The following is a 54,905-nucleotide window of genomic DNA, read 5'->3' as shown; positions in this document are numbered from 1 at the left end:
CTCGGATTCCATGTTTGACGGCCGCACCCGGCCCTGTCTGCTTTATCAAATCAAGCGATGCTCGGGGCCATGCGTTGGCCTGATCTCGGAAGACGAATACGGCGAAAGCGTCAAGGATGCCGAGCGGTTCCTGTCGGGGCGGTCGACCAAAGTGCAAGAGGAACTGGCCGAACAGATGATGGCCGCGTCCGAGGCGATGGAGTTCGAACGCGCCGCCGGGCTACGGGATCGCATCCGGGCGCTGACGCAGGTGCAGACGTCCCAAGGTATCAATCCGCGCGGCGTGGCTGAGGCGGATGTGATCGGCCTGTATATGGACAGCGGGCAGGCTTGTGTTCAGGTGTTCTTTATCCGCGCCAATCAGAACTGGGGGAACAAAGATTTCTATCCTCGTGTCGGTGCGGATGTGTCTGCAGCAGAGGTGATGGAGGCGTTTCTTGGCCAGTTCTACGACAACAAGGAACCGCCCCGGCAGCTGATCCTGTCGGACGCCGTCGAAAATGCCGATCTAATGCACGAGGCGCTGAGCGAGAAGGCAGGTCGCAAGGTCGAAATCCTCGTGCCTCAGCGCGGTGAGAAACAGGAACTGATTGCGGGCGCCTTGCGCAACGCGCGGGAATCCCTGGCCCGTCGGATGTCGGAAAGTGCCACGCAGGCCAAGCTTCTGCGTGGTGTGGCCGAAGCGTTTGATCTGGACAGCCCGCCGAACCGGATTGAGGTTTACGATAACTCTCATATCCAGGGCACCAACGCCGTTGGTGGGATGATCGTGGCAGGCCCAGAAGGGTACATGAAAAACGCCTATCGAAAGTTCAACATTCGGGGTGATGACCTGACCCCCGGTGACGACTTTGGCATGATGAAAGAGGTTCTGACCCGCCGCTTTACCCGCTTGCAAAAAGAGGATCCGGATCGTGACAAGGGGTTGTGGCCCGACCTGTTACTGATCGACGGCGGCGCGGGGCAGGTGAGTGCTGTGCGCGAAATCATGGTTGAACATGGGGTCGAAGATATTCCTATGGTCGGTGTTGCAAAGGGCGTTGATCGCGATCACGGCAAGGAAGAGTTCCATCGTACTGGCCAGCGCCCCTTTGCCTTAAAACGCAATGACCCGGTGCTGTATTTTATTCAGCGTCTGCGCGACGAGGCGCACCGGTTTGCAATCGGTACTCACCGTGCCAAACGGGCCAAAGCGGTCGGCGCGACGCCGTTGGACGAAATCCCCGGAGTTGGTGCTGCGCGCAAACGGGCATTGCTGGCGCATTTCGGCAGTGCCAAGGCTGTTAGCCGGGCCAATCTGGCGGATTTGAAAGCGGTCGAGGGGATCTCAGCCGGGTTGGCGCAGAAAGTTTATGATTTCTTCCACGACAAGGGCTAGACCTTGCGCCCGCGCCACAGGATGTAGAGGCCGGAGGCCACGATCAGACCACTACCGATCCACATTGTCTGGTCCAGTTCCTCGCCGAAAAAGATCACGCCCAGGGCAACACCGAACAGCAGGCGGGAATAGCGGAAGGGCGTGACGGCGGACACCTCTCCGGTTCGCATGGCCTTCATCAGGGATGTGTATGCGATTGCGCCAAGGCCCACAGCTCCGGCTATATGCAGGCTTGTGAGCAACGGCACAGGCGCGATGGGGGCCTGTTCCCAAAAGCTGTAGGCAAACCCGGCGACAATCACGCTGACAAAGCCATAGAACCCTAAAACTTCGGTTCCAAGGCTGGCGGGTGCGACCCGACTGGCTAGATCGCGACCAGCAAATCCCAACATCCCCAGCACGGCCAACAGAGACAAGATGGTGAAACTGTCTCCGGTTGGTTGGATGATGATCACAACGCCGATCAGGCCAACGAGAATGGCACTCCACCGCCGCCAGCCAACAGTCTCTCCGAATAGAAGCGCGGCACAGGCGACGACCACAAGCGGGGTGGCCTGCAGGATAACAGTTGCTGATGACAAGGGCGTCAATGTGATGGCCAGTACGTAGAGCAGCCGCCCAAGAATTTCGAAAACCGCGCGGATCTTCATTGCAGGCGACAGCACATCCGGTTGCAGCAGCTGCGTGCCACGTGCCATTGCGACACAGGCAAAGATGAGCGCGCCACCCAATCCGAACAGGACAAGTATTTGCCAGACGGGCAAGGCAACCGCCGCCGCTTTCAGCAGCGCGTCTTCCAGTGCGAAACATGCCATCGCGCCGATCATCCATGCGCTACCGATCAGGTTGGCGCGCGCGTCGGTCTCAATATTCGGGGTCATCGGTTCGTCTTTGCCATTGGGCTTGGTCGGCTGCACTCTGACGACAATCCGACCCGGGGCCAAGGCCAATAACCGGTGCCGCGCCGGACTGCGGCGCTTTGACCAAGCCTCTGTGATCGGTACAGTTTTTTTCCGCCCCGTCTTTCCTGTCCCCGGCCAGCGATGTAGGGTCTGCTTCATGAAGTGGAACCTGCCGAATATCCTGACCGTCCTGCGCCTGCTGGCCGCGCCCGGTCTGGCCATAATGTTTCTGTATTTCACCAGACCCTATGCAGACTGGTTTGCGCTGATCCTGTTTCTGACGGCAGCCATTACCGACTGGTTTGATGGATACTTGGCGCGCGCGTGGAAACAGGAAACCAAGATCGGCGCCATGCTGGACCCGATTGCGGACAAGGCGATGGTGGTGATCGCGCTGATGATCCTTGTGGGTTACTCCGCTGAGCACTGGACGCCCTGGTTGGTGCTGCCAGCGACGGTCATCCTGTTCCGCGAAGTTTTTGTCTCGGGCTTGCGGGAATATCTGGGCGATACGGCCGGAACGCTGAAGGTCACAAAGCTGGCGAAATGGAAAACGACCGCGCAGATGGTGGCGATCGCGGTTCTGTTTTCGCAGGGGATTTTCGAGCACTATTTTGTGATGGCTACATTCGGCATGGATGCCGCAACGATGGATCAGGTTCTAACGGGTCAATTGGAAGACCTGAATCATATGCGCTGGCACCTTGAGGCGATGTTCTGGTCCGGTCGCATTGGGCTGTGGCTGTTGTGGATCGCGGCAGCGCTGACATTGATCACCGGCTATGACTACCTACGTAAAGCCATGCCCCATCTGAAGGAGAGCTAAGGGATGGACGTGCTGTATTTTGCATGGGTACGCGAACGGATCGGCCTGCCGAAAGAGCGGATCGAAACCGAGGCCGCAACCGTATCCGATCTGGTCGCCGAGCTGAGCGCGCGTGAAGACCGCTATGCGGCCGCATTTGCGGACCTGTCCGCATTGCGCGTGGCACTGGATCAGGAACTGTCCGATTTTGACGCATCGCTTTCTGGCGTGCGCGAAGTGGCTTTTTTCCCGCCGATGACCGGCGGCTAAATCTATGCGCATCGCGGTTCAGGAAGAAGAATTTGATCTTGGGGCCGAAGCCAATACCTTCGCCGCCGGAGACGATGCCAACGGCGCCATTGTGACCTTTACCGGCGTGGTGCGCGATCTGGCATCCGGCGATCTGGATGTGATGGAGATCGAGCATTACCCCGGTATGACTGAACGGGCGCTAGCCAAAATCGCCGAAGAGGCACAGCAGCGCTGGTCGTTGGGTGATGTGCTGGTGATCCACCGCCACGGGCGCCTTGCCCCGGGGGATCGGATCATGATGGTGGCCACTGCCGCGCGGCACCGCAAGGATGCGTTTGAGGCGGCAGAATACCTGATGGATTACCTGAAATCCCGCGCTCCTTTTTGGAAAAAGGAAATCACCACATCCGGCGCGGAATGGGTCGCAGCCAAGGATGAGGATGAAGATGCGCTGACGCGGTGGTAGGTTCTGTGCCCGGCACCGGATTATCTGGTGCCGGGTCTATCATAGCGAGTTAGGTGCTTTGTTCGGTGTTACACTGCCGTGCCGCTTCGATGGCTTTTTTAGTACCATCCAGACTAACGGTGAATGCGAACTCTTTCTTCGGAAACACGGTCATTTCGTATTTGTTCATGACGTCATCCACAAACTGGGCGTTGTTCGCAAGGATGTATCCGCCTGTATATCCGTCGGCGAGATGCTTAGTCTTCTTGTGCGCCTCAGCTTCGTAGACGTTGCCGTCGAGTGACAGGAAGATCTTTTCCTTCTTACCCTTCAGGCCAATGTCGTTCTTCGTGAACACACCAAGATAGCCCATCTCGTGGTCCTTGGTCAGACCCATCTGAACGACGTTCTGGTTTTCGTCCATACGCTCGATCAGGCAGGACCCGCGGGAGTCATCCACAAAGATAGTCCAACCGGATTCTTCGCCCCAGTTGGTGAAGGTATCGTTCTCTGACGGTATGACGTCACTTGAAGCCCAAGCGGCTACAGCAGAGAAGATGCTTAGAGTCGCAGCGGTTGTTAATGATGATTTGAAATTCATAGTACACTCCAATTTTCTGGATAGTGAACAGTGATGTGCATGTGTAAAAAATGCACCAATTCCTAATATTGAATTTGTTGTAAGAATTGAAGGCGATTGCCTCGGATCGGCTGATTTGTGCCGAAGGTGCAGTCGGCCCCAACCGGGGTCAGCTATTCAGCCCGGGGCTGGGATCAATCCGCGTTGTTGATACGCCCGCGTAATTCTTCCGCCTCTTGCCGGGCGGCGCGCAGGCCGTCCATGGCGGCGGCCAATTCGGCCTCGGTCTGGGTCAGCTGGTTGGTCAGTTCGGCCTCGCGCTGCTGCAGATAGGTGATGGCCTGGTCGCGGGTTTCTTCTGCCTCATGCAGCTCCTGGCTCATACGGTCCAGATCGGCGACGTCGCTTTGGCGGACGCGCGACAGGCGATGGGCCAGCCAGTTGGCGAACCATCCCATGCTAAAGGCGGCAAACAATATGACGGCGGTCGCGATAATGAATTCGATTCTGTTCAATTTACTGGTCCCCTGCGCCCGAGTCGGTTTCCGTTTCCGCGGCTTCGGCCTCTGGCTCTGCGTCTTGTGACGTCTCTGTTTCGTCTTCCATCGCTTCCAGCGCGGTTTGAGATTCGGCGGTGGATTCGGGCCGGATCAGGCGGAATTCGATGCGTCTGTTTTCTTCCCGCCCGATTTCGGTGTCATTGTCGGCGATTGGCTGGGTTTCACCATAGCCCAAGGCGGTAAAGCTGGCTGTGGGCACGCGCCGCGCGCGCAGTTCATTTAAGATGGATTGTGCACGCGACTGGCTGAGCTGCTGGTTCATCTCTTCGCGACCTTGGCTGTCAGTGTGGCCCTGAATCTCCAGCCGGATGGGTCCGCATTCCCGCAGGATGTCGGCGATCTGATTGACCGTATCGCGCGATTCGGCGGCGACCGTGGCAGAACCTGGTTCAAAGGCGATTTTGGAACCCGCCTGAACCTCGGCGATGCGCTCTTCGCAAACATCCGGGTCGGGCAGCTTGTCTGCGGGCTCGGGTGGCTTTTGATAGGTGATCGACAGGCTGAAATCTTGTGCCTCGCCCAGTTTTTCCGACAAAAGCCCCGAAACATAGGCCCGGGTTTTGGGATCGTGGCTGATGCCGTTCAGAACCACTTCGTCCGGTGTCACGGTCAGCGCGCCATTGTGCAGTTGCGACAACGCCTCAAGCCCGCTGAGAACGCGAATGGGCCAATCAGCGGGCAGGTCAGAGGCCACGCGGGTTGCGGTATGGACGTGTTCATAACCAAAGGCTGCACGGGCATAGCTGTCGACCATGTCGCGCTGGGTTTCATCCCCTAGCCGGCCGCGCATTTGCACCAGGCCTTCGGGACTTCGTGTTGCTGAGAATTCGGGCGGGCCGGATTGGTTTTCCGTTTCGGGTTCCGGCAGAACCGCGTGCAGGGCAAAGACCTCGGGCAGTGCGTTTTCCAGTTCACCGATCACCTGATCAAACAGCGCGGCACCAGTGCCTTTGGCCGCGACCAGAGTGATATCTGCATCTGACAAAGTCACCGAACCCTGGCCGATTTCCGACAGCGCCCGAATGCTTAACACGGCGGCGTCGGGCCAGCGAGGCGAGGGTTCACCCAGACCGATGGTGCAGGAATAAGGCCCGGTCAGACCAGCATCCTGTGCGGCTGCGACGATCCGGTCCCGCGCCTTTTCATCCTGGGCTGAACAGGCGTCAAATTGCCCGCCATTTTCGTCGATAAGATAGCGCAGGGTGAAGGGTGTAATGACCGGGCGCGGTGCGGAAATGGACAGGCCAATGCGCAGGCTGGGCGGTGCCGCGCGCGTCAGCTCTTGCTCCAGACGTTCTTTTTCCTGCTGGCTGTCGGCAATTGCTGTCACCTTTACAAGCCCGGGGCTGGCCGAGATTTTGGCCCGCGGCAGTCGGGTCAGCGCCTCAACAGCAAAAGCGATCGCATCGTCCCAGCCTTTGGGCTTTGGATAGTCGGCGGTTTCCAGCAAATCAGATATCGGCCCGTCATTCAGCGTGCGCAATCTTTTCGTCAGTGCGTCGCGGTCTTCGCTGGCCGGGATCAGGCCAATAACCGAGATACCGCTGTCATTGCGAAGAATTTCGGCTGAAAAGCGCGGGGAGGCCAACTGCGTCGAGGGCGCGACTTCCATTTCATCAATCACGCGCGAGGTGTCGACCTCGGTCCCCGCCGCCGTCAGAGCGTTGAATCGTGTGGCCTCATCCGTGGCGGTGCCGGTCAGAACCACCCGCAGCCCGTCTGACTGGACCTCGGCCCAGTTATGGCCTTTCAGGTCCAGCGCACGCCGAACGGCGAATTCCGAGGCTTCTTCGACCTTTGTAACGGCAAAGCTTGCCGCCAGCAGAGACAGCCCGACGGACGCAAGGAAGACAAAGGCAACGACGAAGAAATAAGGCAGACGCATGTGCGAACTATCGACTCCTCGGGTGAGTGTTCAGAACTCTTACAGAGGCCTAGGCCCGGGTGCAATCAGAGCAGCAAGGCGACGCAAAGGAAGATCAGCGGAATAAGGCCGGTGTCGCGGTTGGCGCGGAACAATTGCAGCAGTTTGGCGTTGTCCTCGATATCAAGTCCCCGCAATTGCCATGCCATGTGCCACCCAATCGCCCAAGGCCCGCCAAGGGCCACTACCAGGGCAATGATTGACGCCTGGGTCGTCGCGGCGTCAATGATTGCCAGTCCCATAAGCGCTACTGTTGCCATCAGGAAATACTTCAACCACCGTGCAGTATCAGTGCCAAACAGCCGGGCCGTGGACTTGATCCCGATCAGCTCGTCATCTTCTGTGTCCTGATGGGCATAGATCGTGTCGTAAAACAGCGTCCACGCGATTCCGGCCAGATATAGCGTGATTGCGGGTATACCCACGGTTCCCGTGTGGGCAGCCCAGGCCAGCAGGATGCCCCAGTTGAAGGCCAGCCCCAGAAACACCTGCGGCCACCAGGTGAATCGCTTGGCAAAGGGGTAGATCGTCACCGGCAACAGCGACAGTACGCCCATCGCAATTGCGGCCTGGTTGAATGTCAACAGAATCATCAGCGCCAGCAGGCATTGTAGCCCCATCCAGATCACTGCCTGCCGCACGCTGACCTGACCCGATGGAATCGGGCGGGATCGGGTGCGCTCCACCTGACCGTCAAATTCGCGGTCGGTGATGTCATTCCATGTGCAGCCCGCACCGCGCATCAGAAAGGCTCCGAAGGCGCAGCCGATGGCGATCCACAGATCCTCCCACCGCGGGGTGCCGTCACTGAGGATGGCCAGTGCCAATCCCCACCAGCAGGGAATCAACAGCAACCACGTGCCGATGGGCCGGTCAGCGCGGCTCAGGCGCAGGTAGGGACGGGTGAACGCCGGCGCATATGTATCGACCCAGTTGCCGCTGACAGCGTCGGCAACCTGACCGTCTGGTGTTGGGGCATTGCCTTGCATATGTAAGGTCTCATGAGTGCAAAGATCAGACTGTATGTAGAGCACCCTCTGGGTCAGGGGCAATCGGTTCCTTTGACGCGCGAGCAGGCCCATTACCTGTTTGGCGTCATGCGCCTGTCCGTTGGTGGACAGGTCGCGCTGTTCAATGGGCAGGACGGAGAGTGGCTGGCCGAGGTAATAGAGGCAGGCAAGCGGGGCGGTGTCTTGTCATGCGTTGAGCAATCCAAACCGCTGCAACTGCCACCAGACCTGTGGTTCCTGTTCGCGCCGATCAAAAAGGCGCGCACTGACTTTATCGTTGAAAAGGCAGCGGAAATGGGCGCAGCGCGGATCATGCCGATGCAGACGGAATTCACCAATTCGGAACGCATTCGTCAGGACCGCTTGCAGGCGCACGCCGTTGAGGCGACCGAGCAATGCGGCGGAACATTTGTGCCCGAGGTGGCTGATCTGCAGCGATTGGATCGCGTTTTGGAAAGCTGGCCCGAGGGGCGGCAACTGATGTTCTGCGATGAGGCCGAGGTAGGCTCGGCCCTGCGGTTGGCTGGCAATGAAACGGACCAACCCTGGGCTATTCTCATCGGCCCCGAAGGCGGCTTTTCCGAGCGTGAACGCGCGAGGCTGGCCGCGTTGCCTTATTCACATGTGGTCAGCCTTGGCCCGCGCATCCTGCGCGCCGATACTGCTGCCGTAGCGGCGCTGACCATGTGGCAGCAGGCGCTGGGAGACTGGGTGTGAACTGGCAAGAAGCGCAAGGCGCAGACGTTCCAAAGATCGACAGGTTCCTGTTCGAACACATCCAGACGTCCATGTTCCCTCTGGCGAACCTGCGGGATTTCGGCTTGCGCGGCTCAGACCCGCGCGCCGTGAACTTGTGGATATTGGGTGATGGCCCACGGGCGGTTTTTGGAATTACCAACGAAGGTATGGTCCTGCCGCAATGCCCTGAATGTTCGGATAATGAACTGAGCCATGCGATTCGCCTGATCCGAGGGCGCAAGCTGTTCGGTCTGGCGGCTGAGGCCACTCAAGCCGGTCGGATCATGCAGCTTGCGGGATGGGAAGACCGGCCTGCAACCCTAAACAGCGACGAGCCGGGGTTCTCGCTGGATCTGAATCGACTTGTCATGCCGGACGCCACCGGCGCGAAACTGGTGCCGCTGGATGAACTGGACCGATCCATAACAGTGGGATGGCGGCAAGACTATCTGATCGAAGCAATGGGCTTTGACCCCGAACGCGCGCAACCTCAGGCACAAAAAGATATCGCTGCCTATATCGAACGCGATTCTCATCGGGCCTTGTTGATGGATAACCAGCCGGTAGGAATGACCGGGTTCAACTCGCGTTTGCCAGAGGTTGTCCAGATTGGGGGCGTGTACACGCCGCCCGATCTTCGGGGGCATGGATACGCGCGACTGGCAGTGGCGCTGCATCTACGCGAGGCGCACAGCAACGGCGCAACCCGCGCTGTTCTGTTTGCCGCTAGCGATGCTGCCGCGCGTGCCTATATAGCAATTGGGTTCCGGCCAGCAGGCCACTATTCCCTGATTCTGTTCAAAAACCCCGAGGACACGGCATGAGTTTCATCCGACCCGAAGCCAAACTGGCCCTGTGGCGCTGGCGCGAAGTGCTGGTGGCAGGGGTCGTCTTGTTGGTCGGCCTCAGCTGGATCGGCGGACCCGGTGGATTGCTCGGTTGGCTGGGCTGGGTTCTGATCGCGGTCTCGGTGGCGCTGGCCGTTATTGGCATTCAGCGCGCCCGGTTCCGTTCCGGTGCAGGTGGCCCCGGTCTGGTGACAATCGATGAAGGTCAGATCACTTACCTAGGGCCGCTGACAGGCGGCATCGTTGCGACACGTGAAATCGAGCGCCTTGCGCTGGACCCGACATCGTCCCCGGCGCATTGGATTTTGGATCAACAGGGGCAGCCGACGCTTCACATTCCTGTGAATGCGGAAGGTGCCGAAGCGCTGTTCGATGTGTTCTCGGCCCTTCCGGGCTTGAAAACCGAACAAATGCTGTCGGAACTGAACGGTGGTGCGACGCATCCTGTGGTTATTTGGGAACGTACTCCTCTGCGTCCGGCCCATTTGAGGCTGCATTGACACTGGCGCGGTTTAAGACCACGACTGACCAAACGACAGACACATCAGGATCGGAGCACGGTTCATGTCCATTCCACAGTCCGGCGGCGGACCGATCGAACGCCATGAGCAACTGGCCGAATATCTGGAATCGGGCTGCAAGCCCAAACAGGATTGGCGCATCGGAACCGAACATGAGAAGTTCGGCTATTGCAAAGATACGCTGAAACCGCTGCCCTTTGAGGGTGAGCGTTCCATTCTTGCGGTGCTGCAGGGGCTGCGCGATCTGCACGGCTGGGCCCCGGTGGAAGAGGCCGGCAAGCTGATCGGGCTGGAAAAGGACGGCGCCAATGTCTCGCTGGAACCCGGTGGGCAGTTGGAATTGTCAGGCGCGCCGCTTGAGACCATTCATGAAACCTGTGACGAGGTGAACGCGCATCTGCGTGATGTGAAGGATATCGCGGACAAGATCGGTGTCGGCTTCATCGGCCTTGGGGCCGCCCCGATCTGGACCCACGAGGAAATGCCGCTGATGCCCAAGGGGCGTTACCGGCTGATGAATGACTACATGGAAAAGGTCGGCACCATGGGCCGGTCGATGATGCGCCGGACGTGTACGGTTCAGGTCAATATCGACTTTGGATCCGAGGCCGACATGGTGCAGAAACTGCGCGTCGCGCTGGCGTTGCAGCCTGTGGCAACCGCACTGTTTGCCAATTCGCCGTTCTTTGAGGGAAAGCCAAACGGCCAGAAGAGCTGGCGTAGCTATATCTGGCGTCATCTGGATGATGCGCGCACCGGTATGCTGCCCTTTGTGTTCGAAGACGGGTTCGGGTTCGAGGCTTGGGTCGAGTACGCCTTGGATGTGCCTATGTATTTCGTCTATCGCGACGGCAAGTATATCGACGCGCTGGGCCAGTCCTTCCGTGACTTTCTGCAAGGCAAACTGCCTGCATTGCCGGGCGAAACGCCGACTTTGTCAGACTGGGCGGATCACCTGACCACAGCCTTCCCCGAGGCGCGGATCAAGAAGTTCATGGAGATGCGCGGGGCCGATGGTGGCCCATGGCGGCGCCTGTGTGCCTTGCCCGCATTCTGGGTGGGTTTGACCTATGATCAGGGTGCGTTGGATGCGGCCTGGGATCTGGTCAAAGGCTGGGACGCCGAAACGCGCGAAGAGCTGCGGGTTGCCGCGGCCCGGGACGGTTTGCAGGCGCAGGTCGGCGATATCAACATGCACGATCTGGCTGGTGAGGTGGTTTCGATCGCCCAAGCCGGCCTGAAATCCCGCGCCTTTCCCGGTGCAGGTGGGTTGGTACCGGATGAGACGCATTTCCTGAATGCGCTCAAGGACAGTATCGAAACAGGCAAGGTTCCGGCGGATGAATTGCTGGATCACTATAACGGCGACTGGAACGGCGATCTGACCCGGATTTATCCCGATTTCAGTTACTGACTGTCTCTTGGGTCTGTTGCCTTTAGGAGAGTATTTGCCAATTAACGCGAAGTGACCTTGCCATGCGGCAGGGTCCTGCGAGTATGATTGGCGGGATATTCCCGAGCGTGATGGCGTCATGGCCCGTATCAGCGAACTGCATTATTCCAATGCCTATGCCGCCCAAAGCGGTGTGTCCGAGTTCCTAGAGGTTGCGCTGAGATCCGATGAGGATCCGGCCAATTTCACTGTGTCCTTCTATCAGGCGAATGGTCAGGTTGGGATCGAAATTCCGCTGGATCACCCGTCGGTTCAGGTTTCGACTGACCCTGACAACAACGAACAAGTCTTTGTGATTTCAGCGGACTTCTTTCCGATCTTGCTGACCGATCCCAATGGCGGTGGCTCTACCAACTATGAAGCCTATGCGCTGACCAATACGTCGACGGGCGAGGTCATTGATTTCTACGATATCGGTGGCGGAACCACAGATATCGTCGCTCAAAACGGGTTGGCCGCCGGGGAAACTTCGGAAAATCTGCCGGTTCTTGTCGGGCCGAACCAAACCACAACGACCCTGCAATTCAATCAGCCCAACCCGGACACACTGGTGCATGCGCCGCTCTCACCCGGCGATTCAGGCGCGCCGTGTTTCGCGGCTGGCACGTTGGTCGACACGCCAGACGGCCCGCGCAGGGTTGAAACTCTGGGGCCGGGTGACCTGGTGCTAACGCAGGACGATGGTGCTTGCATCATTCGCTGGACCGGTGGCTGCACTGTTTCAGGACGGGGTCGTTTTGCACCCGTTCGCATCCGTTCCGGCGCGTTGGGGGCGGAAAGGGACATTTACGTCTCGCCGCAACACCGCCTGCTGGTCTCAGGTTGGCAGGCGCAGCTGCTGTTCGGAGAAGATGAGGTTCTTGTGGCGGCCAAATCAATGGTCAATGACACGACCATCACATCCGCGCCTTGCGACCTTGTCCACTATGTCCACCTGTTCTTTGACCGGCATCAACTGGTGTCGACCTCTGGCCTGATCTCGGAAAGCTTCTTTCCCGGCGCGCAGGGCTTGTCGAGCCTTGATCGCGAAGCCGCAGACGAGCTGTTCGCCTTGTTCCCCGAGCTTTTGGATCAGCCGCAAAATTATGGCCCGACTGTTCGCCCGGTCCGGTGCGGCCCACAAGTGGCAATGCTGCGGGCGATCTGATCCGCCCCTCTTGCTTTCGCAGACTGCTGTGATAGCAGAGCTTCAACAGCATTCAGGGAACCGTCATGGACGATCTTAAGGCAAAATATCTGGGTCAGATCGCCGATGCAGGCGACGAAAACGCGCTCGAAGCGATCCGTGTCGCGGCTGTCGGCAAAAAAGGCGAAGTCGCGCTGAAGATGCGCGAGTTGGGCAAGATGACGCCCGAGGAACGTCAGATCGCTGGCCCCGCGCTGAATGCCCTGAAGGATGAGATCAACTCGGCCCTGTCCGCCAAGAAAGCCGCTTTGGCCGATGCCGCGCTGGACGAACGCCTGCGCACAGAATGGCTGGATGTGACTCTGCCGACCCGCGCGCGCCGTCAGGGCTCGATCCACCCAGTAAGCCAAGCGACTGAGGAGCTGACCGCGATCTTTGCCGAACTGGGCTTCTCGGTGGCCGAAGGGCCGCGGATCGAGGACGACTGGTATAACTTTGACGCCCTGAACATCCCCGGCCACCACCCCGCGCGGGCCGAGATGGATACGTTCTATATGCACCGTGCCCAGGGCGACAATCGCCCGCCGCATGTGCTGCGCACCCATACTTCGCCGGTCCAGATCCGCTCGATGGAGAAACAGGGCGCGCCGATCCGCATCATTTGTCCGGGCGGCGTGTACCGCGCCGATTATGACCAGACCCACACCCCGATGTTCCATCAGGTCGAGGGGCTGGCCATCGACAAAGACATCTCGATGGCGAACCTGAAATGGGTTCTGGAAGAGTTCGTGAAGGCGTTCTTCGAGGTCGACGATGTCGAGTTGCGCTTCCGCGCCTCGCACTTCCCCTTCACCGAGCCGTCGGCTGAGGTCGATATTCGCTGTTCCTGGGACAACGGCCAGCTGAAGATCGGCGAGGGCGACGACTGGATGGAGATTCTGGGTTCCGGCATGGTCCATCCCAAGGTGATCGCTGCCGGTGGGATTGATCCGGACATCTATCAGGGCTTTGCCTTTGGCATCGGCATCGACCGTCTGGCGATGTTGAAATACGGCATCCCGGATTTGCGGGCGTTCTTTGATTCCGATCTGCGCTGGCTGCGCCACTACGGGTTTGCGGCGCTGGATATGCCTAACCTGCATGGTGGTTTGTCGCGTTGAACTTTCACTTCCTGAAAATCAATCGTGGCAGGTATTTGTGCCCAGAGCACGGTTCCTTTTGCGATAGTTCAGATGGATACGCTACAGCCTGCCCACTTTGTGTTCAGGCGAACAATAATAACTGGACTACAAATAACATTGATCGCGCCCTTCAGATACTAGGCAACATACAGTCGAGGTCGCAGAGAAATCTTGCAGTCGCTTCCGGTTTTCTGGGGGCAGTCGGATTGGTTAGTGTGCTCGAGAAAGTCGGCGGGGAAAATATCTTACAACAATTGGATGGCTTCACTCCGTTTTTGATTGCTAGCTTGGGGTCTCTGGTCTTTTCTATAGCGTTATACGTGTCATCCATGGCGCATATGGATGTAACGCTAAATGGACAGTTCCTATCGCTCGAATTGGAGCAATGGGAAAAGATGGTCGCTGACTTCATAAAGCAAATGGAGGAGCGCCATGCTTGGGCAGTCAGAGCTTTCATCTTTTCTGTTGTGATTTTTGTTGCAGGGTTGTTTGGATCGTATTTTTGGTCGTTGCTGTGTGGCGGGTAATAGTTGCCTAAGGTCAGCGCGGAACAAAGGCTGACAGGCCGCTGCGCCGTCGCCAGACCGCCCGCACGGGCTGGCGATTTGTTTCGGTAAACATTCCATTTGGACGATACACGGGCTTGGTCAGCATAAAAGACTCATTAAAACCGAAAGATCGCCATCATGCGGTCTGGCGATAACGCGGCTTGTCACAATCTCCCACGGTGTTGTGACGTGACAGCGGGCGCAGGCTCGCTAGGGTTCGGCGGATGATTTACCGACTGCTCTGCCTCTTCCTGCTGACCGCCACACAAGCCTCCGCTATCGAAACCTGCCATGGCGATACCGCCTGTCAGGTCGGTGACCGCTCGTATCATGTGCTGGAACCAGACGGCTGGGACGGCGAAACGCCCCTGCCGGTGTTGCTGCATTTTCACGGCTGGGCGCGGCAGGGGACGGTGGTGGTGAACCATGAACGCATCGCCGGGGCCACGAAGCTGCGCGGTGTGTTGTTGGTGGCCCCGAATGGGTTGGGCAAAAGCTGGGATTTCTGGACCTCAGACACGCGCGATGTCCCCTTCGCCGACCGGGTGCTTGAGGACGTCGCCAAACGCTATCCGATTGATCCGGAACGCATCTATGTCTCGGGCTATTCCTTTGGCGGTGCGATGGCGTGGCGCTATGTGTGCCAGTCGGGCAATGACACGGCTGCTTTGCTAGCGGTCGCGGGGTCGATCCGTCAGACCGAGGACTGCCCGCAAGCCCCGGCCGAGGTGCGCCATGTGCACGGGACCAGCGACACCGTAATGGATTTCCCCTTTGGGCCGGGCGGAGATACGACCTATCCGGTGGCACTGTGGCGGCAGAAATTCGGGTGTGAAACAGCGACGCCGCGCGGGGATTGGAGTGTTGTGCCGATCCTGATGCTCAGCCGGGTGGAATGGACCGATTGCGCACAGGGACAGGTTTCGCTGGATACGCATCCCGGCGGGCATTTCATACCGCATGGCTGGATTGGGCGGCAGTTGGATGAACTGTTGGGGCGTGAACCGACATACCCCTGATCATTTGACTTGGACGGGTATTTCCAGCCTGGTTGCCCGGAATGATCCGAAAATGGAACTGCCCGATGCGAACCTTGCTGCTAAGCGCCCTGATCCTTGCAACCACACCTGTTCTGGCGCGCGATACGTATCCGCCGGTTGAGGTTCTGTTGCAGACCGATAAGTCCGTGATTGGCGAACCACTGGAATACCCCGAAGGCAAGGCGCAGATAACCATGGCCATCGTGACCATGCGGCCCGGCCAAAAAACCGGCTTGCACCGGCATGAGGCCCCATTGGCGGCTTACATGCTAGAGGGTGAAATCACCGTGAATTACGGAGATGCCGGGACCAAAACCTACAAAACCGGCGATGCGTTGGTCGAGGCATTCCGCTCCCCTCATGCCGGGGTGAACTCAGGCGAAGATATCGCACGGATCCTAGCCGTGTTTGCCGGTGCAGAGGGCGTTTCCAACACGGTCGCGGAAGAGTAGGCGCCCAAGCCCCCCGCGCCCTCTTTCCCCTGTCCGCAATATCCGTTACACGCGGTCTGACCCTAGATTTACTGGCGGAAACCGACCGATGAAATTCACTCTTTCCTGGCTGAAAGACCACCTCGACACCGATGCGTCGGTGGATGAGATTGCAGAGACGCTGACCGATCTTGGACTGGAAGTCGAAGAGATCGTGAACCCTGCGGACCGTCTGGCAGGCTTTACGCTGGGCTATGTGAAACACGCGGAAAAGCACCCGGATGCGGACAAGCTGCGCGTTTGCACGGTCGCGACTGACGAAGGCGATCTGCAGATCATCTGCGGCGCGCCCAACGCACGCGAAGGTATCACGGTCGTGGTCTGTAAGCCGGGCATGTATATCCCCGGTCTGGATCTGACGATCAGCGTGGGCAAGATCCGCGGCGTCGAAAGCTTTGGCATGATGGCCTCGGAGCGGGAGCTGGAGCTGTCAGAAGAACATGACGGCATCATCGAGCTGCCCTCGGGCGAGGTAGGAGACAAGTTCGTCGACTGGCTGGCCGAGAACGAGCCGGCAAAAGTCGATACGATGATCGAAATCGCGATCACGCCGAACCGCCCCGACGCGCTGGGCGTGGCCGGGATCGCTCGCGATTTGGCTGCACGTGGCGTCGGTACGCTGAAAGAACGCGGCTATACACCAGTGCCGGGTGAGTTCGAAAGCCCGATCAAGGTGACGATTGACGAGGATACGCTGGACGGTGCGCCGCATTTCACCGGCCGCCTGATCAAAGGGGTCAAGAATGGTCCCAGCCCGCAATGGCTGCAGGATCAGTTGAAGGCAATCGGCCTGCGTCCGATCTCGTCGTTGGTGGATATCACCAACTATATGACGTTCGACCAGAATCGCCCGCTGCACGTTTTCGATGCGGACAAGGTGCAGGGCAACCTGCGCGTTCACCGTGCCAAGGGCGGTGAAAAGCTGGTTGCGCTGGACGAAAAAGAATACACTCTGCAGCCCGGTATGATGGTGATTTCGGACGATAAGGGCCCGGAGTCGATTGCCGGGATCATGGGCGGTGAGGAAACTGGTTGTACCGAGGACACCGTGAATGTGTTCCTTGAAAGCGCGTTTTGGGATTATGTGCAGATCGCGTTGACCGGCCGTGCGCTTAAGATCAACTCGGACGCGCGCTATCGGTTCGAACGTGGCGTGGACCCTGAATACACGCTGGAAGGGTTAGAACATGCGACGCAGATGATCCTGGATATCTGCGGTGGCGAAGCCTCGAAAGTGGTCGAAGCTGGCAAGGCACCGGATCACTCGCGCGCCTACAAGCTGGACGCTGAACGCGTGCAGTCGCTGGTGGGCATGGACATTCCGGAAAGCGAGCAACGCCAGACCCTAACCCGCTTGGGCTTTCGTCTGGAAGGCGAGATGGCGCATGTCCCCAGCTGGCGTCCCGATATCATGGGCGAAGCTGATTTGGTGGAAGAGGTTGCGCGTATCGCATCCCTGACCAAACTGCAGGGCAAGCCGCTGCCGCGTGTGACGGATGGTATTCCCAAGGCGGTGATGACCCCGACGCAGCGGCGGCAGTCGATGGCGCGTCGCACTTGTGCGGCGCTGGGGTACAATGAATGCGTCAGCTATACGTTCATCGATCAGGCTTCGGCTGCCTTGTTCGGTGGCGGGGATGAAGCGACGCAGTTGGAAAATCCGATCTCGTCCGAGATGAGCCATATGCGCCCAGATTTGCTGCCCGGTCTGCTGCAGGCCGCCGCCCGTAATCAGGCGCGCGGGTATGCAGATGTCGCACTGTTCGAGGTTGGCCCGGTTTTCCATGACGGCGAACCTGGCGATCAGAAAACCCAGATTACCGGGCTGCTTGTCGGTCGCAACGGCCCCAAGGACGTGCACGGTGCCTCGCGCCCAGTTGACGTGTTCGATGCCAAAGCAGATGCCGAGGCCGTGCTGACGGCCATTGGTGCACCCGCCAAGGTGCAGGTCCTGCGCGACGGTGACGCCTGGTGGCATCCGGGACGTCACGGCAAAATTTGTCTGGGTCCCAAAAAGGTGTTGGGTGTCTTTGGCGAACTGCATCCACGGGTGTTGCAGGCGATGGACATCAAAGGCCCGGCGATGGCCTTCACCATCTGGCCAGAAGAGGTGCCTCTGCCGCGTAAATCCGGCGCTACCCGCGCCGCGCTTGAACTGCGTGATTTGCAGGCGGTCGAGCGTGACTTTGCATTCGTCGTCGACGAGAGCGTCGAGGCGCTGACATTGGTGAACGCCGCAGCCGGCGCCGACAAAGCCCTGGTCGAGGACGTCCGCGTCTTTGACGAATTCATTGGCGGCAGCCTGGGTGAAGGCAAGAAATCACTGGCCATTACCGTGCGCCTGCAGCCGACGGATGCGACGCTGAAGGAAAAAGACATCGAAGCGGTGGCTGAGAAAATCATCGCGAAGGTCACCAAGGCGACTGGCGGCGTTCTGCGCGGGTGATGCCTGGCCGCCGCTGGCGGGAGTGTTTTTGAAAAGATGAAGGGGCGGTCGCGCCCTTTCTGTTTTTGCGGAGGACAAAAGATGCTGAACGTTTACCTATCTGGCGAAATCCACACCGATTGGCGGGAACAGATCATTGAGGGTGCTCAGGGTTTGGATGTCACTTTCAACAGTCCGGTCACCGATCACGCGGCCAGCGACGATTGCGGTGTAGCCATTCTGGGGGCCGAGTCGAACAAGTATTGGCATGACCACAAGGGCGCGATGGTCAACGCGATCCGCACCCGCAAGGGTATTGCGGATGCCGATGTGGTCGTGGTCCGGTTCGGCGAGAAATACAAACAGTGGAATGCAGCCTTCGATGCGGGTTATGCTGCGGCTTTGGGAAAGTCCTTGATCGTACTGCACGGTCCTGATCACCAGCACGCGCTGAAAGAAGTGGATGCTGCGGCGCTGGCTGTGGCCGAGCACCCGGGCCAAGTGGTTGATGTGCTGCGCTATGTTCTGACGGGCGCCCTGCCAAAATAACTCACGCTACGTTCCGCTTGCCTGATTTCAGGGCGCTTTCTACCGTCCGATAGGACAGTGGGGGAGAGCAGCCATGGAATTCGATTACGTCATCGTGGGCGGCGGGTCCGCTGGTTGTGTGATGGCCGCGCGGCTGAGCGAACAACCAGACACAAGCGTTTGCCTGATCGAAGCGGGCGGGGCGGGTGAGGATCTGGTGATCCGGGCTCCGGCCCTGGTGGCAGCCATGGTGTCGGGGCGACCCAAGCTGAATAATTGGGCCTTTCAAACGGTGCGCCAGCCCGGGTTGAATGGTCGGAAAGGGTTTCAGCCACGCGGCAAAGCGCTGGGGGGCTCATCGGCGATCAATGCCATGCTTTACGTGCGTGGTCATCCCAGCGACTATGATGAATGGGCGGATTTGGGGTGTGAAGGTTGGAATTGGAAGAATGTCCTGCCTTACTTCCGCAAGACCGAGGGCAATGCGCGCGGTGCGGATCATCTCCATGGCGGTGATGGTCCCTTGCACGTTTCGGACCAGTCTGAGCCGCGTGCCATCTCTCATGCGTTTGTCGAAGCCTGCGGCCAGCAACAAATTCGCGAGACAAAGGATTTCAACGGGCCGGAGCAGGAAGGCGCAGGCCTGTATCAGGTCACGCAGTTCCACGACGGGGCGCATAAGGGTGAACGTTGCTCGGCAGCTGCGGCCTATTTGCGGGGCGTCAAATCGCGGCCGAACCTGACAATTATGACAAGTGCAGAAGCCCAGAAGATCCTTTTTGACAAAAAGCGCGCAACCGGGGTTTTGCTGCGTCAGAAAAGCAAAGAAGTCGAAATTCGCGCCCGCCGTGAAGTCATCCTTTCGGGGGGTGCTTTTGGTTCGCCACAATTGCTAATGTTGTCCGGTATTGGGCCCGAAGACGAGTTGAAACAGCACGGTATTCCTGTTCTGCACGACTTGCCCGGCGTTGGTCAGAATCTGCAGGACCACCTGGACTATGTCCTCAGCTATCATTCGAAACGTAAGGATGTCATCGGGCTGACCCCGGGCGGGCTATGGAACCTGGCCAAGGCAGGGTTGGACTGGCGCCGCACTGGAGAGGGGCTGTTTGCGACTCCCTTTGCCGAAGGCGGCGCGTTCTTCAAATCTGATCCATCCGTTTCCAAACCGGATCTTCAGCTGCACTTTGTTGTCGGAATCGTTGACGACCACATGCGCAAGATTCACTTGTCGCACGGGTTTTCGTGCCATGTCTGTGTGTTGCGCCCGTTCAGCAGGGGCAGCGTTGGGCTAGCCTCGGACCGGGCCGGAGAGGCGCCGCGTATTGATCCGGCTTATCTCAGCGATGACCGCGATCTGGATCTGTTGAAGCGTGGGGCTCGTATCATGGAATCAATTCTCGAATCCGAACCACTGGAACCCTGGCGCAAAAAGCGACTCTATGCCCATGACGGCAGTGATCAGGCCTTGGAGGCTGATATCCGCAGCCGTGCCGACACGATCTATCACCCGGTAGGCACCTGCAAGATGGGGATCGACGATATGGCCGTTGTCGATACCGGAGGTCGGGTTCATGGGGTCGAGGGGCTGCGGGTGGTGGACGCTTCAGTCATGCCGACTTTGGTCGGCGGCAATACCAATGCGCCCACTATCATGATTGCCGAAAAGATCGCCGAAGCAATCAGTCCCGGGGCGGCGTAACCAGGCCTTTTTGCACCGCGGGTCGCTCTAGGAACCGGTCGAGATACGCCACCAGATTGGCGTGGTCTTCCCAACCAACAAGGTCGTGGGCATTGTAGAATTCGAGCCCGCGCAGCCACGGCGCGATTGCGATATCGGCAATCGAATAGTCTCCGGCAATCCAATCCTGGCCTTCAAGCTGTTGGTTCAGGACATTCAGCAATCGCTTGGCCTCGTTCACGTAGCGTTCACGGGGGCGCGGGTCTTCGATCTCGCTGCCTGCGAATTTGTGAAAATAGCCCAGTTGTCCGAACATCGGACCGATGCCGCCCATCTGGAACATCACCCATTGGATCACGCGATATTTGTCGGCTTTGGTTTGACCCAGAAACTTGCCGCTTTTCTCGGCGAGATATATCAGGATCGCTCCGCTTTCGAACAGGCCAATGGATTCTCCGTCCGGACCATTCGGGTCGATGATCGCCGGGATTTTGTTGTTGGGGTTCAATGACAGGAATTCGGGGCTTTTGACATCCGAGTCCGAAAGTGTAACCCGATGGGCTTCATAGGGCAGGCCGGTTTCTTCCAGCATGATCGACGCTTTGACGCCGTTCGGCGTGGGGAAAGAATAGAGCTGAATCCTGTCGGGAAACTGCGCAGGCCAGCGTGCCGTTATCGGGTGAGAGGCGGTATCCAGCATGGGGGGCTCCTGTCATGGGTTGCCAGCAATAGGTAGGTACACCTGCCCAGTCTTGCCAGTATCCGAGCTGTGCATACAAGGTCAGGGGCTGTGTGCGTGAGAACAACGGGGAAAACCTGCGTATCTCACACCTAGACCGAAGCGCGCTTATGGATCACTATTCCGCCAATCCCGCGCTGAGAGACGCGGGTTTGCCGTGAATCGAAAGGAGATGCGCGTGGATGATGTCGTAACACAGGTGGGTGCCTTTGCCCCGCTGATCATAAGCGCAGTCAAAGCGCTGGTAGTACTGATCCTTGGATGGATCATTGCTGGCGCCATTGCCGGTGTAGTCCGGCGCAGGATCAATGCGACACCGCATATTGATCAGACGCTTGGGAATTTCGTCGCCAGTCTGGTAAAATGGGTCATATTGGCCATGGTACTGGTTGCAGTGCTGGGCATCTTTGGCATTCAGGCGACAAGCATCGTCGCCATTTTGGGTGCTGCTTCTCTGGCCATTGGTTTAGCCCTTCAAGGAACGCTGAGCGATCTTGCTGCGGGCGTTATGCTGGTTGTCTTCCGCCCTTACAAGCTGGGTCAGTATGTTGATATCGGCGGCACCGCAGGCACTGTTAAGGATCTGAACCTGTTCACGACCGAGCTGGTGACGCCGGATAACGTGCAGATCATCGTTCCCAACGGACAATCCTGGGGATCGATCATCACAAACTACTCGGCGCATGACACGCGGCGTGTCGATCTGGTGTTCGGCATTGATTACGGTGACAGCGCTGATGAGGCGATGAAGATCATTCTGGATGTCGCGAAGGCCGATGACCGAATTCACTCAGATCCAGAGCCGTGGGTGCGCGTGACCAACCTGGGTGACAGCTCGGTAGATCTGACCGCACGCCTGTGGTGCAACGCCGCGGATTACTGGGACCTGAAGTTTGAGATCACTAAGGCCGTGAAAGAGGCGTTTGACGCCAAGGGTGTGTCGATTCCGTACCCACATACCGTGGAAATTCGGAAAGAGGGCTGAACTCTCCCGCCCGTCGAGCGGGCATTGGAAATGCCCTCCTCCGGTTGGGCCTGGCGCCGCGCTTTTAGCGCGGCGTTTTTTTGTTGGTGCAAAAGTCGTTCGATCAAAAGAAAAGCGGCGCGCCAAAGGCACGCCGCCATGCCCAACGCTGCAAAGCAGCCGCTTCAGCGGCTCCTTACAGGGGCGGGAGTGCTTCAGGCGTTGACGATTGCCTCGGGCGAGACAACGTCCAGACCCAGCGCCGTACCAACAGCTTCGTAAGTCAGCTGACCGGCATGGACGTTCAGACCTGCCAGCAAATGCGGGTCGTCCTGACATGCTTTCTTCCAGCCTTTACCCGCCAGTGCCAGCAGGAACGGCATGGTCGCGTTACCCAATGCGATGGTCGAAGTCCGCGCAACCGCGCCCGGCATGTTGGCTACGCAGTAGTGCATGACGCCGTCCACTTCATAGATCGGGTCAGCATGGGTGGTCGCTTTGGAGGTTTCAAAGCAGCCGCCCTGGTCGATCGCAACATCAACCAGAACCGCACCGGGTTTCATGGTGGACAGCTGCGCGCGCGAGATCAGCTTGGGTGCCGCAGCGCCGGGGATCAGAACCGCACCGATGACCATGTCGGCTTCCTGGATCAGCTCGGCCGTTGCGCCGGCTGTCGAGTACTGGCTTTTGAACGTGCCGCCAAAGACGTCGTCGAGGTAACGCAGGCGTGGCAGAGACCGGTCCAGAACGGTGACGTCAGCGCCCATGCCAGCCGCGATCTTGGCTGCGTGGGTACCAACAACGCCGCCGCCGATCACGATGACTTTGGCCGGGCCAACGCCGGGAACGCCACCCATCAGAACACCGCGGCCGCCATTGGCCTTTTACAGGGTCCACGAACCGACCTGAGGTGCCAGACGACCGGCAACTTCGGACATCGGCGCCAGCAGCGGCAGGCCGCCTTTGGAATCTGTTACGGTTTCATAGGCAATCGCCGTGCAGCCCGACGCCAGCAGGTCGTGGGTCTGGTCTGGATCAGGTGCCAGGTGCAGGTAGGTGAACAGCAGCTGGCCTTCACGCAGCATCTTGCGCTCGACCGCCTGGGGTTCTTTGACCTTTACGATCATGTCCGCGGTCGCAAAAACTTCTTCTGCGGTGTCGACGATGCGCGCACCTGCGGCAACATACGAGTCGTTGTCAAAGCCGGAACCCATGCCGGCATTGGTTTCAATGATGACCTCGTGGCCGCGCGCAACAGCTTCTTGCGCAGCGTTGGGGGTCATCCCAACACGGAATTCCTGGGGTTTGATTTCCTTGGGGCAACCGATTTTCATTTCTCGCTCCTCCATTCATAAACTGCCCAAATTATGTGCAATTCGGGATGCAATTTCTGTGAAACTCTGCCCGTCATTCGGGTTTTCTTTGCGAGAATCTTCGGTATTATTGAAATTTCTTGCAAAGGACTTGCGCGTATGAGCCTCGATACGACCGATAGAAAGATTCTGGCCGCCCTGCAGAGAAACGGCAGGATGTCGAATGCCGAGTTGTCAGATCAGGTGAATCTGTCGCCGTCGGCATGTCACCGGCGGGTCCAACGGCTTGAGGCCGAAGGGTACATTCGAAACTATGTGGCGTTGCTGGACGCACGCAAGATGAACGTCCCGACCACCGTGTTTGTTGAGATCACCTTGCAAGGGCAAGCCGAAGAGCTTCTGGACGCGTTCGAAAAAGCGGTGGCGCGCATTCCGGATGTGCTGGAGTGTCATCTTATGGCGGGGACGGCGGACTATATTCTGAAGGTTGTCGCCGAGAACACCGAGGATTTCGCCCGAATTCACCGTCAGTACCTGTCGCGCTTGCCCGGCGTGGCGCAAATGCAAAGCTCATTTGCTTTGCGCACTGTGTTCAAGACGACGGCCTTACCGGTGTGACCGTCAGGCTGGGGTCGGGTAGGTGAACAGGATCAGATGCACGGCATTGAAGCCGAAATGCATGAGAATGGGTACCCACAACCGACCGGTCGCATAAAATCCCAAACCACAGGCCGCGCCAAGAATCGCGGCATATGCGACCAGGGCCGGACCCCCTGCAAAATGCGCCAGACCGAACATAAAGCTGCCCAGAGTCACACCAAGTGCTGCACCAAGTTTGGAAGCAATTAGCGACTGCAGGTACCCGCGGAAAAAAGCCTCTTCCGTCAGGCAGGTCAGAAACAGATTCGAGAGCGCGAACACAATCCACCAAGGTGGCAGGCTGACCTCTGGCCGGATGGCCTGCGCGGCCAGTCCAACGGCGAAGAGGGCGGGCAAGGTCGCAAGGCCCACCAGCAACGGTGTTCTCCGGACAGGTCTCGCTGAATCGGTCATTCCCGGCCAGGCCAGCAGGACCGCGAACAGCACCATTGGCTTGTCCAGATTCAAGTACATTGAAAACGTCGAACTGTCCGGTCCGGCGTAGACCCGGTCCAGTACCATCAGGTTTTGAAATCCGGGCACCAGATGCGCGCCCAATGCAAGACACCAGCCGATCAACATGACGTGGCCAACCGCCGCGCCGGTGCCCGTAAGATGGTTCAGGGCCGCAGCCCCCAGCAATCCGGCAGCAACAATTCCGACAGCCAAAGGCGTGACCAGCCCCATGGCGAGGGCCGCAAGACCAAACACCAACAGCAGCGTCAGGCCAAGTTGCCGCCGGCCCGAGGCCGCACTGACCATGCCGGCGATCAGTATGGACCAGGGCCATATCAATGGCAGAAGGGATACAAAATGCGCCACGGCTCTCTCATGTATTCAGGTGCGTATTGATGCCGTCGGACAACCCCAAATGGCAAGGCCGTGCAAGGATCAGCCTTTGCCTAACTGCCGGCGTTGCGTCAAATCGGACGCTTGTATCTAGGCGCAGGTCGGTTCAATTATAGGAATGACCGAACGTCTGCCTGTTTTACGGCCCCGCACCAATTTGATATTGAACCGGCGCGGAGCGTTCATCAATTATATCTGATGACATCAGGCGGTCACACTCTCTGGGTATGGTCGGAACCCGTTGACTGATAAGGAGCAGATCTTGGCTTACCAACACAATGACGCCCCAAAAGACTGGCTGGAAGCCGAGCTCGAAGACACGCTGGACGAAGATTTCGAAATCGAATTCAGCGAGCCGATGCTGTCGATGGAAGTTCGCAAGATCTATAAGGAACAGCATCCGGACATGCTGGACCGCAAGGTCTATTTCCAAAACCTGCTGCGATTGCAGGCCGAACTGATCAGGGTTCAGGATTGGGTTCAACACACTGGCGCCAAAGTGTGCATCCTGTTCGAAGGTCGCGACAGTGCCGGTAAAGGGGGGGTAATCAAGCGGATTACCCAGCGCCTGAACCCGCGTGTTGCGCGTGTGGTTGCGTTGCCCGCACCCAGTCGCAGGGAACAAAGCCAGTGGTATTTCCAACGCTACGTGCCGCATCTGCCCGCAGCTGGCGAAATCGTTCTGTTCGACCGGTCCTGGTACAACCGTGCGGGCGTCGAACGGGTCATGGGTTTTGCCAGTGAAGATCAGGTCGAACAGTTCTTTCAGGACGTTCCCGAATTCGAACGGATGCTGGTGCGGTCGGGGATCATCCTGCTGAAATATTGGTTCTCGATCACCGACGAAGAACAGCAGTTGAGATTCCTGATGCGCATTCACGATCCGATGAAACAGTGGAAGCTGTCCCCGATGGATCTGGAATCGCGCATTCGGTGGGAATCCTATACCAAGGCCAAAGAGGATATGTTGTTCCGCACGAACATTCCCGAAGCGCCCTGGTACATCGTCGAAGGCAATGACAAAAAGCGCGAGCGCCTGAATTGTATTGAACACCTGCTGACCAAGATCCCGTATTCGGATGTGCCGCAGGAAAAGGTCGATCTGCCGGATCGAAAGTACAACCCGGAATATGAACGCCGGATTCTGCCGGACGATCTGTATGTTCCAAAGGTCTATTGAACTGTTGAAGTGGAATTTGGTGCGAGGCAGGGTCGCCCCCGCCCCGCACCGTAGTATCCGTTAAGCGGCGTCCATCATGCAGTCGAAATCATAATAGTTGAACACAAAGACATCACCTGAATTGTCGCCGGTCATATCAGAGCAAGTTTCAACATCGTCGACAGGATTGTCACCGCCGGTCATCACCATATCGAAATCGTCGGTTTCGGGTTCCGCATCGGCATAGTCTGTGTCGTTCCAATCAAACTGGTCGAACTGCGCCTGAATCGATTGGACGAATGCCCGGATCTCGGCAAGAAACTCCTGAACGTCAAAACAGGCGACTTCTTCCGGTTCTTCGGTTCCAGGTGTTTCAGGCTCCGGCTCTTCGGTCTCGGTGACGTCGGTGTCGGGCGTTTCAGGCTCCGGCTCTTCGGTCTCGGTGACGTCGGTGTCGGGCGTTTCAGGTTCCGGCTCTTCGGTCTCGGTGACGTCGGTGTCGGGCGTTTCAGGCTCCGGCTCTTCGGTCTCGGTGACGTCAGTGTCGGGCGTTTCTGGTTCTGGTTCTTCGGTCTCGGTGACGTCGGTGTCGGGCGTTTCGGGCTCCGGTTCTTCGGTCTCGGTGACATCGGTGTCAGGCGTTTCTGGTGCCGGTTCCTCGGTGTCGGTATCCGGCGTTTCGGCTACGGGTTCCTCAGGCTCGGTAACCTCGGGTTCTGGCACTTCGGCAACCGGCTCTTCGGGCTGCGGGGTTTCTTCAACCGGTGGCGTCGGCGCCGGCGGAGTGGCAGAGCCGTTGTCGAGCATGACTTCACCCTGGGTGGCAGCAAAGTTCTGCGTCACCATCACAGCGTCGAAACCCTGCATGTCGCCGGTTTCAATGCCGATTCCGATATATTTGAAATCCGGGTTCAGAATATTGGCGCGGTGACCGGGGCTGTTCATCAGGTTCTGATGAAGCTGCGCGACGTCATCGCTGATGCCTGGCGCGCCGCGCTCGGATTGCCAGGCGATGTTTTCACCCGACCGCCAGTTGCCCGAGAAGTCGAATCCGGCCATTTCCATCCGCTGCGTGGCGCTGGAACCACCCGAGCCGGTGTGGCTGAACCTGTCCGTTTCCAGCATCCATTCGCTGTGATCCTCGGACGAGTCGTTCAGCCGCGTTTCAAGCTGTAGGGGGTCCAGCCCGCGGGATGTGCGCTCTTGGTTAATCAGCGCCAGCATTTCTTGTTCGATACTACTTGCAGTCGACATTTTTGCCTCCGATTGGTTTTTTGTCGTGGTAGACGGCGCCAGTTACAAAGGCTCGATACGGCCTTCATAGGGATGGCGTGTTCAGAGGCGAGTTTTGGCGGGTCAGTGCTACCGCCACGGGATTCGCTGCGCTGCAAAATGCCGGGCAAAATGTTGCTGAGAGGGAAATGGCAGCTTGTCGCGCGTGGGCGGCCCGAGTCGGCATAAATCATCCGACCCTAAAAACGACAAACCCCCGGGCGATGCCTCGGGGGTCGTCAAATAGTGTCATCCAAAGCTGGACGAGCGAGGTTTTAGAGCAAACCTTCGCGCTGTGCTTTCTTACGTGCCAGTTTACGGGCACGGCGGATCGCTTCAGCTTTCTCGCGCGCTTTTTTCTCGGACGGTTTCTCGAAATGTTGCTTAAGCTTCATTTCGCGGAACACGCCTTCGCGCTGCAGCTTTTTCTTCAGGGCACGAAGCGCCTGATCGACGTTATTGTCGCGAACACTAACCTGCATGTGGTTGTCACCACCTTTCTAGATAGAGTTGCAAGGAAATTGCAGGAATTGGCCGTATAGCAAAGCCGTTCTATCTTGTCTAGTACTGGTCCCCAGAACCGGAGAACCGCCATGACCACCACATATGAAGACACCAAGCAGCAATTGTTGGACGCGATTTTGATCCATGTGCCGTTTGACGGCTGGTCCGAAGCCAGCTTTCGTGCAGCTATCTTGGATTGCGATATGGATGACACGCTGGCGCGCGCGATTTGTCCCCGTGGCGCGGTTGATCTGGCGCTGGCCTTTCACGCGCGCGGCGACGCGGCGATGGAGGATCGGCTGAAGTCCTCGGACCTGAGTGAGTTGAAGTTCCGCGAGCGAATCGCCGCTGCAGTTCGGTTCCGGCTTGAGGCGGTTCCGGACAAAGAGCTTGTTCGCCGGGGTATGACGTTGTTTTCGCTGCCCACCCACGCAGCCGATGGGGCAAAAGCCTTGTGGCAGACCTGCGATCTGATCTGGGACACGCTGGGCGATTCCTCGGAAGACGTGAACTGGTACACGAAACGGGCGACGTTGTCGGGCGTCTATTCCTCGACCCTGCTGTTCTGGCTGGGCGATGGTTCCCCCGATCACCAGAAAACCTGGGAGTTTCTGGATCGGCGGATAGACAACGTCATGCAGTTCGAAAAGATCAAGGCGCAGGTGAATGACAACCCGTTGTTCAAACCGTTTTTGGCGGTGCCGAACTGGTTGGCCGGTCAGGTAAAAGCGCCGACAAAGATACGGGCTGATTTGCCGGGTATGTTGAACCCGCGCAAGTAAGCGTCTGGGCCTTCCAGAAATTGCCTGCTAGGCATTGGGCAAAGGAGATTTGCCCATGACCCAGATGATGCGCGCTGTCGAAATCACCAAACCCGGTGGTCCGGATGTTCTGCAACTGACGGAACGCCCGGTGCCGGAACCACAAGCCGGACAGGTGATCCTGAAAGTGGCCTATGCGGGTGTGAACCGCCCGGATGCGCTGCAGCGTGCCGGGGCCTATGATCCGCCTCAGGGTGCCAGCGATTTGCCGGGGCTTGAGGCATCGGGCGAGGTTGTTGCCGTTGGTGCCGGGGTCGAGGGTCTGGTCATCGGCGATCAGGTCTGTGCCTTGCTGCCCGGTGGCGGATATGCGGAATATGTGGCCACACCCGCTGCGCATTGTCTGCCAGTTCCTTCAGGAATGGGGATGAAAGAGGCCGCGTGCCTGCCCGAAACCTTCTTTACTGTGTGGTCCAACGTTTTCACGCGCGGCGGTCTGAAGGCAGGTGAGCGTTTTCTGGTGCATGGCGGGTCCAGCGGCATTGGCACAACAGCGATCCAGCTGGCGAACGCGTTTGGTGCGCGGGTGTTTGCAACCGCTGGATCTGCTGAGAAATGCGAGGCCTGTGTGAACCTCGGGGCCGAGAAGGCGATCAATTACCGGGATGTGGACTTCGTGGGCGTCATGCGGGCTGAGGGTGGGGCGAACCTGATCCTCGACATGGTTGGTGGCGACTATATCCCGCGCAACGTTAAGGCCTTGGCCGAGGATGGGCGTCTGGTTCAGATCGCCTTCCTGCAAGGTCCGAAGGTCGAATTGAACTTTGCGATGATGATGGTCAAACGCCTGACCCTGACTGGCAGTACTTTGCGCCCTCAAAGTGATCTGGCAAAGGCGAAGATTGCGCAGGATTTGCGCGAGGCTGTCTGGCCATTGCTGGAGGCTGGGAAGGTGGCCCCCGTCATGGACAGTGAGTTCGATTTGGCGGAGGCGGCAGCCGCCCATGCGCGGATGGAAAGCTCGGGTCACATCGGCAAGATTGTCCTCAAAGTCGCCGGTTAAAGTTCAGGCGCGGGTCTATCCCGCGCTTTTTCCGATCAGACCACTGCACGGCGGTAAAGATGCCAGGTTGCATGGCCCAGGACTGGCATGACAACGATCAGCCCCAGCAGCATCGGGATGGCTCCGATGATCAACAGGGCCGCTACGATGAACCCCCATGCCAAAATGACACCGGGGTTATGCCGCAACACCCGGACCGACGTCACGACCGCCACGGGCAGTCCGACAGGACGGTCCAACAGCAATGGAAAGCTGACGACGCTCATGGCCAATGCGACCAGCGCGAATAGAAACCCGATCGCATTGCCGAAAATGATCATGGACCAGCCTGCGCCCGTGGTGAACACCTGAGTCACGAAAGCCCCAAGTGAGGTGGGCAGATCAGGCCCAAGCGTATGCACATAGATGCTCTGCGCGACCATCAGCCAAATCAGCAGAAGCATGACCAGATAGAACCCCAAGGCCAGAATTGCACCGAAGGACGGGGACCGGAAGACGCCCAAGGCGTCCAGCCAACGCACCTCGCCGCCTTGCTCGCGTTTGCGACTGATTTCGTAAAGGCCCACGGCTGCTATCGGACCGACTAGTGCGAAACCCATTATCAGCGGTGCCAGAAGGGGAACCATGTTGCGATTAAGGCCGAACCCGAACATCAGCAGACCTGCGATCGGGTAAACCAGTATGATGAAAATCGCATCCGCCCGTGTTTCCAGAAAATCATTGTACCCGGCCTGCAAACAGGCCTTCAGGTCTTGCATCGTCAGTGTTTGCACCTGCGGCAGATGCCGAGTGTCCGCGCTGCCGATGTGGTGCACGCTTTCGGTAATATGATCGCCGGTCGCGCCGATGTTTCGGGCGGCCCAACTGATCGGATTTCCTATTGTTTTGGCCATCTTGATCCCCTCCCTTTGCCAGTGCGCAACGGGTTGAATCCGGCGGTGGTTGCCTTTGGCCGGACCAGCCGGCAACGCTCAGACCTTAGTATAGCACAGATTTTCCCGTTGTGGTTGCGCGGCAGTGAAAACCTACCAATTGCCCTGTTTCACAGGCGTGTTAGCTTGGCGTCAGGCAACAGGAGGTCAGCATGCAGCAAACGGCAAGAACCGTCGTCATTCATGAACACGGCGGTCCCGAAGTTCTAAAGATCGAAGACCGGCCCTTGGGCGATCCCGGACCCGGCGAGGTTCGCATCCGCCACCGGGCCTGTGGACTGAACTTCATTGATGTCTATCAGCGCACCGGGTTGTACCCGATGGATTTACCGCACGCGCTGGGCATGGAAGCGGCAGGTGTGATTGAGGCTGTTGGCGAAGGTGTTACCCATCTGAAACCGGGCCAGCGCGCAGCCTATGCCGCAGCTCCCGCCGGGGCCTATTGTGAGGCGCGCGTGATGCCAGCGGCGCAGGTGTGTCCGTTGTCCGAAGGGATTTCTTTTGACGCGGCTGCGGCGATGATGCTCAAGGGGATGACGGTCGAGTATCTGTTTCACCGGACAACGCCTTTGAAACGGGGTGACACGGTTCTGTTTCACGCGGCCGCCGGTGGCGTTGGTCTGATTGCCTGCCAATGGGCCAAGTCCGAGGGCATCACCCTGATCGGAACAGCCGGAACAGACGAAAAATGCAGCCTCGCGCAGTTCAACGGGGCTGCGCATTGCATCAACTACCGGACCGAGAACTTTGCCGAACGTGTGGCCGAAATCACCGGCGGCAAAGGTGTGGATGTGGTCATGGATTCCATCGGCGCGGACACGTTCAATGGCTCGCTGGACTGCCTGAAACCCTTGGGAATGATGATCTCATTCGGCAATGCCTCAGGTCCGGTCCCGTTGATGGATATCGGTATTTTGGGCAAGAAAGGTTCCTTGAAAATCACCCGACCCACCCTGTTTACCCATATCGCCGACCCTTCCGTCTGTCAGGCAATGGCACGGCGGCTGTTCGGCAAGGTTGAGGGCGGCGAGGTCAAAATCCACATCGATCAGCGGTTCCCGTTGGATCAGGTGGCCGAGGCGCACCGGGTGCTTGAAGCGCGTCAGACCACAGGCAGCACGGTTCTGGAGCCGTAAGACGGGCTGAGCCTGGCTCGTTGGTGTTTGATCTTGAAACGAAAAGCGGCGGCAGAATACTCTGCCGCCGCCTATTTGGGGAGTGTCAGAAATTATTGCTGCAGTTCCGCCGGTGTTTTGTCCGCGATGGTTTCCCAATTGGCGCTGGCTTGTTCGACAAAACCAGGGATGTCACCTTCCCAGCGCTGCTGGATGTCTTGCGACAGGTTCAGGTACAGCTTGTTGTCGACGATCTTCCAGTAGGTCGGGTCACCGTCAAACTTGAAGCCCATCGCAGCGCCGAATGCGCAATAGCCGCCATATGCAGGCAGGTAGGCCTCGGGGTTTTCTTCGAACGCGGCTTTGTTTTCTTCATTGGCAAAGCGATACATCGCGTCGTTGTGCAGTGTGGTGATGCGGTAGTCACCTTTGGTCGGCTCGCCAGCGGTGAAGTAGGCAACCGGATCATAGCCCTGCATGGCCAGACCGGTCGAGCTTGCGTTCAGTTCAACACCAGCGGCCAGAGCCGAGCTTGCGATGGCAACAGACAGCGCGACGCCGCCGATAAGAGATTTGAACTTGTTCATTGTTTTCACCTTTCGTGAAGGGGCTGCCACGTGACGCAGAAAATTGCGCCCAGACAACCCAAGAGTTTTTTTGTCCGTGAGACCCGCAATTGGTCGTCACGGAACCCAAGTGGGCAGGCGGCCCATCACGTTCAAAGCAATCAATTGTGAATGTGCAGGGGCGAAGAGGCACTGTTCACAAATGCAGGGTAGGCCTTAGGTATCGGGCGCGAAATCCAAAACGAATTCGGTGACTTTTTCCGCGGGCATTTCGCAAGGGCGAAGAAGAGATCCGCGTTTGGTCAGATAAAGGTTCAGGCTGATGTAGTCGCTGCCGTCCAGTGCGCGTGCGACAAGTTTCTGCGACTTGCCGTCTGAAAATTCCGTTCGACTGACGATATACCGCCTGCCGTGGGCACGCCCGGTCGACGACCCCTTGGGGATGGCAAAAAAAGCGGTAAGGAAGGCGTTCGGGGCGCTCAAGACTGCCCGATTTTTGGTTCAGTGCCGGATTTGATGCGGGCAATATTCGCGCTATGACGCCAATAGACCAACAGGGTCAGGACGCCAGCCAGTAGCAGCGTTTGCGAACCTGTCAGCAGAAGGGCCCAGATAGTGGACGTTGCCGCAGCTGCAAGTGCCGCAAGGGATGAGATGCGCCAGACTGCAGCAGCAACCAACCAAGTCAAACAACAGGCTACACCGACGCGCCAGTCCAACGCCAGCCAGATCCCCAGAAACGTGGCGACCCCTTTGCCGCCCTTAAATCCCAGCCAAACCGGAAAGCAATGGCCCAAAAGTGCGGCCAGCGCTGCAATCTGCGCGGCATCCTCGCCCGCAAGGGCACGTGCCACCAGAACGGCAACCCCGCCTTTTGCGGCGTCGAAGATCAGGGTCAGGGCAGCGGCGGTCTTGTTGCCTGTCCGCAAAACATTGGTTGCGCCGATATTGCCCGAACCGATGTTGCGCAGATTGCCCAAGCCCATCACCTTGGCCAGGACCATGCCAAACGGGATCGACCCCATCAGATATCCAAGTGCCGCCCACAGGATCAGCTGGGTCATTGTGCTGTCGATGATCGGCATCAGGGTCTCCGGTAAACTTCTTGTCCTGCAACGAAAGTTGCGGTGACCTTACCCTGCATCCGCTGGCCGTCAAACGGTGTGTTCTGAGATTTGGATTTGAGCGAGAACCGGTCCTGCACAAAGGGTACATCCGGGTCAAACAGCACCAGATCCGCAGGCGCGCCTTCGGACAGACGGCCACTGTCCAGCCCTAATCTTTTCGCCGGGTTTAGGGCCATTGCGCGGAACAGTGTCGGCAGGTCCAACTGCCCGGCATGATACAGACGCAAGGCGGCGGGCAGCAGGGTTTCCAGCGCTACCGCGCCGGAGGCCGCCTCTTCAAACGGCAGGCGTTTGCTTTCCTCATCCTGAGGCGTGTGCATGGAACTGATCGTATCAATCAGGCCGGTCCGCACCGCTTCGATCACTGCTTGCCGGTCATCCTCGGATCGCAGCGGCGGCTTGACCTTGAAGAAGGTGCGATAGTCGGCCACGTCCAGTTCATTCAGCGTCAGGTGGTGGATTGACGTACCTGCCGTGATGTCCAGCCCATTCCGCTTGGCCCGCTCCAGCGCAGGCAGGGCGCGGGCGGTGGTGATCTGGTCGGCGTGATAGGTGGCCCCGGTCATCTCTAGCAAAGCGATGTCGCGGTCCAGTCCCATCCGCTCGGCCATTGGTGAGACGGCGGGCAAGCCACGCAGCACGGCGAATTTACCACTGGTGGCTGCGGCACCATTGCTGAGGATGGGTTCTTGCGGGTGGGCGATGACCAGCGCGCCACAGGCCCGGGCATAGGTCAGGGCGCGGGAAAACACCTTGGTGTTGGCGATCACGTGATCGCAGTCAGTAAAGGCGACGGCACCGGCATCCTGCAGGAATCCGATCTCAGTCATTTCGCGGCCTTCGCGACCTTTGGTCAACGCGGCCATTGGCAGGACGTTGACCGGAGTGTCGGCCTGCGCTCGGCGTGTGACGAACTCCAGACTTTCGGGCGTGTCGATCGCGGGGCTGGTATCGGGGCGGGTCACGATGGTGGTCACGCCTCCGGCCGCAGCGGCCAGACCGGCAGATTTATAGCTTTCCTTGTGTCGCTCACCCGGTTCACAGACCTTGACGCCGATATCGACGATGCCGGGGGCAAGGCACTGCCCGCCACAATCGACGACCTGCGCCTCCGGCGTCGGAGCGGCCCCTTCGCCGCGCGCAGCAATCCGGCCATCGGATACATGCAGCCAGCCTAGGCTGTCGGTGCCGGTTTCCGGGTCGATCAGGCGGGCGTTGGTGAAAAGTACAGCAGTCATTTCGAGGCCTCTTGGGCTTGGTGCAATGCCGCCAAAGCGGCTTCTTTGTCTTCTAGGCTATCAAAGAAAAAGAACGGCTTTAGTTCGATCCCAAATGGCGCGGGCCTGATATTAAGAGATGGAGTGATTTCAACGCTCTTTGAATGCCATTGCCTTGAAACCAAAAGCTTCCTGACGATCCATGCAGATTTTCTTGTAATCGCGTAGATGCAATGCGTGCGATTGTAATAATCGATGAACAAAAAAGCGGTTGTGCTTATCGGGATGATGTAGAGCGGCAGATATTCCCACGACACCTTCAGTGAGAAAAGCACTGGAATCCAAACCACTAAAGAAATAGCAGCTAGCCAACTTCCAAAAAAGGACGCGTGCTTTGGGATCACGCATTGATCGGGGTGAACGACCCACAAAACCTCTTCTTTGAGAGGTATCTTTGAACGCACCCAATCTTCTACGGCTGTCATCTAATCGCCCTCTCGATGGCGGCTTTGGTGGCGGCGGGATCAGCCTGATATTTGATCAGGTGTTTGTCGCCACCCTTTGTGACGATCTGGACAAAGCTGCCCATGAGGTTGACCGCCTGTATCTGGTTCAGCGCCACATTGCGCGGGCCAGGGCCGGTTAGGGTGGTGTCCGTCATCTGCCATGTGGTGGTCAGTTCTTCTGAGGCCAGGTACCATGCGCGAAAGGCAACCGCGGCAAGACCTGCGGGCGCCCCGGTCCAGACATAGGGGTTGCCGACCAGCCACAGCACGATCATCGCGACCGCCATGGCTCCGGCGGCCAGCCATGTATTCGTGCGGATATACGCGCCTTTGTCGGGGGTGAAGGTCACAGGATCAGCCACAGGATGCCTCCGATGACCACCAGCACCACCACTGCCAGCATGGCCGACCCAATACGGCCGGGTTTGTCGTCCTGTGGTGGCGTTTGCCGGGCCGAGAACGGTTCCGCGCTTTCGGTTTTAATTGCTCCACCGGTCCAGCTTGTTGCCTCTTCTGTATAAAGGCCGATCAGGTGCACTTTGGCGTCCGGTCGCAAAGTGGCGGCACGTCCCTGAAACGCGGCACTGCGTACGACCATGACCCAGCCTTCAATGCTCTCCAGCGCAGCCCGGTCCAGTTGATCTTTAGGGATACCGCACCCTTCGTTGAGATAGCCATAAAGACCCAGTTCCTCGAGGTCCGAGACAGGAAATACGTCGATCTGGGTCAGATCCAGACCCTCGACACCCAGAATCTGGTCTGCCGCACCGGGTTCGCGCAGGAACTTTGCCTCTTCCGGGCGCATGTCCAGCTGAAACAAGCGCAGGACGCCGTGTTCATGTGGGGCGACGTTCAGATCACTCATGCGGCCTCACCAAGGTTGCGGGCCAACAGTTCCATTGCGGCCATGCGAACGGCGACGCCCATTTCGACCTGTTCCTGAATAACGGACCGGTTAATGTCGTCCGCCAGCGTTCCGTCAATCTCAACACCGCGATTCATTGGGCCAGGATGCATGACGATGGCGTCCGGTTTGGCCTGCGACAACTTAGCGGCGTCCAGACCATAGCGGTGATAGTATTCCCGTTCCGAGGGGATGAACCCGCCATCCATCCGTTCTTTCTGGAGGCGCAGCATCATCACGACGTCGACGTCCTTCAGGCCCTCGTTCATGTCGTCGTAAATTTCAGCGCCAAACTCGGCAAACTGGCTTGGGAGCAGCGTCGGTGGTCCAATCAGACGAATACGGTTTTCCATTTTGCCCAGCAGGATCAGGTTTGACCGCGCCACGCGGGAATGGGCGACGTCGCCGCAGATTGCGATATTCAGTCGGTGCAGGCGACCTTTGGCGCGGCGAATGGTCAGTGCGTCCAGCAGAGCCTGCGTCGGGTGTTCATGTTTGCCGTCACCGGCATTCAGCACCGCGCAGTTCACCTTCTGCGCCAGCAGGTCGACCGCGCCGGAATGCGGATGGCGCACCACCAACAAATCGGGGTGCATCGCATTCAGCGTCATCGCTGTGTCGATCAGCGTCTCGCCTTTTTTGATCGAACTGGCCTGCATCGCCATGTTCATCACATCCGCGCCCAGCCGCTTGCCTGCGATTTCGAAACTGGCCTGCGTGCGGGTTGAGTTCTCGAAGAACATGTTGATTTGGGTCAGCCCTGACAGCACGTCGGAATGCTTGGTCGACTGGCGGTTCATGTCGACATACTTCTCGGCCAGGTCGAGAATGGCAGTAATATCGGATTGCGACAGGTGCTCGATGCCAAGAAGGTGACGATGGGCGAAACGCATTGGCGGGCTCCTGTCTGACAATCGCGCCGCTTATAAGAAGCCGCGCTGCTCAAGGCAACCTAAGGTTCGGTTCACTCGGGCAGTTTCTCGCATCCGCCTTCGGGCAGGCACTGTTCGCCGGGCTTGCACCACTTACCATATCCGCAGTCGACGGCCTTGACGGGAACACAGCCCTGGTTTTTGGAACACTTGAACCCCTGACGGCACTGTGATCCGGTTTTTTCGCAAAGATACCAGCCGGGGCGTGAACATCCGCCACCCGGCAGGCAAGACGATCCGAATCCGCAAATGCGACCGTCGTCGCATGTCAGTGAAGGCAGTTCCAGAATGTCAGGTGTGTTACGCTCGCATTCGCCACGGGCATTGCAGATGCTGCCGCCGGGGCAATCCAGACGCGACCTGCATTTGTTTTGCCCCGCTGGGGCACATCGGGTCCCGCCCGCCACACAGCGCTCGAACGGCCCGCAGGTTCTACCGCCACCGCAATAGGTGCCGCCCAGAGGAATGCAGTGGCCATCAAAGCTGCATCTTTGGCCACCCGAACAGCATGTGCTGCCACATTTGAATTGGCCCGCGCGGCACTGGCCATATCTGTCTTTGAACTGCGCAGAAGTAGGACTGCTGAGAATGATCAGCAGCAAACCAAGAAACAAGAATCGCAATACAGACAACATGAATATGGCAATCGTCGGCGCGATGGACTGACCAATCAAGGTCTATCTGCTTTCCCTCGTTCAAAAGGTGGTTAGATTGAGGGGTATGGAATCGGCTTTGGACTATCATACTGCCCGTGCTCTGCTGGAATGGCAGATCGAGCTGGGCGCAACGGATGCGATCGGTGATGCACCGGTGGATCGCTATGCGTTGCCGGATACTGCGCCCAAAGCCAAGAAACCCGCAAAGGCCCAGACCGCACGAGAAAAACCCAAGCAAGTTGATCCGGTTGCGGTTGCGAAATCTGCGGCACAGGCTGCAAGGTCGCTGGATCAGTTGCAGGCGGCCATGGACGCGTTTGACCATTGCGAGTTGAAGCGCGGTGCGCGGCAGTTGGTCTTCGCAGACGGCACCCCGGGTGCGCGGGTGATGATTATCGGAGAGGCCCCGGGCCGTGATGAGGACCGCGAGGGCAAGCCCTTTGTCGGACGCGCCGGTCAGTTGTTGGACCGGATGCTGGCCGCGATTGATCTGAAGCGGACCGAAAACGTCTATATCACCAACGTCCTGCCGTGGCGCCCACCGCAGAACCGGGATCCCAAGCCCGAAGAGATTGGCATGTTGAAGCCGTTTCTCGAACGGCACGTGGCCTTGGCCAAACCCGAGGTTCTGGTGGTGATGGGCAATATCAGCTGTCAGGCTGTTCTGGGCAAACGGGGGATCACACGGCTTCGGGGTCAATGGGATCAGGCGATGGACCTGCCGGTTATTCCGATGTTCCATCCTGCATATCTGCTGCGACAGCCACAGATGAAGCGGCAGGCATGGGCTGATTTGTTAGAGCTCAAGGCAAGGCTGGAGGACAAGGCATGAAAATCCTCGCATTCTCGGACCTGCATATGGCGCGAAGCCGTGCCGCCGACGTTGTTGCAGCCAGCGACGAGGCCGATCTGGTTATCGGAGCCGGAGATTATTGCAACATGCGGCAAGGTCTGGATGACGCGATGGCGATGCTCTCTGGTATCAATGCGCCGCTGGTTCTGGTGCCGGGCAATGCCGAAAGTGCAGGTGAGCTGGCGGACGCTGCGCCCGAAGGTGTGCACGTTCTACACGGGACAGGCATGACTGTGGATGGGCTGCGTCTGTTTGGCCTTGGTTACGGCGTGCCGGTGACGCCATTCGGTGAGTGGTCCTGTGATCTGACGGACCCTGAAGCGGCTGAGTTGCTGGACCGTTGCGAAGGGGCTGACATCCTGATCGCCCATTCTCCGCCCAAGGGTCATGGCGATCTTACCTCGATGGGTGATGCGGTTGGATCCGTGGCGGTCCGTGACGCAATCGAGCGGTTGCAGCCGCAATTTGCCCTTTGTGGCCATATCCATGACAGTTGGGGCTACCGAGGCGCAATCGGCGTGACGCAGATCGCCAATCTTGGCCCCACAGTAAATTGGTTCGAGGTCACCACGTGATTGAAACAGTCACGCTGCTGGCGTTTATCCCGGCGGCAATTGCCCTGAATCTGACCCCCGGGGCCGACATGATGTTCTGCTTTGGGCAGGGACTGCGGTCCGGGGCGCGGCCTGCAATCGCCGCCAGCGCTGGTATTTCCGCGGGATCGATGGTTCACGTTCTGGTAGCGGGTCTCGGTCTAGGAGCGGCGGTGGCGACGATGCCCTGGCTGTTCGACGTGATCCGTTGGATGGGCGTTGCTTATCTGCTGTATCTCGCCTGGGGGGCGTTTCGGAATGATGCGGTCTCTGCGGATGCGCCGTCCGGTCCCACCCAATTGGCATTCCGGGACGGGCTGGTGGTGAACCTGACCAACCCCAAGGTAATTCTGTTTGTTCTGGCTTTTATCCCGCAGTTCGTGAACCCGGCGGCCGGTTCGATCCTGCTGCAGTTCCTGATTTTCGGATCCATCATTGCGCTGGGCGGATTTGTGGTGAATGGGCTAGTGGGAATATTTGCCGGTGGTGCGGGGCGGATGCTAATCGAGAACCCGCGCGCCTCACGCATCGTGGGTTGGCTGACCGGGGGGATATTCACAGCCCTCGCCATCCGGCTTGCCATCTTGGAAAGGGCCTGACCAAACATGTCGCGCATTTATGAAACCAAAGACTTCATTCCTGTCCGGATCGCCGTGCTGACCGTCTCGGACACGCGGTCGCTGGATGAAGATAAATCCGGCCAGACACTTGTGGACCGCATCGAACGCGCCGGGCATCACGTTGCTGATCGCAGCATAATACAGGACGAACGCAACAAGATCGCTGATCAGTTGCGGACCTGGATCGCTAACCTGGAAATAGATGTGGTAATTTCAACCGGGGGTACCGGCTTGACGGGGCGCGACGTAACGGTCGAAGCGCATCGCGATGTCTATGAGAAGGAAATCGAGGCTTTCGGCACGGTGTTCACAATCGTTTCAATGGAGAAGATTGGTACGTCGGCCGTGCAATCACGTGCGACCGGTGGGGTCGCGGGTGGCACCTACCTGTTTGCATTGCCCGGCAGTCCCGGTGCCTGCAAGGACGCCTGGGACGGCATTTTGGAAAAACAGTTCGACTACCGCCACCGTCCCTGCAATTTCGTCGAAATAATGCCCAGATTGGACGAACATTTGCGACGGAAGTAGACTGGTCGCACGTTAAACCGTTCATAACCGCTTTGTGGCTTGGCATTTTTTGCTGCCCAGCTACCTTTTGCTAATGGCAGCCTGATGCAACCGGGGTGAATTTTATATGCGATTTCTGAGGCAAAGCCTTGTTGGAGTCTTTTTGACGTCGTTGACAGTGGCCCTGTTGTTTGTGGCGGCGCAGATGATTTCGGGCGCCGTGCAAGACGTTCTGACACGGGAGGAGTCGGCTCCGCAGGCGCGCGAGCGTGTCTTTGCCGTTTCTGTTCGGTCTGCGGAATTGGAGACCGTGACACCATATCTTGAAGCTTTTGGCGAGGTTCAAAGCCGTCGCAGGTTAGAGTTGCGCGCCGCACTGGGCGGGCGCGTTGTCGGGCTGGCCGAAGATTTTGAAGATGGCGGTGTGGTAACAACAGGCGAAGTTCTGGTCGAACTTGATCCCGCAGACGCCCAGTCCGCGCTGGACCGCGCAAAATCCGATTTGCTGGACGCGCAGTTTGAAGAGCGTGACGCGGAGCGGTCGCTGCTGCTGGCGCAGGACGAGTTGAACTCGGCTGAGGCGCAGGCGGAGCTGCGCGGGCGCGCCTTGCAGCGCCAACAGGATTTACAGACCCGCGGAGTTGGGGCCGCAGCATCTGTGGAAGAAGCCGAGTTGGCCAAGGCTGCCGCGCAGCAGGCGGTGCTGGCGCGGCGGATTGCGCTGGCCCAAGCAGAATCCCGCGTCGATCAGGCGACCACCCTGTTGTCACGAGCCCGCATTGCGCTTGAGGCTGCTGAACGCGATCTGGATGATATGACAATCCGCGCCCGGTTCGGGGGCACATTGACGGATGTAACGCTAGTCGAAGGACGACTGGTGTCCGCGAACGAAAAGCTGGCGGAACTTGTCGACCCCAATGCGTTGGAGGTGGCATTCCGCGTCTCAACCGCGCAATACGTCCGATTGCTGGACGCAGCCGGTGATCTGATCGACGCACCGGTGACAATCTCGCTTGAGGTCACGGGCACCGACCTGACCGCACAAGGCCGCATTAGCCGCGACAGCGGATCGGCGGGCGAAGGGCAGACCGGGCGTTTGATCTATGCCCGACTGGATGAGGCGTCGGGGTTCAAGCCGGGCGATTTTGTTACCGTCACAGTGCAGGAACAACCGCTGGACAACGTAGTACTGCTGCCGTCTTCGGTTCTGGATTCTGTGGGCACAGTGTTGGTGCTGGATGAGAATGACAGGCTCGAAGCGCTGCCAGTCCAGTTGATCCGCCGTCAGGGCGATGAGGTTTTGCTGCGGGGCGAAGGTTTGGTTGGGCGTGAGGTCGTGATAGGCCGCACGCCGCTGCTGGGATCGGGCGTGCGTGTACGGCCCCTGCGGATAGATGATAGCGCCGGGGCCGCACCGGATATGGTTGAGCTGTCTGTGGAACAGCGCGCTAAGTTGGTCGCTCAGGTCGAGGCCAGTACGCGCATGCCAAAGGACGTCAAAGAACGGGTTCTAGGCCAATTGAGCGAGGCCAAGGTACCGGCCGCGCTGGTCCAACGGCTTGAAAACAGGGCGGGGGGCTAAGCGCTATGATGCGCGAGATCCCCGGCGCGGCAGGCGGCATACTCAGTTACTTTACGCGTCACAAAACGGTGGCAAACCTGCTGCTGCTGGTCATGCTGGTTCTGGGCGCGGCGGCAATCCCGAATATGCGGGCTCAGTTTTTTCCCGATGTGGTTCTGGAACGTGTCGACGTGAGTGTGGACTGGGATGGGGCTGGTCCCGAAGATGTGGACAACGGGATCATTCAGGTGCTTGAGCCCGCCTTGCTGGCGGTCGAGGGTGTCGCCAGCACCGAGTCCACGTCACGCGAGGGGCGCGCCAACATTCGGCTGGAGTTCGAGCCGAACTGGGACATGTCCCGCGCTGTCGAGGAGGTCCGGACTGCCGTCGACAGTGTAACCAGCCTGCCCGACGATGCCGAAGAACCGACAATCCGGCGGGGTGCCTGGCGGGACCGGGTTACCGATGTGGTTGTGACAGGCCCTGTCGAACCGGACCAACTGGCCAAGTTCACGGACGAGTTGATCAACCGTCTTTTCGCGGTCGGGGTGACGCGCACCACAATCCGGGGACTTGCCGCGCCACGTATCGTGGTCGAGATACCGACCGCCCAACTGATTGCCAACGACATCACCCTGTCCGAGGTCGCATCAGCTGTCGCGGCCGAGGTCAACGCAAACCCAGCAGGTGATGTGACTGGCGCGAATGCCCGTATTCGCACGGGTACGGAAAAGCGCACACCCGAAGAAATCGAAGGTATCGCCCTGCGCAATTTTGCGGACGGATCCAAGTTGCTGGTAGGCGATGTCGCCCAGATCCGGGTCGAAGGGGTCAACCGCAATCGCAGCTACTTCGTGGGCGAAAACCCGGCAATGTCGGTGCGCGTAGATCGCTCAAACCTGGGTGACGCGATTGAAATCCAGCACGCGGTCGAAGACGTTGTGACGGAAATGCAGGCCAGCGTTCCCGAAGGCGTGACGATCGAGCTGATCAGAACCCGCGCTCAGGCGATCACCGACCGTCTGGATATTCTGGTCGACAACGGCCTTGTTGGCTTGGGCCTGGTGGTCTGTCTGCTTTTTCTGTTTCTGAATGCGCGGATCGCCTTTTGGGTCGCTGCCGGCATTCCGGTTGCCATGTCTGCCGCGATTGCCTTTATGTATATCGGCGGGCTGTCGATCAACATGGTGTCCCTGTTCGGCCTGATCATCACATTGGGCATTGTTGTGGATGACGCCATCGTCGTGGGTGAGCATGCCGATTTTCGCGCGCGCCGATTAGGTGAGGCCCCAATGGTGGCCGCTGAACGCGCGGCGCGACGCATGGCGATGCCGGTCTTTGCGGCGACCCTGACAACCGTGATCGCCTTTTTTGGCCTGACTCTCGTTGGTGGTCGGTTCGGAGAGTTGATCCGTGACATCCCCTTTACCGTGATTGCGGTGCTGATTGCCTCGTTGATCGAATGCTTCTTGATTTTGCCGAACCACATGGCGCATGCCATCGCGCATTCCACCAAAGAACACTGGTATGATCTGCCCAACCGCGTGGTCAATCGCGGGTTCCGCTGGGTGCGGGATCATCTGTTCCGACCGTTGATCGCCTGGGTTGTCTGGGCGCGATATGTGGTGGTGGCAATGATGGTGGTGATCCTGGCCAGCCAGGTTGCCCTGTTCATTCGAGGTGACGTGAACTGGCGGTTCTTCAATGCGCCTGAACGTGGCTCGGTCACGGGCAACTTCATAATGGTCGAAGGCGCCACCCGCGCCGAGACTGTGGCCATGATGCATGAGCTGCAGCGGGCGACCGAAGAGTTGGGCCAAATCTATGAAGAACGCCATGGTCGCAACCCGATCGACTATGTGCTGGCCGAGGTCGGCGGGTCCGCGGGATGGGGACTGGCGGCAGCTGATGGCAAAGATGCAGATTTGCTGGGTGGTATTTCTATCGAGCTGATTGATGCGGATCTGCGCCCCTATTCCAGCTTTGAATTTGTGGGCGAGTTGCAGGACTTTGTGCCCCGCCATCCGAAGGTCGAACTGCTCAGCTTCCGGGGCTGGCGCTCTGGGCCCGGTGGCGATGCCATTGACGTTCAGTTCTATGGCGCGGATGTGAATACGCTCAAATCCGCATCAGAGGACTTGCAAACTGAGCTTTCGAAATACTCTGAAGTTTCGGCGCTGGAAGACAATCTTGCCTATGACAAGGAAGAGTACATTTTGGACCTTACAGCGCAGGGTCAGTCGCTGGGGTTCAGGATCGAAACGCTGGGACGCGTGTTGCGTGACCGGTTAAACGGGATCGAGGCGGCGACCTTCCCGGACGGCCCGCGTAGTGCCGAGATCAGGGTTGAACTGCCCGAAGGAGAGCTGACCGCCGATTTCCTGGAGCGCACTCTGATGCGTACACCCGATGGAGTGTATGTGCCGTTGGCCGATATCGTGTCGGTCGAGCGAAAGTCCGGCTTCTCGACCGTCCGGCGCGAAAATGGCCTGCGGGTGATATCGGTGAATGGCGACATCTCGGAAGATGACCCGACGCGCGCGGCTGAGATTGCACGTGCCATGGGCGAGGAAATCCTGCCGAAAATCGCCTCGGAACGTCAGGTTGAATGGCGGATGGCCGGTCTGAGCGAACAAGAAGACGAGTTCCTGTCCGAGGCTCGCACCGGCTTGATTCTGTGCCTGACGGGTATTTATCTTGTACTGGCCTGGGTGTTTGCCAGCTGGACGCGGCCACTGGTGGTGATGGCTATTATCCCATTTGGGTTGGTCGGCGCGATCTGGGGGCACTACCTGTGGGAAGTTCCGCTAAGCATGTTCACGGTCGTCGGTCTGCTGGGGATGACGGGGATCATCATCAATGATTCGATTGTTTTGGTGACGACCATCGACGATTACCAGAAAGAGCGCGGGCTTGTGCCTTCGATAGTTGAAGGCACCGCAGACCGGTTGCGGCCTGTGATGCTGACGACGCTGACCACGGTTCTGGGGCTGACCCCGTTACTGTATGAAGGGTCGCAGCAGGCGCAGTTTCTTAAACCCACAGTCATTACTTTGGTCTATGGGCTGGGCTTTGGAATGTTGCTGGTCCTGCTGCTAGTCCCGGCGTTGCTTGCCATTCTGAACGATCTGTCTCGCCCAATGACCGCGATGCGTCGGGCGGCACGTGCCCCGGACCGTGTGGTGCAGGGGACGTTGGCGTGTTCGGGCCTCGCCCTGCTTTCATGGTTTACGGTCACGATGGTGTGGCCCGCAATTTACGGCGCGCCCATCGGGTTCTTGTCCGGGCTTTATGCGGGCGAGGATGGCATGGCTATTCTTCGGATGGGCTTGGGCGCATTCGTTACAGGTGCCGCGCTGATACTGTTCCTCAGCGTGGCAGTCTCTGGCTTGCTTTACGCCCGGCTCAAAAGGCCCGCGACCTAAGTCCGGCGCAGGGCGGTTTCCAGCAGATCGATGACGCGGTTGCTCATCTCTAGTTCGCCGCGGCGGATCTGATCCACAGGGAACCAACGCGCATCGAGCGCGTCGTCACCTGCAATGGGGTCGCCGGTTTGATACTGACAGGCCACGCCTACCAGCAGGTAGTGTGTCTGGACGTCGCCGTTTTCGTTCCAGCGCAGCAAATCAAGATTGTCTAAGTAGTGCTGTGGGTCTGCAATGACCGAGGTTTCTTCGCGCAGCTCTCTTTGCGCGGCTTGCAAAACAGTCTCGCCCCATTCCACGTGACCCCCAGGAAACCCCCATAGCCCAGCATCAGGTTGCTTGCTGCGTTGAACCAGCAGCACTTGGTCCTGATGCAGGACTACTGCCAAAGCGCCGATTTTTGGAGTTTGTGTCATGAAATCACCGGGCTCAGCTTGCGCTGCATCCCCGAATGTCGACTGCGTGATTTGCCCCCAACACGGTGATCCGAATTTCCGACCGATCCAGCGCAAACGGTCCACCGGATGCATTAATCACCTCAGAGGTTGCGATCAGAGTGTTGCCGGTTCGCGTCGTCTCGGTCTGCGAAGCCCAGAGCGCCGGGTTCCCCGGCTCGATCACGGCCACCTCGCGACCGCCTGCCGAGGGCATGGTCACCCGGGCCTCGATCTTCATCCCGTCTGATGTGGGTGAGAGGTGACAGGTGGTATGGGCCACTCTGGCCTCGTGTTCGGAAAAGGGCCTTTGTGCCAGTGCAGCGGCGATGGTGGGGTTGCGCCCGGCGTCTGCGTTCAGCGTGTGGTCGAAATCCAGCTGTTCCGGGATGCAAACATCCTTGCAGACGCCCAGATCCATCGTTCCCTGCAGGCGTACGGGCTTGGCCGGGTTTTTCGGCGTGATCTCGACTGGCAAAACCAGTTGGTTTTCGTAGCCGATCGATTGCAATCCGTTCTGGTCAAAAACATTGGGTGCGGGCCATGTAATCGACACATCCCCGACGTTGTTCGAACGGTTCCAGTCGAATTGCGGCGGAATGCCAGCATCCCCCGGCGCACGCCAATAGGTTTTCCAACCGTCCTGCAGCGTCACACGCACGGCGCTGAGGTACGTTCCTTTAGCGGTGCGTCCGCCATCCAGAATATCCAACTCGGCAACGGGGCCGTTGACCTGCGCTGTTACAGGTAAAGCCAGACCAAAGGTTATGGCGATTGCCGCTAATACATTTTTTACGCTCATGGTTCATAAATGCGCGGTTGCGGCACAGAATCCAAGTCACGTTCCGGTAACCGGGATGAAATCTGCGGAAATGTGCGCTGATCCCTTGCCATTCTGGGTGACCAAGGGTCATTGTTGAAGCATACCTGATAAGAGATGTCGGCCCATGGATCTTACCGGAAAACTGTTGATTGCGATGCCTGGCATGGGCGATCCGCGTTTTGATCATTCGGTGGTGTACCTGTGCAGCCATGGCGAAGATGGTGCTATGGGGTTGATTATCAACAAACCTTCGGATCTGCGGCTGAAAACTCTGTTGAGTCAGCTCAACATCCCCTGCCGGATTCCGGTTGTGGGTGAACGTTTGGTCCATTTCGGCGGTCCGGTCGAGATGTCGCGTGGTTTTGTCCTGCACAGCTCGGATTACGAGGCGAACCTGCATTCCATGCACATCACGGATGAGTTCAGCATGACGGCAACGCTGGATATCCTCGAGGATCTTGCCTCGGGGCGCGGGCCTTTGAACTCCACTTTGGTGCTGGGCTATTCGGGTTGGGGACCTGGTCAGCTTGAGGATGAGATCGCGATGAACGGCTGGCTCACAACCGAGGCGTCGTCCAAGCTGGTCTTCGATGTAGCTGATGATGAGAAATGGGGAGGTGCGCTTGCGACTTTGGGCGTTGACCCCTTGATCCTGTCTGCCGATTCTGGGCGCGCCTGATCAGCCGTTACGCGGGGCCGCAGCGCGGCGCAGGCGGTCGTTAATGGCCGCACCCAAACCATGTTCCGGAATTTGGGTCACCGCAATTGATCTGCCGGTGTCATTCAGGCTGTGCAGTGCGGCGAACAGGTTGGCAGCGGCCTCGGCAAGATCACCTTTCGCTGACAAGTTCAGATCGCAGTCCACCGGGCCAAACCCCAGCAGAACTTCATCGCCTTGGGCGGTGCTGGCGTTCAGACGAACGGGTGCATCCGGAGCATAATGCGATTGCATCTGGCCGGGCGCGTTCAGCGCATCACCCGGCTGGTGGTGGTGCAGCTGAGTATCCAGAACCGCCTCGATCTGTTCCAGCGAAACGCCGCCGGGGCGCAAAAGGGCAGGCTCCCGCGCAACGCCCACGATGGTGCTTTCCAACCCGACCCCGCAAGGTCCATCGTCCAGAACCGCGGCGATGCGCCCATTCAGGCCGGACAGGACGTGTGCGGCTGTGGTCGGGCTGATTTGCCCGGACGGATTGGCCGATGGCGCGGCAACCGGGCCGTCGAATTCGGACAGTAGCGCACGGGCCGCAGGGTGGGCTGGCACTCGCACGGCGAGCGTGTCCAGCCCGGCTGTCACCAGCGATGAAATCCCGTGATCCGGTCGCAGTGGTAGAACCAGAGTCAGCGGTCCGGGCCAGAACGCGGCTGCTAAGGCCTCGGCCTGATCGGACCATGTCACGAAACGCTGGGCGGCTTCGATCGAGGCCACATGCGCAATCAACGGGTTGAAGCTGGGTCGTCCCTTGGCGGCATAGATGCTTGCCACCGCTTCTCCGTTACGGGCATCCCCGCCCAGGCCGTAGACCGTCTCGGTCGGGAAGGCCACCAGAAGACCCTGACGCAGCAGGTCTGCCGCCTGCGTAATTCCGGCAGGATCGGCGTTTAATGTCAGAGTGCCGTTGGGGATCATTGGTGGTGACGCCGCGTTTTGATTGCGTATAGCATTTGGACCGATACCTAATCGGTGGAACTCAGATGCATAAAGGTGGGCGGTGGAAATTCCAAGCCCGTCGGCGTAAACGCAATCAGACAGCCTAGAGGGAAGACATGCCATATCGCGCCCCAATCTCTGATTATGAATTCTTGTTCCGCCACGCGGTCAATTTTGACAAGATCGCTGCCACCGAGAAATTCTCGGAAGCCAGCGACGATGTGGTCAGTGCCATTCTGACCGAAGCCGGAAAACTGTGCGAAGAGGTGATGGCCCCTCTGCAACGCCCCGGTGATCTTGAGCCCGCGCGTTTGGAAAACGGCGTGCTGCGTACCTCGACCGGGTATGCTGGTGGCTGGAAAGCCATAGCCGAAGGCGGCTGGGTCGGGATGAGTGGTGATCCGGATTATGGCGGCATGGGTCTGCCGATGACTTTGACCACCGCCGTTAATGAAATGATGTCTGCCGCCTGTCTGTCGCTGCAACTTGCGCCGCTGATGACACAGGGCCAGATCGAAGCGCTGGAACACCACGCCAGCGATGAGCTCAAGGCGCTCTATCTGCCTAAGATGATGGCGGGTGAATGGTCGGGGACGATGAACCTGACCGAGCCGCAGGCTGGGTCGGATGTGGGGGCGTTGACATCAAAAGCGGTCTCAAATGGTGACGGCACATATGCCATCACGGGGCAGAAAATCTTTATCTCATGGGGTGACAACGATTTTGCTGAGAATGTCTGCCATTTGGTACTGGCGCGCCTGCCCGATGGCGTTCCAGGAACCAAGGGCATTTCGCTGTTCCTGGTGCCTAAGCTGCTGCCGGATGAGAACGGCAATCCCGGTGTGGCCAATGATCTGAAGGTCGTATCGGTCGAGCACAAGATGGGCCTGCACGGCTCACCAACCTGCGTGATGCAGTTTGACGGTGCCAAAGGCTGGCTTGTAGGCAAGGAACATGGCGGCATGGCCGCGATGTTCACCATGATGAACAACGCGCGCCTAGGTGTTGGCGGTCAGGGCGTGGGTGCAGCCGAAGGTGCCTATCAGCACGCGCTGGCCTATGCGTTGGAGCGGAAACAGGGCAAATCCCCCTCGGGCACCATTATCGACCACGCGGATGTGCGGCGGATGTTAATGAGCATGCGTGCTGACACTTTCGCTGCGCGTGCGATTATGCTGGCCAACGCCGCAGCCATCGATATGGCCAACGCAACGGGCGACGCCGATTGGATGTCTCGTGCCGCTCTTTTGACGCCGATTGGCAAGGTTTTTGGCACCGAGACGGGAATGCGCGTATCTGAGACCGGTGTTCAGGTCCACGGCGGTATGGGCTTCATCGAAGAATCCGGTGCGGCTCAGTATTACCGCGACGTCCGCGTGACCGCGATCTACGAAGGCACCAACGGTATTCAGGCGATGGATTTGGTGGCGCGCAAGATGATGGATGGCGGCGAGGCGGCCTCGCGCCTACTGGACGAGATCGAAGATCATGCTGAACACGCGCGGGCGACCATGCCCGAACTGGCTGGCCCGGTTTGGGAAGCGACCGAAAGCTTGCGCGAGACGACCGAGTGGATGGTGGCGCAGTCTGATTTGAACAACCGGTTTGCCGGGGCGTTGCCCTATCTGCATGCCTTTGCCCGCGTTTTGGGTGCACATTACCACCTAAAGTCGGCTCTGGCTGAACCGGGTGGCCCGCGCTTTAAGCTGGCCCGGTATTACATTAACGCGCTGTTGCCTGAATATGCTGGGCTGCTTGTTCAAGCACAGAACGGGGCAGATGATGTTTTCGGGCTCAGTGCCGAGGAGTTTGTATCCTGATGGACGGAGAAACCCCTTTGGCGATCAGATATCCTTGGTCAGAGCCTCCGGCCGAGGGCGAGGCGACCGAGATTGCCGAAGGTGTTCTGTGGATGCGTTTGCCGCTGCCCATGGCGCTGGATCACGTTAACGTTTATGCGCTGGACGATGGGGACGGCTGGACAGTGATCGACACAGGAATGTCGTCGAACAAAACACGGCGCATCTGGGAAAAGCTGATGGCGGGCCCGTTGGCGGGCAAGCCGATCACGCGGGTGGTTGTGACTCATCATCACCCCGATCACGTGGGCAATGCGGGTTGGTTCCAATCCGAACATGGCGTGGAACTGGTGGCGTCGCGAACGGCCTGGCTGTTTTCGCGGATGCTACAGCTGGATGTTCAGGAAAGCTGGCCCCAGGAGACGCTGGACTATTACCGCAGTGCAGGAATGGCGCCCGACGTTCTGGCCAAGCGGATGGCCGAGCGCCCGTTCAATTATTGCGACACTGTTTATCCGATGCCGCTGGGTTTCACTCGGATCAAGCAAGGCAGTGTGATCCGCATGGGTGGGCGCGACTGGGATGTTCATATGGGCAATGGTCATGCACCAGAACACGCCACGTTCTGGAGCCGAAACGACAATCTGGTGATCACCGGCGATCAGATCCTCAGTTCGATCAGTCCCAACCTGGGTGTCTATGTCACCGAACCTCTGGCGGATCCGGTTGCTGAATGGCTTGAAGCCTGCGAACGGCTTCAGGGGCTGGCGCGACCCGATCATCTGGCGCTGGGCGGGCATAAGTTGCCATTCACCGGGTTGCCCATCCGGATGAGGCAACTGATCGACAATCACCACAGCGCATTGGATCGTTTGGAAAAGTATTTGGACCAGCCCAAGACCGCTGCCGAATGTTTCATGCCCTTGTTCAAACGGCAGATCAGCGGTGGCGAGTATGGGCTTGCGCTGGTCGAAGCGGTTGCACATCTGAACCATCTTTACCACATTGGAGCTGTCACCCGGACGCGCCGCGCGGACGGGGCGTGGGAGTTTCAACGCAAAGGGTAAAGCTATGCAGGATCAGATCGAAACCTCGGCCGAGGCCGCCGAAGCCGCAGCTTTGCCGCGCTGCTACGAAGTGCATTCCGACCCCGAAGCGAAGTCAGGCGCAAAAGACCTGCCCGGTCCGTTGCAAAAACCGGTTGAAACAAAAAGCCCCGCGCAATGGGCGTATGAACGTCTGATCCTCTATATCCAGAATTTCGAGAAGACCCTGACAGGCGACCAAGAGGTTGCGATGGGATTCACCGGCGGCGACGCAGGCGTCATGCGGATCGAGGGGATGGGGTATTTTGATCCCGATATCATCACCTTTTATGGGTCCGATGCGACCGGCGCGCGCACTCAGCTTGTACAACATGTCAGCCAGTTGAACGTGATGCTGCGGGCCCTGCCCAAATCGGTCGAGGACAAACCCGCCAACCGGATCGGGTTCCGTCTGGCGGCGGATCTGGAAGAAAGCTGATCACCTGACTTGCAATTCACGTCTGCGCAGCCTTGAATGAGTTTACCATTCAAGGGGGCCTCGCGTGACCACTTTCTCTGCCGTTACAAGTGCCTACAAAGGTGCGTGGGCCCGTCGCCGTGTCTTTGTGCCGATCTATCTTGTTGTGCGCCTGCTTTTGGTTGCGCTGATTGCGCCCGGCGTGGCGATCACGGTGAATCTTGCCGTATCGCTATCTAACCAGACGGCGCTGACTGATCAGGCGATCGCTGCATTCATTCTCTCACCTGCCGGGTTTATTGCGGCCGTTGTGGTGCTCAGCCTGTTTCTACTGGCCGAAGTGTTTGTCTTCTCGGTCATGGCCGGGTCGCTGCGGATGGCAGAGCCGGACCCATGGCGCGCCGGCAGTTCTTCGATCAGGCTGATCCTGTCGCGGCTTCCATCCCTGTTCGGATTTGCGGTGCGCTTTGTTGTGCGTGTTTTGCTGTTGGTTCTGCCCTTTGCGATCGTTTCTGCCGTGATCGCGTGGTGGACGCTGACTGAATATGACATCAACTATTATCTGACATTCCACCCGCCCTCATTCTGGGTGGCTGTGGTGCTGATCGGGGCGGTTGCGCTGGCTATGGCCTGGGTGTTGATCCGACGCCTGTCAGCCTGGGCTTTGTCGCTGCATTTGGTTTTGTTCGAGGGCGTTCACCCCGGACATGCGTTTGGCATCAGTGCCAGTCGGATGGAAGGTAAGCGCGGACGCCTCAAGGTAGAACTGGCCATGTGGCTGGCTGTGCGCTTTGTCATCGCTGCCGTGATCGCCTGGTTGGCCGGGCTTTTGTTCGCACTGGTGCCGCTGCAAGGCGCAGCCAACCTGAGATTGGCCCTGATTTACAGCCTCGCCGTCGCCGGTATCTGGTCACTGGCCGGACTGGTATTGGCAGCCACGGCTCTGGGCGCATTGGCAGTTCTGCTCGATGGGTTCTTTGATATCCAGACATCGGAACCAACCCCTCCAAAGCCGCGCAACCTGCGCAGAACAATGGTCACGGCTGTTGGGGCCGCCATCGTTGCTGTTCTTGTTGGGATATGGTTCGGGCAGCACCTTCTGGAAAGGGTGCAGGCATCGGACCGTGCAGAGGTTATCGGTCATCGCGGCGCTGCCGCGCTGAAGCCCGAAAACACGATGGCCTCGGTTCTCAAGGCGATCGAGGACGGGGCCGACTGGGTTGAGATCGACGTGCAGGAAACAGCGGATGATGTAGTCATCGTCGCCCATGACAGTGATTTCATGAAACTGGCCGGTGTTAACCTAAAGGTGTGGGATGCCACGATGGAGGATATCGATCAGATCGACATCGGCAGCTGGTTTGGCCCTGAATACGCAGATGAGCGGACGCCGACGCTGCGTGACGTGCTGGAGGCCGCGAAGGGCAAGGCCAAGGTCATTATCGAACTGAAATACTACGGCCACGACATAGACCTTGAGAATCGGGTTGTCGCCCTCGTCGAAGAACTGGGCATGCAGGACGACATTGCAACGATGTCCCTGAAATACCCGGCAGTGCAAAAGATGAAGACGATTCGCCCCGACTGGCGCGCCGGTGTTCTGGCCGCGACTGCTGTGGGTAATCTCTCAGGTCTCGAAGGTGATTTTGTTGCGGTGAACGCCGCGATGGCGACGCCGGGTTTGGTCAATTCGGTCCATGCGGCGGGTAAGGACATCTATGTCTGGACAGTGAATGATCCGCTGCAAATGTCGGCGATGGCGTCGATGGGGGTGGATGGGCTGATCACGGACCGACCAGCGATGGCAAATGAAGTTCTGCGTGTGCGCGCCGAATTGGGGCCGGCAGAGCGGTTGTTGTTATGGCTGGCAACGACCTTTGGCATGTCCTTTGATACTGAGGCGATGCGCGATGAAAGCCCCTAATCTGGCAGCAATCCTTTTGTTGAGTGCCTCGCCAGCCTTCGCGCAAGACGTCATGCGCAGCTTTGAGTTGCCCGCGCATCGCTCCCTGATGGCGGAGCGCAGCAGCGCAGAGTTGACCCCGTTTGAAACGGATGGCTGTTCGGGTGGTCTTTCGGCCAGCTGGCGCTTTGTGGCGGATACGTTCCCCAGCTTTCGGGGACTGTATGAGGCGCACCCACCGTGGGAATACTGCTGTGTGACCCATGATCGCGCCTATCACCATGCGGGCGGGGCTTTGCGGGCCGAAGACAGCTACGACGCACGCCTGTCCGCGGACGACACCCTGCGTGCCTGCGTCAAACAGCATGGGACAGACCATGCCGAGGAATATGCCGAGCGCTATGACATGACGGCCGAACAGATTCGCACCGCTCATTCCGTCACGGCCGAGGCGATGTACGCGGCGGTCCGATTTGGCGGCGGCCCCTGTTCGGGCCTGCCCTGGCGTTGGGGTTTTGGGTATCCGGGGTGTTCGGTGTTTCCACCTTTGGCCCCTGCGCGCGAATGACGTGGTGACAGGCCCCGGATTTTCCATTATCCAACATTTCAAACACGCGAATTAGGATTCTGAGACTCATGGCTGAACACAAGCACGGCGAAATGGATATCACTGTTCAAACCAAAACCTTTGATGGGTTCGTCAAAGCCACCACATGGTGTGTGGTTGCCATCGCCCTCCTTTGCCTGTTCCTGGCGGTCTTCGCCGCATAATCCAAAACGGGGTTGACCTTGATCCGGATTTTGATTGCCTGCCTGCTGGCAGCAACTGTTGCTGGCTGCACGGGATCGCAGCGTCCGCAAGCCGACCGGGCCGAGGTCGTTGCCCGATCCTATCGTGATCCGGGGCCTTCGACCCTGACGCTGTATACGATGATCAGCACGCGCACCGGGTCTGGTGCCCATACTTCGTTGATGATCAGCGGCAGCGAGCGGGTGATCTTTGATCCTGCGGGGTCTTTCCGCGCAGATGTGGTTCCGATCAAGGACGACGTGCTGTACGGTATCACCCCAAATGTCGAGCGCGCCTATCGCAGCTCACACGCGCGCGAGACACATTATGCGCGTATCCAGACGATTCAGGTAAGCCCGCAACAGGCCGAGATTGCCTTGCAGCTGGCCAAACAATCCGGTCCGGTCGCTGGCGCTTATTGTGCGAATTCCACCGCGTCGCTGCTGAAGCAGGTTCCGGGGTTCGAACAGATCGACGTGACCTTTTTTCCGGTCAAGCTGTCGGATCAGTTCGGTCAGCTTCCGGGTGTTGTGACAACGGAGTATCGTGAGAACGACGATGCCGACCTGCAAAAAGGTCTGGCCGCCAACAATGCGGCACTGAACCAACTGGAAACGGTCTCAACCCAATAAGTACAGCAACCCGTACAGGGTTGCGGCGCCGCTGAAGATTGCTGCCAGCACATTCTTTGTGATCACTCCAACGCTCAGCGCAACCGCGGCGGCCGCCATCCGTGGAATGTCGGGGTGCCCTTCAGTTGCGGTTGGCCAAACAACCAGCGGTGCAATC

General features: G+C 58.7%; 59 protein-coding genes and 1 pseudogene (2 of these 60 running past the window's edge). 37 read left to right on the top strand and 23 right to left on the bottom strand.

Annotated elements, in window-relative coordinates; translation table 11 throughout:
- A protein-coding gene (uvrC, locus tag AC2FD9_RS15940) for an excinuclease ABC subunit UvrC (RefSeq protein WP_496837786.1) crosses the window boundary here: on the top strand, positions 1 to 1,378 show its 3' portion. Its footprint begins 497 nt before the window's first position; only the last 1,378 of its 1,875 coding nucleotides appear in the window; the start codon falls outside the window, past its left edge; the stop codon is at positions 1,376 to 1,378.
- On the opposite strand, the gene AC2FD9_RS15935 is transcribed toward uvrC, so the two are convergent.
- Positions 1,375 to 2,259, bottom strand: coding sequence for a DMT family transporter (locus AC2FD9_RS15935; RefSeq protein ID WP_496837815.1), 885 nt, complete (start codon positions 2,257 to 2,259; stop codon positions 1,375 to 1,377). The genes uvrC and AC2FD9_RS15935 overlap by 4 nt on opposite strands.
- Positions 2,260 to 2,437: 178 nt before the next feature.
- Here AC2FD9_RS15935 and pgsA point away from each other — a divergent pair, with 178 nt between their 5' ends.
- From pgsA to AC2FD9_RS15920, 3 genes are read left to right on the top strand one after another with little or no spacing between them, the layout of a single operon-like run.
- On the top strand, positions 2,438 to 3,106 hold the full coding sequence (pgsA, locus tag AC2FD9_RS15930) for a CDP-diacylglycerol--glycerol-3-phosphate 3-phosphatidyltransferase (protein ID WP_496758448.1): 669 nt from the start codon (positions 2,438 to 2,440) through the stop codon (positions 3,104 to 3,106).
- Positions 3,107 to 3,109: 3 nt separating this feature from the next.
- Complete coding sequence (gene moaD, locus AC2FD9_RS15925; protein ID WP_058278869.1) at positions 3,110 to 3,355, top strand: molybdopterin converting factor subunit 1; 246 nt, start codon at positions 3,110 to 3,112, stop codon at positions 3,353 to 3,355.
- Positions 3,356 to 3,359: 4 nt separating this feature from the next.
- The gene (locus AC2FD9_RS15920; protein WP_496837783.1) at positions 3,360 to 3,803 is read left to right on the top strand and encodes a molybdenum cofactor biosynthesis protein MoaE; all 444 of its coding nucleotides are present in this window, start codon (positions 3,360 to 3,362) and stop codon (positions 3,801 to 3,803) included.
- 49 nt (positions 3,804 to 3,852) lie between these two features.
- On the opposite strand, the gene AC2FD9_RS15915 is transcribed toward AC2FD9_RS15920, so the two are convergent.
- From AC2FD9_RS15915 to ubiA, 4 genes are all read right to left on the bottom strand, one after another.
- Positions 3,853 to 4,383 carry a hypothetical protein gene (locus tag AC2FD9_RS15915; RefSeq protein ID WP_058278867.1) on the bottom strand — a complete coding sequence of 177 codons (531 nt, stop codon included), beginning with the start codon at positions 4,381 to 4,383 and terminating at the stop codon, positions 3,853 to 3,855.
- A 173-nt stretch (positions 4,384 to 4,556) separates the two neighbouring features.
- A complete protein-coding gene (locus AC2FD9_RS15910; RefSeq protein WP_058278866.1) occupies positions 4,557 to 4,877 on the bottom strand; it encodes a hypothetical protein in 321 nt (106 codons plus the stop codon).
- Between the two features lies 1 nt (position 4,878).
- Complete coding sequence (locus AC2FD9_RS15905; RefSeq protein WP_496837781.1) at positions 4,879 to 6,807, bottom strand: OmpA family protein; 1,929 nt, start codon at positions 6,805 to 6,807, stop codon at positions 4,879 to 4,881.
- Between the two features lie 65 nt (positions 6,808 to 6,872).
- Positions 6,873 to 7,835 (bottom strand): 4-hydroxybenzoate octaprenyltransferase, encoded by a 963-nt coding sequence (ubiA, locus tag AC2FD9_RS15900; protein WP_496837780.1) that lies wholly within the window; start codon positions 7,833 to 7,835, stop codon positions 6,873 to 6,875.
- Between the two features lie 12 nt (positions 7,836 to 7,847).
- On the opposite strand from ubiA, the gene AC2FD9_RS15895 reads away from it, so the two are divergent.
- The 12 genes from AC2FD9_RS15895 (at position 7,848) to AC2FD9_RS15840 (ending at position 20,457) form a co-directional block, all read left to right on the top strand.
- Positions 7,848 to 8,573, top strand: coding sequence for a 16S rRNA (uracil(1498)-N(3))-methyltransferase (locus tag AC2FD9_RS15895; protein ID WP_282169861.1), 726 nt, complete (start codon positions 7,848 to 7,850; stop codon positions 8,571 to 8,573).
- Positions 8,570 to 9,418 carry a GNAT family N-acetyltransferase gene (locus AC2FD9_RS15890; RefSeq protein ID WP_282169860.1) on the top strand — a complete coding sequence of 283 codons (849 nt, stop codon included), beginning with the start codon at positions 8,570 to 8,572 and terminating at the stop codon, positions 9,416 to 9,418. Before AC2FD9_RS15895 ends, AC2FD9_RS15890 begins: the two co-directional genes overlap by 4 nt.
- On the top strand, positions 9,415 to 9,942 hold the full coding sequence (locus tag AC2FD9_RS15885) for a hypothetical protein (RefSeq protein ID WP_282169859.1): 528 nt from the start codon (positions 9,415 to 9,417) through the stop codon (positions 9,940 to 9,942). Before AC2FD9_RS15890 ends, AC2FD9_RS15885 begins: the two co-directional genes overlap by 4 nt.
- A 64-nt stretch (positions 9,943 to 10,006) precedes the next feature.
- Positions 10,007 to 11,377, top strand: coding sequence for a glutamate--cysteine ligase (locus AC2FD9_RS15880; protein WP_058273615.1), 1,371 nt, complete (start codon positions 10,007 to 10,009; stop codon positions 11,375 to 11,377).
- A gap of 118 nt (positions 11,378 to 11,495) precedes the next feature.
- Entirely contained in the window at positions 11,496 to 12,563 is a 1,068-nt protein-coding gene (locus AC2FD9_RS15875; protein WP_496837777.1) for a Hint domain-containing protein, read from the top strand.
- 65 nt (positions 12,564 to 12,628) lie between these two features.
- Positions 12,629 to 13,702, top strand: coding sequence for a phenylalanine--tRNA ligase subunit alpha (pheS, locus tag AC2FD9_RS15870; protein WP_496837776.1), 1,074 nt, complete (start codon positions 12,629 to 12,631; stop codon positions 13,700 to 13,702).
- 236 nt (positions 13,703 to 13,938) lie between these two features.
- Positions 13,939 to 14,250, top strand: a complete 312-nt coding sequence (locus AC2FD9_RS15865) for a hypothetical protein (RefSeq protein ID WP_496837774.1) — start codon at positions 13,939 to 13,941, stop codon at positions 14,248 to 14,250.
- Positions 14,251 to 14,495: 245 nt separating this feature from the next.
- On the top strand, positions 14,496 to 15,290 hold the full coding sequence (locus AC2FD9_RS15860; protein ID WP_496837772.1) for a CE1 family esterase: 795 nt from the start codon (positions 14,496 to 14,498) through the stop codon (positions 15,288 to 15,290).
- Positions 15,291 to 15,331: 41 nt separating this feature from the next.
- Positions 15,332 to 15,763 (top strand): cupin domain-containing protein, encoded by a 432-nt coding sequence (locus tag AC2FD9_RS15855; RefSeq protein WP_496837770.1) that lies wholly within the window; start codon positions 15,332 to 15,334, stop codon positions 15,761 to 15,763.
- A gap of 88 nt (positions 15,764 to 15,851) precedes the next feature.
- Positions 15,852 to 18,248, top strand: coding sequence for a phenylalanine--tRNA ligase subunit beta (pheT, locus tag AC2FD9_RS15850; protein ID WP_496837768.1), 2,397 nt, complete (start codon positions 15,852 to 15,854; stop codon positions 18,246 to 18,248).
- A gap of 81 nt (positions 18,249 to 18,329) precedes the next feature.
- Positions 18,330 to 18,776 (top strand): YtoQ family protein, encoded by a 447-nt coding sequence (locus AC2FD9_RS15845; RefSeq protein ID WP_282121380.1) that lies wholly within the window; start codon positions 18,330 to 18,332, stop codon positions 18,774 to 18,776.
- 73 nt (positions 18,777 to 18,849) lie between these two features.
- Positions 18,850 to 20,457, top strand: a complete 1,608-nt coding sequence (locus AC2FD9_RS15840; RefSeq protein WP_496837766.1) for a GMC family oxidoreductase — start codon at positions 18,850 to 18,852, stop codon at positions 20,455 to 20,457.
- Here AC2FD9_RS15840 and AC2FD9_RS15835 read toward each other — a convergent pair.
- Positions 20,438 to 21,136: a glutathione S-transferase family protein gene (locus AC2FD9_RS15835; protein WP_282169853.1), complete on the bottom strand. Its 699-nt coding sequence runs from the start codon at positions 21,134 to 21,136 to the stop codon at positions 20,438 to 20,440. The genes AC2FD9_RS15840 and AC2FD9_RS15835 overlap by 20 nt on opposite strands.
- Positions 21,137 to 21,353: 217 nt before the next feature.
- Between AC2FD9_RS15835 and AC2FD9_RS15830 the strand changes: the two genes are divergently transcribed.
- A complete protein-coding gene (locus AC2FD9_RS15830; RefSeq protein WP_058273694.1) occupies positions 21,354 to 22,160 on the top strand; it encodes a mechanosensitive ion channel family protein in 807 nt (268 codons plus the stop codon).
- A gap of 194 nt (positions 22,161 to 22,354) precedes the next feature.
- Here the strand turns inward: AC2FD9_RS15830 and ald are convergent.
- Positions 22,355 to 23,473, bottom strand: a pseudogene (gene ald / locus AC2FD9_RS15825) (alanine dehydrogenase).
- Between the two features lie 138 nt (positions 23,474 to 23,611).
- Between ald and AC2FD9_RS15820 the strand changes: the two are divergent.
- On the top strand, positions 23,612 to 24,070 hold the full coding sequence (locus tag AC2FD9_RS15820) for an Lrp/AsnC family transcriptional regulator (RefSeq protein WP_058278916.1): 459 nt from the start codon (positions 23,612 to 23,614) through the stop codon (positions 24,068 to 24,070).
- A gap of 3 nt (positions 24,071 to 24,073) precedes the next feature.
- Here AC2FD9_RS15820 and AC2FD9_RS15815 read toward each other — a convergent pair whose 3' ends face one another.
- A complete protein-coding gene (locus AC2FD9_RS15815) occupies positions 24,074 to 24,913 on the bottom strand; it encodes a CPBP family intramembrane glutamic endopeptidase (protein ID WP_496837763.1) in 840 nt (279 codons plus the stop codon).
- 289 nt (positions 24,914 to 25,202) lie between these two features.
- Here AC2FD9_RS15815 and ppk2 point away from each other — a divergent pair, with 289 nt between their 5' ends.
- Positions 25,203 to 26,120 carry a polyphosphate kinase 2 gene (gene ppk2, locus AC2FD9_RS15810; RefSeq protein ID WP_058273692.1) on the top strand — a complete coding sequence of 306 codons (918 nt, stop codon included), beginning with the start codon at positions 25,203 to 25,205 and terminating at the stop codon, positions 26,118 to 26,120.
- Positions 26,121 to 26,180: 60 nt separating this feature from the next.
- On the opposite strand, the gene AC2FD9_RS15805 is transcribed toward ppk2, so the two are convergent.
- Complete coding sequence (locus AC2FD9_RS15805; RefSeq protein WP_496698674.1) at positions 26,181 to 27,353, bottom strand: CAP domain-containing protein; 1,173 nt, start codon at positions 27,351 to 27,353, stop codon at positions 26,181 to 26,183.
- Between the two features lie 293 nt (positions 27,354 to 27,646).
- The gene (gene rpsU, locus AC2FD9_RS15800; RefSeq protein ID WP_005614280.1) at positions 27,647 to 27,853 is read right to left on the bottom strand and encodes a 30S ribosomal protein S21; all 207 of its coding nucleotides are present in this window, start codon (positions 27,851 to 27,853) and stop codon (positions 27,647 to 27,649) included.
- Between the two features lie 111 nt (positions 27,854 to 27,964).
- Here rpsU and AC2FD9_RS15795 point away from each other — a divergent pair, with 111 nt between their 5' ends.
- Both AC2FD9_RS15795 and AC2FD9_RS15790 read left to right on the top strand, forming a co-directional pair.
- Positions 27,965 to 28,657 carry a COQ9 family protein gene (locus tag AC2FD9_RS15795; RefSeq protein WP_496837761.1) on the top strand — a complete coding sequence of 231 codons (693 nt, stop codon included), beginning with the start codon at positions 27,965 to 27,967 and terminating at the stop codon, positions 28,655 to 28,657.
- 55 nt (positions 28,658 to 28,712) lie between these two features.
- Positions 28,713 to 29,699 (top strand): NAD(P)H-quinone oxidoreductase, encoded by a 987-nt coding sequence (locus tag AC2FD9_RS15790; RefSeq protein ID WP_496837759.1) that lies wholly within the window; start codon positions 28,713 to 28,715, stop codon positions 29,697 to 29,699.
- A 35-nt stretch (positions 29,700 to 29,734) separates the two neighbouring features.
- Here the strand turns inward: AC2FD9_RS15790 and AC2FD9_RS15785 are convergent, their stop codons facing one another.
- A complete protein-coding gene (locus tag AC2FD9_RS15785) occupies positions 29,735 to 30,592 on the bottom strand; it encodes a DUF2189 domain-containing protein (protein WP_496837757.1) in 858 nt (285 codons plus the stop codon).
- Positions 30,593 to 30,783: 191 nt separating this feature from the next.
- On the opposite strand from AC2FD9_RS15785, the gene AC2FD9_RS15780 reads away from it, so the two are divergent.
- Positions 30,784 to 31,767 (top strand): quinone oxidoreductase family protein, encoded by a 984-nt coding sequence (locus AC2FD9_RS15780; RefSeq protein WP_113792005.1) that lies wholly within the window; start codon positions 30,784 to 30,786, stop codon positions 31,765 to 31,767.
- A gap of 92 nt (positions 31,768 to 31,859) precedes the next feature.
- Here AC2FD9_RS15780 and AC2FD9_RS15775 read toward each other — a convergent pair whose 3' ends face one another.
- The 8 genes from AC2FD9_RS15775 to AC2FD9_RS15740 all read right to left on the bottom strand — a co-directional run bounded on the left by AC2FD9_RS15775 (position 31,860) and on the right by AC2FD9_RS15740 (position 36,959).
- Positions 31,860 to 32,333, bottom strand: coding sequence for a YHS domain-containing (seleno)protein (locus tag AC2FD9_RS15775; protein WP_058273690.1), 474 nt, complete (start codon positions 32,331 to 32,333; stop codon positions 31,860 to 31,862).
- 195 nt (positions 32,334 to 32,528) lie between these two features.
- A complete protein-coding gene (locus tag AC2FD9_RS15770; RefSeq protein WP_496837755.1) occupies positions 32,529 to 32,795 on the bottom strand; it encodes a hypothetical protein in 267 nt (88 codons plus the stop codon).
- Positions 32,792 to 33,397 carry a glycerol-3-phosphate 1-O-acyltransferase PlsY gene (gene plsY, locus AC2FD9_RS15765; protein WP_282120063.1) on the bottom strand — a complete coding sequence of 202 codons (606 nt, stop codon included), beginning with the start codon at positions 33,395 to 33,397 and terminating at the stop codon, positions 32,792 to 32,794. Before plsY ends, AC2FD9_RS15770 begins: the two co-directional genes overlap by 4 nt.
- Positions 33,397 to 34,677, bottom strand: coding sequence for a dihydroorotase (pyrC, locus tag AC2FD9_RS15760; RefSeq protein WP_496837754.1), 1,281 nt, complete (start codon positions 34,675 to 34,677; stop codon positions 33,397 to 33,399). The genes plsY and pyrC overlap by 1 nt, the downstream gene beginning before the upstream one ends.
- Positions 34,674 to 35,141, bottom strand: coding sequence for a hypothetical protein (locus AC2FD9_RS15755; RefSeq protein ID WP_496837752.1), 468 nt, complete (start codon positions 35,139 to 35,141; stop codon positions 34,674 to 34,676). Before AC2FD9_RS15755 ends, pyrC begins: the two co-directional genes overlap by 4 nt.
- Entirely contained in the window at positions 35,138 to 35,524 is a 387-nt protein-coding gene (locus AC2FD9_RS15750; protein ID WP_282120066.1) for a hypothetical protein, read from the bottom strand. The genes AC2FD9_RS15755 and AC2FD9_RS15750 overlap by 4 nt, the downstream gene beginning before the upstream one ends.
- A complete protein-coding gene (locus tag AC2FD9_RS15745) occupies positions 35,509 to 36,027 on the bottom strand; it encodes a hypothetical protein (RefSeq protein WP_496837750.1) in 519 nt (172 codons plus the stop codon). The genes AC2FD9_RS15750 and AC2FD9_RS15745 overlap by 16 nt, the downstream gene beginning before the upstream one ends.
- Positions 36,024 to 36,959 (bottom strand): aspartate carbamoyltransferase catalytic subunit, encoded by a 936-nt coding sequence (locus AC2FD9_RS15740; protein WP_496698692.1) that lies wholly within the window; start codon positions 36,957 to 36,959, stop codon positions 36,024 to 36,026. The genes AC2FD9_RS15745 and AC2FD9_RS15740 overlap by 4 nt, the downstream gene beginning before the upstream one ends.
- Before the next feature lie 509 nt (positions 36,960 to 37,468).
- Here AC2FD9_RS15740 and AC2FD9_RS15735 point away from each other — a divergent pair.
- The 7 genes from AC2FD9_RS15735 to AC2FD9_RS15705 all read left to right on the top strand — a co-directional run bounded on the left by AC2FD9_RS15735 (position 37,469) and on the right by AC2FD9_RS15705 (position 45,213).
- Entirely contained in the window at positions 37,469 to 37,708 is a 240-nt protein-coding gene (locus AC2FD9_RS15735) for a hypothetical protein (RefSeq protein ID WP_160116550.1), read from the top strand.
- Positions 37,709 to 37,718: 10 nt separating this feature from the next.
- Positions 37,719 to 38,486 (top strand): uracil-DNA glycosylase, encoded by a 768-nt coding sequence (locus tag AC2FD9_RS15730; RefSeq protein ID WP_496837748.1) that lies wholly within the window; start codon positions 37,719 to 37,721, stop codon positions 38,484 to 38,486.
- The gene (locus AC2FD9_RS15725) at positions 38,483 to 39,082 is read left to right on the top strand and encodes a metallophosphoesterase family protein (RefSeq protein WP_496837746.1); all 600 of its coding nucleotides are present in this window, start codon (positions 38,483 to 38,485) and stop codon (positions 39,080 to 39,082) included. The genes AC2FD9_RS15730 and AC2FD9_RS15725 overlap by 4 nt, the downstream gene beginning before the upstream one ends.
- Positions 39,079 to 39,699, top strand: coding sequence for a LysE family translocator (locus AC2FD9_RS15720; protein WP_496837744.1), 621 nt, complete (start codon positions 39,079 to 39,081; stop codon positions 39,697 to 39,699). Before AC2FD9_RS15725 ends, AC2FD9_RS15720 begins: the two co-directional genes overlap by 4 nt.
- Positions 39,700 to 39,705: 6 nt before the next feature.
- On the top strand, positions 39,706 to 40,248 hold the full coding sequence (gene moaB, locus AC2FD9_RS15715; protein WP_496837742.1) for a molybdenum cofactor biosynthesis protein B: 543 nt from the start codon (positions 39,706 to 39,708) through the stop codon (positions 40,246 to 40,248).
- Between the two features lie 106 nt (positions 40,249 to 40,354).
- A complete protein-coding gene (locus tag AC2FD9_RS15710; RefSeq protein ID WP_496837740.1) occupies positions 40,355 to 41,809 on the top strand; it encodes an efflux RND transporter periplasmic adaptor subunit in 1,455 nt (484 codons plus the stop codon).
- A gap of 5 nt (positions 41,810 to 41,814) precedes the next feature.
- The gene (locus tag AC2FD9_RS15705) at positions 41,815 to 45,213 is read left to right on the top strand and encodes an efflux RND transporter permease subunit (protein ID WP_496837739.1); all 3,399 of its coding nucleotides are present in this window, start codon (positions 41,815 to 41,817) and stop codon (positions 45,211 to 45,213) included.
- Here the strand turns inward: AC2FD9_RS15705 and AC2FD9_RS15700 are convergent.
- Both AC2FD9_RS15700 and AC2FD9_RS15695 read right to left on the bottom strand, forming a co-directional pair.
- Positions 45,210 to 45,629, bottom strand: coding sequence for an NUDIX hydrolase (locus tag AC2FD9_RS15700; protein ID WP_058273587.1), 420 nt, complete (start codon positions 45,627 to 45,629; stop codon positions 45,210 to 45,212). The two genes, AC2FD9_RS15705 and AC2FD9_RS15700, sit on opposite strands and share 4 nt — an antisense overlap.
- Before the next feature lie 13 nt (positions 45,630 to 45,642).
- A complete protein-coding gene (locus tag AC2FD9_RS15695; RefSeq protein ID WP_496756536.1) occupies positions 45,643 to 46,449 on the bottom strand; it encodes a protein-disulfide reductase DsbD domain-containing protein in 807 nt (268 codons plus the stop codon).
- Between the two features lie 145 nt (positions 46,450 to 46,594).
- Between AC2FD9_RS15695 and AC2FD9_RS15690 the strand changes: the two genes are divergently transcribed.
- Entirely contained in the window at positions 46,595 to 47,149 is a 555-nt protein-coding gene (locus AC2FD9_RS15690) for a YqgE/AlgH family protein (RefSeq protein WP_496837737.1), read from the top strand.
- On the opposite strand, the gene AC2FD9_RS15685 is transcribed toward AC2FD9_RS15690, so the two are convergent.
- On the bottom strand, positions 47,150 to 48,100 hold the full coding sequence (locus AC2FD9_RS15685; protein WP_496837735.1) for an L-threonylcarbamoyladenylate synthase: 951 nt from the start codon (positions 48,098 to 48,100) through the stop codon (positions 47,150 to 47,152).
- A 137-nt stretch (positions 48,101 to 48,237) separates the two neighbouring features.
- On the opposite strand from AC2FD9_RS15685, the gene AC2FD9_RS15680 reads away from it, so the two are divergent.
- From AC2FD9_RS15680 to AC2FD9_RS15650, 7 genes are all read left to right on the top strand, one after another.
- Entirely contained in the window at positions 48,238 to 49,941 is a 1,704-nt protein-coding gene (locus tag AC2FD9_RS15680; protein ID WP_496837733.1) for an acyl-CoA dehydrogenase family protein, read from the top strand.
- Positions 49,941 to 50,987, top strand: a complete 1,047-nt coding sequence (locus AC2FD9_RS15675; RefSeq protein ID WP_496837731.1) for an MBL fold metallo-hydrolase — start codon at positions 49,941 to 49,943, stop codon at positions 50,985 to 50,987. The genes AC2FD9_RS15680 and AC2FD9_RS15675 overlap by 1 nt, the downstream gene beginning before the upstream one ends.
- Positions 50,988 to 50,991: 4 nt before the next feature.
- Complete coding sequence (locus tag AC2FD9_RS15670) at positions 50,992 to 51,444, top strand: DUF6173 family protein (protein WP_058273581.1); 453 nt, start codon at positions 50,992 to 50,994, stop codon at positions 51,442 to 51,444.
- A gap of 64 nt (positions 51,445 to 51,508) precedes the next feature.
- On the top strand, positions 51,509 to 53,347 hold the full coding sequence (locus AC2FD9_RS15665) for a glycerophosphodiester phosphodiesterase (RefSeq protein ID WP_496837729.1): 1,839 nt from the start codon (positions 51,509 to 51,511) through the stop codon (positions 53,345 to 53,347).
- Positions 53,334 to 53,894 (top strand): hypothetical protein, encoded by a 561-nt coding sequence (locus AC2FD9_RS15660; RefSeq protein ID WP_496837727.1) that lies wholly within the window; start codon positions 53,334 to 53,336, stop codon positions 53,892 to 53,894. The genes AC2FD9_RS15665 and AC2FD9_RS15660 overlap by 14 nt, the downstream gene beginning before the upstream one ends.
- 68 nt (positions 53,895 to 53,962) lie before the next feature.
- On the top strand, positions 53,963 to 54,097 hold the full coding sequence (locus AC2FD9_RS15655; RefSeq protein ID WP_058273578.1) for an aa3-type cytochrome c oxidase subunit IV: 135 nt from the start codon (positions 53,963 to 53,965) through the stop codon (positions 54,095 to 54,097).
- Between the two features lie 18 nt (positions 54,098 to 54,115).
- Positions 54,116 to 54,748, top strand: coding sequence for a hypothetical protein (locus AC2FD9_RS15650; RefSeq protein WP_472722817.1), 633 nt, complete (start codon positions 54,116 to 54,118; stop codon positions 54,746 to 54,748).
- Here AC2FD9_RS15650 and AC2FD9_RS15645 read toward each other — a convergent pair.
- On the bottom strand, positions 54,737 to 54,905 hold the 3' portion of the coding sequence (locus tag AC2FD9_RS15645) for an AzlD domain-containing protein (RefSeq protein WP_496837725.1). 164 nt of this gene lie beyond the right edge of the window; 169 of the gene's 333 nt are visible here — the last part of the coding sequence; the start codon falls outside the window, past its right edge; it ends in the stop codon at positions 54,737 to 54,739. The genes AC2FD9_RS15650 and AC2FD9_RS15645 overlap by 12 nt on opposite strands.

The sequence above is a fragment of the Ruegeria sp. YTSC230 genome, from assembly GCF_059609665.1.
This window is presented reverse-complemented; position numbering and strand designations above follow the sequence as displayed.

What these genes read in the sequence shown, in the direction of transcription:
- AC2FD9_RS15935 (WP_496837815.1), bottom strand. Translation starts at nt 2,259, where the DNA reads ATGACCCCGAATATTGAGACCGACGCGCGCGCCAACCTGATCGGTAGC.
- pgsA (WP_496758448.1), top strand. Translation starts at nt 2,438, where the DNA reads ATGAAGTGGAACCTGCCGAATATCCTGACCGTCCTGCGCCTGCTGGCC.
- moaD (WP_058278869.1), top strand. Translation starts at nt 3,110, where the DNA reads ATGGACGTGCTGTATTTTGCATGGGTACGCGAACGGATCGGCCTGCCG.
- AC2FD9_RS15920 (WP_496837783.1), top strand. Translation starts at nt 3,360, where the DNA reads ATGCGCATCGCGGTTCAGGAAGAAGAATTTGATCTTGGGGCCGAAGCC.
- AC2FD9_RS15915 (WP_058278867.1), bottom strand. Translation starts at nt 4,383, where the DNA reads ATGAATTTCAAATCATCATTAACAACCGCTGCGACTCTAAGCATCTTC.
- AC2FD9_RS15905 (WP_496837781.1), bottom strand. Translation starts at nt 6,807, where the DNA reads ATGCGTCTGCCTTATTTCTTCGTCGTTGCCTTTGTCTTCCTTGCGTCC.
- ubiA (WP_496837780.1), bottom strand. Translation starts at nt 7,835, where the DNA reads ATGCAAGGCAATGCCCCAACACCAGACGGTCAGGTTGCCGACGCTGTC.
- AC2FD9_RS15895 (WP_282169861.1), top strand. Translation starts at nt 7,848, where the DNA reads ATGAGTGCAAAGATCAGACTGTATGTAGAGCACCCTCTGGGTCAGGGG.
- AC2FD9_RS15885 (WP_282169859.1), top strand. Translation starts at nt 9,415, where the DNA reads ATGAGTTTCATCCGACCCGAAGCCAAACTGGCCCTGTGGCGCTGGCGC.
- AC2FD9_RS15880 (WP_058273615.1), top strand. Translation starts at nt 10,007, where the DNA reads ATGTCCATTCCACAGTCCGGCGGCGGACCGATCGAACGCCATGAGCAA.
- AC2FD9_RS15875 (WP_496837777.1), top strand. Translation starts at nt 11,496, where the DNA reads ATGGCCCGTATCAGCGAACTGCATTATTCCAATGCCTATGCCGCCCAA.
- pheS (WP_496837776.1), top strand. Translation starts at nt 12,629, where the DNA reads ATGGACGATCTTAAGGCAAAATATCTGGGTCAGATCGCCGATGCAGGC.
- AC2FD9_RS15860 (WP_496837772.1), top strand. Translation starts at nt 14,496, where the DNA reads ATGATTTACCGACTGCTCTGCCTCTTCCTGCTGACCGCCACACAAGCC.
- AC2FD9_RS15855 (WP_496837770.1), top strand. Translation starts at nt 15,332, where the DNA reads ATGATCCGAAAATGGAACTGCCCGATGCGAACCTTGCTGCTAAGCGCC.
- pheT (WP_496837768.1), top strand. Translation starts at nt 15,852, where the DNA reads ATGAAATTCACTCTTTCCTGGCTGAAAGACCACCTCGACACCGATGCG.
- AC2FD9_RS15845 (WP_282121380.1), top strand. Translation starts at nt 18,330, where the DNA reads ATGCTGAACGTTTACCTATCTGGCGAAATCCACACCGATTGGCGGGAA.
- AC2FD9_RS15840 (WP_496837766.1), top strand. Translation starts at nt 18,850, where the DNA reads ATGGAATTCGATTACGTCATCGTGGGCGGCGGGTCCGCTGGTTGTGTG.
- AC2FD9_RS15835 (WP_282169853.1), bottom strand. Translation starts at nt 21,136, where the DNA reads ATGCTGGATACCGCCTCTCACCCGATAACGGCACGCTGGCCTGCGCAG.
- AC2FD9_RS15820 (WP_058278916.1), top strand. Translation starts at nt 23,612, where the DNA reads ATGAGCCTCGATACGACCGATAGAAAGATTCTGGCCGCCCTGCAGAGA.
- AC2FD9_RS15805 (WP_496698674.1), bottom strand. Translation starts at nt 27,353, where the DNA reads ATGTCGACTGCAAGTAGTATCGAACAAGAAATGCTGGCGCTGATTAAC.
- rpsU (WP_005614280.1), bottom strand. Translation starts at nt 27,853, where the DNA reads ATGCAGGTTAGTGTTCGCGACAATAACGTCGATCAGGCGCTTCGTGCC.
- AC2FD9_RS15795 (WP_496837761.1), top strand. Translation starts at nt 27,965, where the DNA reads ATGACCACCACATATGAAGACACCAAGCAGCAATTGTTGGACGCGATT.
- AC2FD9_RS15790 (WP_496837759.1), top strand. Translation starts at nt 28,713, where the DNA reads ATGACCCAGATGATGCGCGCTGTCGAAATCACCAAACCCGGTGGTCCG.
- AC2FD9_RS15785 (WP_496837757.1), bottom strand. Translation starts at nt 30,592, where the DNA reads ATGGCCAAAACAATAGGAAATCCGATCAGTTGGGCCGCCCGAAACATC.
- AC2FD9_RS15780 (WP_113792005.1), top strand. Translation starts at nt 30,784, where the DNA reads ATGCAGCAAACGGCAAGAACCGTCGTCATTCATGAACACGGCGGTCCC.
- AC2FD9_RS15775 (WP_058273690.1), bottom strand. Translation starts at nt 32,333, where the DNA reads ATGAACAAGTTCAAATCTCTTATCGGCGGCGTCGCGCTGTCTGTTGCC.
- plsY (WP_282120063.1), bottom strand. Translation starts at nt 33,397, where the DNA reads ATGCCGATCATCGACAGCACAATGACCCAGCTGATCCTGTGGGCGGCA.
- pyrC (WP_496837754.1), bottom strand. Translation starts at nt 34,677, where the DNA reads ATGACTGCTGTACTTTTCACCAACGCCCGCCTGATCGACCCGGAAACC.
- AC2FD9_RS15755 (WP_496837752.1), bottom strand. Translation starts at nt 35,141, where the DNA reads ATGACAGCCGTAGAAGATTGGGTGCGTTCAAAGATACCTCTCAAAGAA.
- AC2FD9_RS15745 (WP_496837750.1), bottom strand. Translation starts at nt 36,027, where the DNA reads ATGAGTGATCTGAACGTCGCCCCACATGAACACGGCGTCCTGCGCTTG.
- AC2FD9_RS15740 (WP_496698692.1), bottom strand. Translation starts at nt 36,959, where the DNA reads ATGCGTTTCGCCCATCGTCACCTTCTTGGCATCGAGCACCTGTCGCAA.
- AC2FD9_RS15730 (WP_496837748.1), top strand. Translation starts at nt 37,719, where the DNA reads ATGGAATCGGCTTTGGACTATCATACTGCCCGTGCTCTGCTGGAATGG.
- AC2FD9_RS15725 (WP_496837746.1), top strand. Translation starts at nt 38,483, where the DNA reads ATGAAAATCCTCGCATTCTCGGACCTGCATATGGCGCGAAGCCGTGCC.
- moaB (WP_496837742.1), top strand. Translation starts at nt 39,706, where the DNA reads ATGTCGCGCATTTATGAAACCAAAGACTTCATTCCTGTCCGGATCGCC.
- AC2FD9_RS15710 (WP_496837740.1), top strand. Translation starts at nt 40,355, where the DNA reads ATGCGATTTCTGAGGCAAAGCCTTGTTGGAGTCTTTTTGACGTCGTTG.
- AC2FD9_RS15705 (WP_496837739.1), top strand. Translation starts at nt 41,815, where the DNA reads ATGATGCGCGAGATCCCCGGCGCGGCAGGCGGCATACTCAGTTACTTT.
- AC2FD9_RS15700 (WP_058273587.1), bottom strand. Translation starts at nt 45,629, where the DNA reads ATGACACAAACTCCAAAAATCGGCGCTTTGGCAGTAGTCCTGCATCAG.
- AC2FD9_RS15695 (WP_496756536.1), bottom strand. Translation starts at nt 46,449, where the DNA reads ATGAGCGTAAAAAATGTATTAGCGGCAATCGCCATAACCTTTGGTCTG.
- AC2FD9_RS15690 (WP_496837737.1), top strand. Translation starts at nt 46,595, where the DNA reads ATGGATCTTACCGGAAAACTGTTGATTGCGATGCCTGGCATGGGCGAT.
- AC2FD9_RS15685 (WP_496837735.1), bottom strand. Translation starts at nt 48,100, where the DNA reads ATGATCCCCAACGGCACTCTGACATTAAACGCCGATCCTGCCGGAATT.
- AC2FD9_RS15680 (WP_496837733.1), top strand. Translation starts at nt 48,238, where the DNA reads ATGCCATATCGCGCCCCAATCTCTGATTATGAATTCTTGTTCCGCCAC.
- AC2FD9_RS15675 (WP_496837731.1), top strand. Translation starts at nt 49,941, where the DNA reads ATGGACGGAGAAACCCCTTTGGCGATCAGATATCCTTGGTCAGAGCCT.
- AC2FD9_RS15670 (WP_058273581.1), top strand. Translation starts at nt 50,992, where the DNA reads ATGCAGGATCAGATCGAAACCTCGGCCGAGGCCGCCGAAGCCGCAGCT.
- AC2FD9_RS15660 (WP_496837727.1), top strand. Translation starts at nt 53,334, where the DNA reads ATGAAAGCCCCTAATCTGGCAGCAATCCTTTTGTTGAGTGCCTCGCCA.
- AC2FD9_RS15655 (WP_058273578.1), top strand. Translation starts at nt 53,963, where the DNA reads ATGGCTGAACACAAGCACGGCGAAATGGATATCACTGTTCAAACCAAA.